This window comes from Streptomyces sp. NPDC028419, assembly GCF_055565515.1.
Genome location: NZ_JBVHUE010000001.1, coordinates 282584 through 339169, shown reverse-complemented (window position 1 = coordinate 339169; position 56586 = coordinate 282584). Strand labels below are relative to the sequence as shown.

The 56586-nt window shown below is 72.5% G+C and carries 48 protein-coding genes (2 of these 48 only partly in view); 22 read left to right on the top strand and 26 right to left on the bottom strand.

Translation table 11 applies throughout. The annotated features are described in order from the left end of the window. The 5 genes from ACZ4UB_RS01610 to ACZ4UB_RS01590 all read left to right on the top strand — a co-directional run. Positions 1–1867, top strand: the 3' portion of a protein-coding gene (locus ACZ4UB_RS01610) for a hypothetical protein (RefSeq protein ID WP_468067534.1). 197 nt of this gene lie to the left of the window's left edge; only the last 1867 of its 2064 coding nucleotides appear in the window; the start codon falls outside the window, past its left edge; it ends in the stop codon at positions 1865–1867. Beyond that, complete coding sequence (locus ACZ4UB_RS01605) at positions 1864–2406, top strand: hypothetical protein (RefSeq protein WP_468067532.1); 543 nt, start codon at positions 1864–1866, stop codon at positions 2404–2406. The genes ACZ4UB_RS01610 and ACZ4UB_RS01605 overlap by 4 nt, the downstream gene beginning before the upstream one ends. A 145-nt stretch (positions 2407–2551) precedes the next feature. Next, complete coding sequence (locus tag ACZ4UB_RS01600; protein WP_468067531.1) at positions 2552–4378, top strand: acyl-CoA dehydrogenase; 1827 nt, start codon at positions 2552–2554, stop codon at positions 4376–4378. 122 nt (positions 4379–4500) lie between these two features. Next, positions 4501–5229, top strand: a complete 729-nt coding sequence (locus tag ACZ4UB_RS01595; RefSeq protein ID WP_468067529.1) for a hypothetical protein — start codon at positions 4501–4503, stop codon at positions 5227–5229. A gap of 112 nt (positions 5230–5341) precedes the next feature. Then, the gene (locus tag ACZ4UB_RS01590) at positions 5342–6634 is read left to right on the top strand and encodes a M18 family aminopeptidase (protein WP_468067528.1); all 1293 of its coding nucleotides are present in this window, start codon (positions 5342–5344) and stop codon (positions 6632–6634) included. A 266-nt stretch (positions 6635–6900) separates the two neighbouring features. On the opposite strand, the gene ACZ4UB_RS01585 is transcribed toward ACZ4UB_RS01590, so the two are convergent. Both ACZ4UB_RS01585 and ACZ4UB_RS01580 read right to left on the bottom strand, forming a co-directional pair. Then, positions 6901–8727 carry an NHL domain-containing thioredoxin family protein gene (locus tag ACZ4UB_RS01585; RefSeq protein ID WP_468067527.1) on the bottom strand — a complete coding sequence of 609 codons (1827 nt, stop codon included), beginning with the start codon at positions 8725–8727 and terminating at the stop codon, positions 6901–6903. Positions 8728–8742: 15 nt separating this feature from the next. Then, a complete protein-coding gene (locus tag ACZ4UB_RS01580) occupies positions 8743–9573 on the bottom strand; it encodes an ATP-grasp domain-containing protein (RefSeq protein ID WP_468067526.1) in 831 nt (276 codons plus the stop codon). A gap of 32 nt (positions 9574–9605) precedes the next feature. Here ACZ4UB_RS01580 and ACZ4UB_RS01575 point away from each other — a divergent pair, with 32 nt between their 5' ends. Continuing rightward, positions 9606–10178, top strand: coding sequence for an LURP-one-related/scramblase family protein (locus ACZ4UB_RS01575; protein WP_354378754.1), 573 nt, complete (start codon positions 9606–9608; stop codon positions 10176–10178). Positions 10179–10231: 53 nt separating this feature from the next. On the opposite strand, the gene ACZ4UB_RS01570 is transcribed toward ACZ4UB_RS01575, so the two are convergent. After that, complete coding sequence (locus ACZ4UB_RS01570; RefSeq protein ID WP_468067525.1) at positions 10232–11044, bottom strand: carbon-nitrogen family hydrolase; 813 nt, start codon at positions 11042–11044, stop codon at positions 10232–10234. Between the two features lie 159 nt (positions 11045–11203). Here ACZ4UB_RS01570 and ACZ4UB_RS01565 point away from each other — a divergent pair, with 159 nt between their 5' ends. Then, on the top strand, positions 11204–12031 hold the full coding sequence (locus ACZ4UB_RS01565; protein ID WP_354378756.1) for a maleylpyruvate isomerase family mycothiol-dependent enzyme: 828 nt from the start codon (positions 11204–11206) through the stop codon (positions 12029–12031). Positions 12032–12081: 50 nt separating this feature from the next. Here the strand turns inward: ACZ4UB_RS01565 and ACZ4UB_RS01560 are convergent, their stop codons facing one another. The 14 genes from ACZ4UB_RS01560 to pdhA (ACZ4UB_RS01495) form a co-directional block, all read right to left on the bottom strand. Continuing rightward, positions 12082–13467, bottom strand: a complete 1386-nt coding sequence (locus tag ACZ4UB_RS01560) for an MFS transporter (RefSeq protein ID WP_468067524.1) — start codon at positions 13465–13467, stop codon at positions 12082–12084. Continuing rightward, a complete protein-coding gene (locus ACZ4UB_RS01555; RefSeq protein ID WP_468067523.1) occupies positions 13464–14114 on the bottom strand; it encodes a GntR family transcriptional regulator in 651 nt (216 codons plus the stop codon). Before ACZ4UB_RS01555 ends, ACZ4UB_RS01560 begins: the two co-directional genes overlap by 4 nt. A gap of 64 nt (positions 14115–14178) precedes the next feature. Further along, the gene (locus tag ACZ4UB_RS01550; protein ID WP_468067522.1) at positions 14179–14538 is read right to left on the bottom strand and encodes a hypothetical protein; all 360 of its coding nucleotides are present in this window, start codon (positions 14536–14538) and stop codon (positions 14179–14181) included. Between the two features lie 28 nt (positions 14539–14566). Next, positions 14567–16519, bottom strand: coding sequence for a C1 family peptidase (locus ACZ4UB_RS01545; RefSeq protein ID WP_468067520.1), 1953 nt, complete (start codon positions 16517–16519; stop codon positions 14567–14569). A gap of 192 nt (positions 16520–16711) precedes the next feature. Beyond that, positions 16712–17479, bottom strand: coding sequence for a hypothetical protein (locus ACZ4UB_RS01540; RefSeq protein ID WP_468067519.1), 768 nt, complete (start codon positions 17477–17479; stop codon positions 16712–16714). A 218-nt stretch (positions 17480–17697) separates the two neighbouring features. After that, the gene (locus ACZ4UB_RS01535; RefSeq protein ID WP_468067518.1) at positions 17698–18462 is read right to left on the bottom strand and encodes a hypothetical protein; all 765 of its coding nucleotides are present in this window, start codon (positions 18460–18462) and stop codon (positions 17698–17700) included. A gap of 97 nt (positions 18463–18559) precedes the next feature. Continuing rightward, positions 18560–19510, bottom strand: a complete 951-nt coding sequence (locus ACZ4UB_RS01530; RefSeq protein ID WP_468067517.1) for a GNAT family N-acetyltransferase — start codon at positions 19508–19510, stop codon at positions 18560–18562. A gap of 54 nt (positions 19511–19564) precedes the next feature. Further along, a complete protein-coding gene (locus ACZ4UB_RS01525) occupies positions 19565–19972 on the bottom strand; it encodes a hypothetical protein (protein ID WP_468067516.1) in 408 nt (135 codons plus the stop codon). Next, on the bottom strand, positions 19972–24810 hold the full coding sequence (locus ACZ4UB_RS01520; RefSeq protein WP_468067515.1) for a putative T7SS-secreted protein: 4839 nt from the start codon (positions 24808–24810) through the stop codon (positions 19972–19974). The genes ACZ4UB_RS01525 and ACZ4UB_RS01520 overlap by 1 nt, the downstream gene beginning before the upstream one ends. Then, positions 24811–25377 carry a hypothetical protein gene (locus ACZ4UB_RS01515; RefSeq protein WP_468067513.1) on the bottom strand — a complete coding sequence of 189 codons (567 nt, stop codon included), beginning with the start codon at positions 25375–25377 and terminating at the stop codon, positions 24811–24813. Beyond that, positions 25374–25748 (bottom strand): SseB family protein, encoded by a 375-nt coding sequence (locus tag ACZ4UB_RS01510; protein ID WP_354378766.1) that lies wholly within the window; start codon positions 25746–25748, stop codon positions 25374–25376. Before ACZ4UB_RS01510 ends, ACZ4UB_RS01515 begins: the two co-directional genes overlap by 4 nt. 118 nt (positions 25749–25866) lie before the next feature. Further along, positions 25867–27279 (bottom strand): dihydrolipoamide acetyltransferase family protein, encoded by a 1413-nt coding sequence (locus ACZ4UB_RS01505; RefSeq protein WP_468067727.1) that lies wholly within the window; start codon positions 27277–27279, stop codon positions 25867–25869. 31 nt (positions 27280–27310) lie between these two features. Beyond that, positions 27311–28291, bottom strand: coding sequence for an alpha-ketoacid dehydrogenase subunit beta (locus ACZ4UB_RS01500; protein WP_354378767.1), 981 nt, complete (start codon positions 28289–28291; stop codon positions 27311–27313). Between the two features lie 2 nt (positions 28292–28293). Next, a complete protein-coding gene (gene pdhA, locus ACZ4UB_RS01495) occupies positions 28294–29502 on the bottom strand; it encodes a pyruvate dehydrogenase (acetyl-transferring) E1 component subunit alpha (RefSeq protein WP_354378768.1) in 1209 nt (402 codons plus the stop codon). 323 nt (positions 29503–29825) lie between these two features. Between pdhA (ACZ4UB_RS01495) and ACZ4UB_RS01490 the strand changes: the two genes are divergently transcribed. Beyond that, positions 29826–30485: a response regulator transcription factor gene (locus ACZ4UB_RS01490; RefSeq protein WP_330331424.1), complete on the top strand. Its 660-nt coding sequence runs from the start codon at positions 29826–29828 to the stop codon at positions 30483–30485. Between the two features lie 169 nt (positions 30486–30654). Beyond that, positions 30655–31071, top strand: coding sequence for a pyridoxamine 5'-phosphate oxidase family protein (locus tag ACZ4UB_RS01485; RefSeq protein ID WP_468067511.1), 417 nt, complete (start codon positions 30655–30657; stop codon positions 31069–31071). Positions 31072–31159: 88 nt separating this feature from the next. On the opposite strand, the gene ACZ4UB_RS01480 is transcribed toward ACZ4UB_RS01485, so the two are convergent. Beyond that, positions 31160–32713 (bottom strand): protein kinase domain-containing protein, encoded by a 1554-nt coding sequence (locus ACZ4UB_RS01480; protein ID WP_468067510.1) that lies wholly within the window; start codon positions 32711–32713, stop codon positions 31160–31162. 226 nt (positions 32714–32939) lie between these two features. On the opposite strand from ACZ4UB_RS01480, the gene ACZ4UB_RS01475 reads away from it, so the two are divergent. The 10 genes from ACZ4UB_RS01475 to ACZ4UB_RS01430 all read left to right on the top strand — a co-directional run bounded on the left by ACZ4UB_RS01475 (position 32940) and on the right by ACZ4UB_RS01430 (position 45020). Continuing rightward, on the top strand, positions 32940–34592 hold the full coding sequence (locus tag ACZ4UB_RS01475) for a protein kinase domain-containing protein (protein ID WP_468067508.1): 1653 nt from the start codon (positions 32940–32942) through the stop codon (positions 34590–34592). Positions 34593–34714: 122 nt separating this feature from the next. Beyond that, on the top strand, positions 34715–35266 hold the full coding sequence (locus ACZ4UB_RS01470) for a hypothetical protein (protein WP_468067506.1): 552 nt from the start codon (positions 34715–34717) through the stop codon (positions 35264–35266). Positions 35267–35353: 87 nt separating this feature from the next. Next, positions 35354–36037, top strand: a complete 684-nt coding sequence (locus ACZ4UB_RS01465; RefSeq protein ID WP_468067505.1) for a PadR family transcriptional regulator — start codon at positions 35354–35356, stop codon at positions 36035–36037. Next, on the top strand, positions 36030–36842 hold the full coding sequence (locus ACZ4UB_RS01460) for an ABC transporter ATP-binding protein (protein WP_468067504.1): 813 nt from the start codon (positions 36030–36032) through the stop codon (positions 36840–36842). Before ACZ4UB_RS01465 ends, ACZ4UB_RS01460 begins: the two co-directional genes overlap by 8 nt. Next, positions 36839–39685: an ABC transporter permease gene (locus ACZ4UB_RS01455; protein WP_468067502.1), complete on the top strand. Its 2847-nt coding sequence runs from the start codon at positions 36839–36841 to the stop codon at positions 39683–39685. Before ACZ4UB_RS01460 ends, ACZ4UB_RS01455 begins: the two co-directional genes overlap by 4 nt. An 83-nt stretch (positions 39686–39768) precedes the next feature. Beyond that, the gene (locus ACZ4UB_RS01450) at positions 39769–40308 is read left to right on the top strand and encodes a bacterial proteasome activator family protein (RefSeq protein ID WP_385783085.1); all 540 of its coding nucleotides are present in this window, start codon (positions 39769–39771) and stop codon (positions 40306–40308) included. Between the two features lie 180 nt (positions 40309–40488). After that, positions 40489–41373, top strand: a complete 885-nt coding sequence (locus ACZ4UB_RS01445; protein WP_468067501.1) for an NTP transferase domain-containing protein — start codon at positions 40489–40491, stop codon at positions 41371–41373. Beyond that, entirely contained in the window at positions 41370–42938 is a 1569-nt protein-coding gene (locus ACZ4UB_RS01440; protein WP_468067500.1) for a molybdopterin molybdotransferase MoeA, read from the top strand. The genes ACZ4UB_RS01445 and ACZ4UB_RS01440 overlap by 4 nt, the downstream gene beginning before the upstream one ends. Continuing rightward, positions 42926–44026, top strand: a complete 1101-nt coding sequence (locus ACZ4UB_RS01435; protein ID WP_468067499.1) for a potassium channel family protein — start codon at positions 42926–42928, stop codon at positions 44024–44026. The genes ACZ4UB_RS01440 and ACZ4UB_RS01435 overlap by 13 nt, the downstream gene beginning before the upstream one ends. A 10-nt stretch (positions 44027–44036) precedes the next feature. Then, positions 44037–45020, top strand: coding sequence for an NAD(P)H-quinone oxidoreductase (locus tag ACZ4UB_RS01430; protein ID WP_354378780.1), 984 nt, complete (start codon positions 44037–44039; stop codon positions 45018–45020). A 46-nt stretch (positions 45021–45066) separates the two neighbouring features. On the opposite strand, the gene ACZ4UB_RS01425 is transcribed toward ACZ4UB_RS01430, so the two are convergent. Genes ACZ4UB_RS01425 through pdhA (ACZ4UB_RS01415) form a run of 3 tightly spaced genes read right to left on the bottom strand, consistent with a single transcriptional unit; the run spans position 45067 to position 48559 of the window. Next, positions 45067–46404, bottom strand: coding sequence for a dihydrolipoamide acetyltransferase family protein (locus ACZ4UB_RS01425; RefSeq protein WP_468067498.1), 1338 nt, complete (start codon positions 46402–46404; stop codon positions 45067–45069). Next, the gene (locus tag ACZ4UB_RS01420; protein WP_468067496.1) at positions 46404–47426 is read right to left on the bottom strand and encodes an alpha-ketoacid dehydrogenase subunit beta; all 1023 of its coding nucleotides are present in this window, start codon (positions 47424–47426) and stop codon (positions 46404–46406) included. Before ACZ4UB_RS01420 ends, ACZ4UB_RS01425 begins: the two co-directional genes overlap by 1 nt. Then, positions 47423–48559, bottom strand: coding sequence for a pyruvate dehydrogenase (acetyl-transferring) E1 component subunit alpha (pdhA, locus tag ACZ4UB_RS01415; RefSeq protein WP_468067494.1), 1137 nt, complete (start codon positions 48557–48559; stop codon positions 47423–47425). The genes ACZ4UB_RS01420 and pdhA (ACZ4UB_RS01415) overlap by 4 nt, the downstream gene beginning before the upstream one ends. A 178-nt stretch (positions 48560–48737) precedes the next feature. On the opposite strand from pdhA (ACZ4UB_RS01415), the gene ACZ4UB_RS01410 reads away from it, so the two are divergent. After that, a complete protein-coding gene (locus ACZ4UB_RS01410; RefSeq protein ID WP_468067493.1) occupies positions 48738–49268 on the top strand; it encodes an Lrp/AsnC family transcriptional regulator in 531 nt (176 codons plus the stop codon). A 67-nt stretch (positions 49269–49335) separates the two neighbouring features. On the opposite strand, the gene ACZ4UB_RS01405 is transcribed toward ACZ4UB_RS01410, so the two are convergent. Continuing rightward, positions 49336–49923 (bottom strand): TetR/AcrR family transcriptional regulator, encoded by a 588-nt coding sequence (locus ACZ4UB_RS01405; protein ID WP_354378785.1) that lies wholly within the window; start codon positions 49921–49923, stop codon positions 49336–49338. Further along, entirely contained in the window at positions 49920–51479 is a 1560-nt protein-coding gene (locus tag ACZ4UB_RS01400) for a 3-hydroxyacyl-CoA dehydrogenase (protein WP_468067492.1), read from the bottom strand. The genes ACZ4UB_RS01405 and ACZ4UB_RS01400 overlap by 4 nt, the downstream gene beginning before the upstream one ends. Positions 51480–51660: 181 nt before the next feature. On the opposite strand from ACZ4UB_RS01400, the gene paaN reads away from it, so the two are divergent. Then, entirely contained in the window at positions 51661–53343 is a 1683-nt protein-coding gene (gene paaN / locus ACZ4UB_RS01395; RefSeq protein ID WP_354378787.1) for a phenylacetic acid degradation protein PaaN, read from the top strand. 15 nt (positions 53344–53358) lie between these two features. Here the strand turns inward: paaN and ACZ4UB_RS01390 are convergent, their stop codons facing one another. Genes ACZ4UB_RS01390 through ACZ4UB_RS01380 form a run of 3 tightly spaced genes read right to left on the bottom strand, consistent with a single transcriptional unit; the run spans position 53359 to position 56073 of the window. Further along, entirely contained in the window at positions 53359–54138 is a 780-nt protein-coding gene (locus ACZ4UB_RS01390; RefSeq protein ID WP_468067490.1) for a TrmH family RNA methyltransferase, read from the bottom strand. 10 nt (positions 54139–54148) lie between these two features. Next, a complete protein-coding gene (locus ACZ4UB_RS01385) occupies positions 54149–55384 on the bottom strand; it encodes an HTTM domain-containing protein (protein ID WP_468067488.1) in 1236 nt (411 codons plus the stop codon). After that, the gene (locus ACZ4UB_RS01380) at positions 55363–56073 is read right to left on the bottom strand and encodes a DUF5819 family protein (protein WP_468067487.1); all 711 of its coding nucleotides are present in this window, start codon (positions 56071–56073) and stop codon (positions 55363–55365) included. Before ACZ4UB_RS01380 ends, ACZ4UB_RS01385 begins: the two co-directional genes overlap by 22 nt. Positions 56074–56208: 135 nt before the next feature. Here ACZ4UB_RS01380 and paaA point away from each other — a divergent pair, with 135 nt between their 5' ends. Next, positions 56209–56586, top strand: partial view of a 1,2-phenylacetyl-CoA epoxidase subunit PaaA gene (gene paaA, locus ACZ4UB_RS01375; RefSeq protein ID WP_399265574.1) — the 5' portion only. The gene runs 585 nt beyond the window's last position; 378 of the gene's 963 nt are visible here — the first part of the coding sequence; its start codon is at positions 56209–56211; the stop codon falls past the right edge of the window.

Here is a 56586-nt window from a genome sequence, read left to right as displayed (position 1 = left end):
GTTCGCGGACGCCGCGACCGAGGCGGACAGCATCCGCAACATCCTGAGCGACACCCACGGCGAACTGGTCGGCTTCAAGACCGAGTTGAACACCACCATCGAGCAGGCCCTGGCCCGGAACCTGACCGTGGTCTCCACCGGCAACGGCGGCTTCACGGTCACCATGAACATCCACCCGGACCGCGCCGCCAAGGGCCACCCCGTGCCCGAGCACACCGAGGCCGACGCCATCGCGCTGCGCGACACGGTCCAGGGGATCCTCCAACGGGCCACCGAGAGCGACACCACGGCGGCGCAGGCGCTGTCGATGCTGGTGAGCCAGAACCCGTACGGCTTCTCCGACGCCAGCTACTACAACCGGGACGTGGCCGCGGCGGCCATCAAGGACGCGGAGCGGATCGCGAACCTCCTCAAGAAGAAGGGCGACGACCTGACGCCCGAGGAGTTCGACCAGCTCAACAGGGACCTCGCGGCCCACAAGGACGACCGGCTCTTCCAGGAGGAGTTCGCGACCACGCTCGGCCCGCGCGGTCTGCTGGACTTCTGGGCGGACCTCTCGGACCCCTCCGACGGCGGCGCCCTCCAGCGCGCCCGCTTCGACCAGCTCGGCGACTTCCAGAAGAACCTCAGCTTCACGCTGGCCGGGGCCACCCAGTCCGACAGCCCCGCCATGCGCGCCTGGGAGGACGAGATGGTCAGGCAGGGCGACCAGATGGTCCAGACGCGCGGCACGCGGGTCTACGGCTTCCAGCTGATGAGCAACCTGATGCGGAACGGCGACTGGGACAACCGCTTCCTGAACGACTACGGGAACGCGCTGGTGGCCACCGAGAAGAAGATGAAGATGCCGGACCACTACTGGAACGGCGGGCTCCCGCCGATGCCCAAGATGAACTTCATCGGCGAGGACTTCGGCCGCGACCCGATGACCGGCTTCATGACGGGCCTCGCCAACAGCCCGAACGCGGCGACCGAGTTCTTCAACACGACGCAGCCGACGGACAACGCGCAGTACGTCCTCAAGGACCGGCCCGTCTTCGACGACACCCCGACCAACAGCCACGACGGCAACGCCTCCCGCGAGGCGACCGGCAACGCCCTGGTCGCGGCGGCGACCGGCCAGAACCCGCTGGACCCGAACGCCCACCAGGTCGACCTCTCCCCCGAGCACCGCAAGGTGCTGGACCGCTCGCTGACGTACCTCTCGCAGGCGGGGAACGACTTCCCGCCCGAGATGCGCGACGACATGGCCAAGGTGCTGTCCCGGCACAGCGACGTGGTCAACCACACCGCCAGCACGCTCGCGGACGACGCGGGCGACCCCCGCCTCCTCGACCGCAAGGAGCTGCTGGAGGTCAGCAAGCAGGTCTCCCGCGACCAGAACGCCTACGGCATGCTCAACGAGGCGATGAACCGCGAGATGGTCAACGACATCCACACGGGCGTCCCCACGGACCAGAAGGAGACGCTGCTGCGCGCCGGGGCCACGGTCGGCTTCCTGGAGGAGGCCCGGTACCAGGCGATCCAGACGGACAAGGAGGACCCGAGCTGGGACGCGAAGTGGATCTACCACGGCTTCGGCTCGGCGGTGAACTTCATCCCGGTCGTCGGCGACGTCGCGCAGCGCGGCGTCGACGCGCTCGCCTACCAGTGGCAGCTCGACGAGCAGGCCCGGATCAGCGCCGAGATCTCGCGGCAGAACGGCGAGACCTTCACGGTCCGCGAGCGCCAGCTCCAGGCGCTGGCCGACGAGTGGGCCGCGAGCAACCCGCACCCCGGCCAGAACCGCTACACCCTGACGCACGAGATCAACGGCGCCGCCTTCGACGGCAACCAGCGGGCCTCGGGACTGGCGGGCAACGGATGAGCCGCCGCCGCCGCCTGACGACGCTGGCCGCGGCCGGCCTGCTGCTCGCCCTGGCGGGCTGCGGCCAGGGCCGCGAGTACGCCGTCCCGGACTCCGCGTGCGGGGTCGGTGTGGGCGCCGCGGTCCTGGAGCCCCTGCTGCCGGCCGGGGACGCCCTGCGGGTCGAGCCGAAGGACCTCGGGCAGGGCAGTGCGCGCTGCACGCTCTCGGTGGACAAGAAGCCCGCGCTCTCGCTGAAGACGGACGTGAGCACCGAGGTGGCGGACCTGCCCAAGGTCATCCAGGAGAAGGTCACCCGCGCCGGGCACCCCGAGAAGACCGCCTCCGGGTCCGGCGGCGAGACCTGGGTCGCGGACTCCCTGGCCCTGGCAACGGCCCGCTGCACCTACCGGGGCGCCCCGCACGTCTTCATCGCCGAGGCGTCCGCGCCGGGCGAGACCGACGACACCGCGAAGCGCCGCGAGGCGCTGGCCGCCGTCATCGAGGCGTACCTTCCGGCCGCGCAGAAGGCGGTGGGCTGCTCGCCCGGGCCCTCTTGAGCTGCTCTCCAGCGTTTCTGGCTTGATGCTGGTCACAGTCGTCGAGCAAGGGTTGTTCTTATTACCCGCGGGTAGCATCATGACATTACCGATTGGTAAGTACGAGGAACCTTCTCTCCCCGATCCTTAAAACGGAGCCGTAGCCATGGGGCACTACAAGTCGAATCTGCGCGACATCGAGTTCAACCTGTTCGAGGTGCTCGGCCGCGACAAGCTGTACGGCACCGGCCCGTTCGGGGAGATGGACACCGAGACCGCCAAGAGCGTCCTGTCCGAGCTGGCCCGCCTCGCCGAGAACGAGCTGGCCGAGTCCTTCACGGACGCCGACCGCAACCCGCCGGTCTTCGACCCGGCCACCAACACCGCGCCCGTCCCGGCGTCCTTCAAGAAGAGCTACGAAGCCTTCATGGACTCCGAGTACTGGCGCCTGGGCCTGCCCGAGGAGATCGGCGGCACCACCTCGCCCCGCTCCCTGATCTGGGGCTACGCGGAGCTGCTGCTCGGCTCGAACCCGGCCATCTGGATGTACTCCTCCGGCCCGGCGTTCGCCGGCATCCTCTTCGAAGAGGGCAACGAGGCGCAGAAGAAGGTCGCCCAGATCGCGGTCGACAAGCGCTGGGGCTCCACCATGGTCCTCACCGAGCCCGACGCGGGTTCGGACGTCGGCGCGGGCCGCACCAAGGCGATCGAGCAGGCGGACGGCTCCTGGCACATCGAGGGCGTCAAGCGCTTCATCACCTCCGGTGAGCACGACATGGAGGAGAACATCCTCCACTACGTCCTCGCGCGCCCCGAGGGCCACGGCCCCGGCACCAAGGGCCTGTCGCTCTTCCTGGTCCCGAAGTTCCACTTCGACTGGGAGACCGGCGAGCTGGGCGAGCGCAACGGCGTCTACGCCACGAACGTCGAGCACAAGATGGGCCTCAAGGCCTCCAACACCTGCGAGATGACCTTCGGCGACCAGCACCCCGCCAAGGGCTGGCTGATCGGCGACAAGCACGACGGCATCCGCCAGATGTTCATGATCATCGAGTTCGCCCGGATGATGGTCGGCACGAAGGCCATCGCCACCCTCTCCACCGGTTACCTGAACGCCCTGGAGTACGCCAAGGAGCGCGTGCAGGGTCCGGACCTGGCGAACTTCATGGACAAGACCGCGCCCAAGGTCACCATCACGCACCACCCCGACGTGCGCCGCTCGCTCATGACGCAGAAGGCGTACGCCGAGGGCATGCGCGCCCTGGTGCTCTACACCGCCTCCGTCCAGGACGAGATCCAGGTCAAGCAGGCCGCGGGCGAGGACGCCTCCTCCCTCATCGGCCTGAACGACCTGCTCCTGCCGGTCGTGAAGGGCTACGGCTCGGAGAAGTCCTACGAGCAGCTCGCCCAGTCCCTGCAGACCTTCGGCGGCTCCGGCTACCTGCAGGAATACCCGATCGAGCAGTACATCCGCGACGCCAAGATCGACACCCTCTACGAGGGCACCACGGCGATCCAGGGCCAGGACTTCTTCTTCCGCAAGATCGTCCGCGACCAGGGCGCCTCGCTGAACGTCCTCACCGAGACGATCAAGAAGTTCCTCGCCGAGGCCGTCGGCGGCGAAGAGCTCGCCGGCGCCCGCGACGCGCTGGCGAAGGCCGCCGTGGACCTGGAGGCCATCGTCGGCCAGATGGTCACCGACCTCACCGCCACCGGCGAGGACGTCAAGAACATCTACAAGGTGGGCCAGAACACCACCCGCCTGCTGATGGCCTCGGGCGACGTGATCGTCGGCTACCTGCTGCTCAAGGGCGCGGCCGTGGCCGCCGAGAAGCTCCCGACGGCCGCCGCCAAGGACGTCGCCTTCTACACGGGCAAGATCGCCGCGGCGAAGTTCTTCGCCGGTCAGGTCCTGCCGGGCGTCGCGGTCCAGCGCCAGCTGGCCGAGGCCGTCGACAACACCCTGATGGACCTCGACGAGGCCGCCTTCTAGACACCGCTCCGCAGGAACCCACGACGTACGCGGTGTACGCGCGCCGGCCGGACGCCCAGCTCAGCTGGGGTCCGGCCGACCGCGTGCACGGGTTGTCGGCGGTTCGTGGGACGCTCGTAGGTATGAGCGCACAGGAGCAGCACAGCAGGGGGTACTCCGTCCCGACCGGGCGGCCGTACGCCCTCAAGGAGCTGCACGCCAAACTCGGCTCGCTCGGCGACGGCGTCCAGGACCTCTACGAGGGCGCGCACCCCGCCGAGTACGACGGCATCGCGGACGCGCTCTACACCGCCTTCCAGACCGCCTCGGCCCTGGCTCCCTCCAAGAGCTACACCGGCTGCCCCCAGCACCCCAACGGCGCCCTGGACCCGGAGGCGCCCGACGGCTGGGGCCGCTGCCTCCTGTGCAACGACCGGCGCCGGATGGGCCTGCGCGGCCGCGGCGGGGCCCCCGCCCCGGCTCCGGCGGGCGAGCAGCGCCGCCTGGGCTATCCCGTGCCGGAGGGCCCGTACACGCTGGAGAAGCTCCGCATGTACCTCCGTACGCTCGACGAATGCCGCTTCCACCTGACGATCGGCTCACCCGACGACGAGTTCGTCCGGGTCGCCGACAACCTGCACCGGGCCTTCATCGTGGCCCGCGAGCTGTCCCGCCCGCGCAACGCGTCGGGATGTGCCGAACATCCCGGCGCGCCGATGGATCCCGACGCTCCGCCCGGCGAGGCATGTATCTTCTGCGCCGGACGCAAGAGGCGCGCACAGCGCTCCGCGCAGACTCCCGAGATGCTCCCGCGCATCCGCCGGGGCGAGCGCAGGCAGCTGCAGCGCCGCTTCGAGCGTCCGCCGGGCTGAGCCGACCGGGATCGCAGTTCACACCACCACCGCGCCCTCGTCCTCCGGCTGTCCGTCGGCTATCCGCCCCAGCCCGGCCATGACGAACACGACCGTCGTTAAGGTGAACCACATGAGCTCTCCCGCCCGCTTCGACCGCGGCCACACCGACGATCTGATGACCTACCTGGCGGCGAGCCCCTCGCCGTACCACGCCGTCGCCAACGCGGGCGAGCGGCTGGAAAAGGCCGGCTTCAGGCAGCTGTCGGAAACGGACGCCTGGGATTCGAGCGCGGGGGGCAAGTTCGTACTGCGCGGCGGCGCGCTCATCGCCTGGTACGTCCCCGAGAGCGCGACCCCGCACACCCCGTACCGGATCATCGGCGCGCACACCGACTCCCCCAACCTCCGGGTCAAGCCGCTTCCTGACACCGGGTCACAGGGGTGGCGGCAGATCGCCGTCGAGGTCTACGGCGGCACCCTGCTCAACACCTGGCTGGACCGTGACCTGGGCCTCGCGGGTCGGCTGACCCTGCGCGACGGCACCGAGCGGCTGGTCAACGTCGACCGCGCGCTGCTGCGCGTGCCGCAGCTGGCCGTGCACCTGGACCGGTCCGTCAACTCCGACGGCCTCAAGCTGGACAAGCAGCGGCACATGCAGCCGATCTGGGGTCTGGGCGAAGCGCACGAGGGCGACCTGATCGCCTTCCTGGAGGAGGAAGAGGGCCTGTCCCAGGGCGCGGTGGCGGGCTGGGACCTGATGGTCCACTCGATCGAGCCCCCGGCCTACCTCGGCCGTGACCGAGAACTGCTCGCCGGGCCGCGGATGGACAACCTGCTGTCGGTGCACGCGGGCGTCGCCGCGCTGGCCGCCGTGTCCACCGCCGAACACCTGGACCACATCCCGGTGTTGGCCGCCTTCGACCACGAGGAGAACGGCTCGCAGTCGGACACGGGCGCGGACGGGCCGCTCCTGGGCAATGTGCTGGAACGTTCAGTCTTCGCGCGCGGCGGTAGCTACGAGGACCGTGCGCGCTCCTTCGCGGGCACCATCTGCCTCTCCTCCGACACCGGGCACGCGGTGCACCCCAACTACGGCGAGCGGCACGACCCGACGCACCACCCGCGCGCCAACGGCGGCCCGATCCTCAAGGTCAACGTCAACCAGCGGTACGCGACGGACGGCAGCGGGCGCGCGGTGTTCGCGGCGGCGTGCGAGCGTGCGGGCGTGCCGTGGCAGAGCTTCGTCTCCAACAACTCGATGCCCTGCGGCACCACGATCGGCCCGATCACGGCCGCGCGCCACGGCATCCAGACCGTCGACATCGGCGTCGCGATCCTCTCCATGCACAGCGCCCGCGAACTGTGCGGCGCGGACGACCCGTACCTCCTGGCAAACGCCCTGGTCTCCTTCCTGGAGGGCTGACCCGACCCCCGGCGGGGCCGACCCAGCCCCGCCGGACCCAATCAGCCTCGCCGGGCCAGTTTCAGCCCCGCCGGACCAAGTCAGCCTCGCCGGCGTTTGAGGCGCCCCCGGAGGGCCAACCCGGCTGGGGGCGCCCACCGGGCCGCACCACCTCCGGAGGTGGTTCCGGTCGATGGGCGCCTGCGGCTGGCTCTGCCCTCCGGGGGCGCCTCAAACGCCGGCGGGGCTGACTTGGCCAGGGTCGGCCGGGCGGGAGCGGGCCGGGCTCAGCCGTCCAGGCCGGCCAGGACCAGCGGCAGGCGGTCGACGCCACCCGGGGCGACCCGGATCGGAACGCCCCAGTCCTGCTGGTGCATGTGGCAGGCGGGGTACTCGTTCTCCGGATCGTCGTCACAGGAGGCCGCCATCGCCGAGACGTGCAGCACCCCCTCGGTGACCCCCTCCGCGAGCACCAGCTCCCGGAAGAGGTCCGTCCCCTGGCCCGCCCCACCGGCCAGCAGCTCCGGCGGGGTCGAGGAGACCTGGAGCCGCGTGGAGGGCCCGTACCGGTCGTCCAGCTTCTGCCCGGTCGGCGCCCGGAAGACCACGTCCAACCGGAGCGTGCCCGGCGCGACCTCGGTGGCCGCACGCTGCGTGCGGTGGGCGACCGACTCGACGCGGACGGCCTCCTCCGGCAGCCGCAGCCGGGTCAGCCGGTGCCGCGCCGACTCCACGACCAGGATGTCCTCGCCGACCAGCACCGCGTCGCTGGGCTCGCGCAGGTCGGTCGCCAGCGTGCTGACCTCCCCGGTCACGGGGTCGTAGCGGCGCAGGGCGTGGTTGTACGTGTCGCAGACCGCGACCGAGCCGTCCGGCAGCACGGTCACCCCGAGCGGGTGCTGGAGCAGCGCCTGGTCCGCCGCGCCATCCCGGTGGCCGAAGTCGAACAGGCCGCTCCCGACGGCGGTCCGGATCGCGTACGCGTCCCCCTCGCCCTCGACCGGCTCGACCCAGCGCAGCGCGCTGGTCTCCGAGTCGGCGATCCACAGTCGGTCCCCGGCCGCCGCGAGCCCGGAGGGCTGCGCGAACCAGGCCTCCGCGGCCGGCCCGTCGACCAGCCCCTCGTTGGTGGTACCGGCCGCCACCGCGACGGTGTCGCTCTCCGGGTCCCAGGTCCAAAGCTGGTGCACGCCGGCCATGGCGATCCACACCCGGCCCCGCCACCAGGCCACGTCCCACGGCGAGGACAGGTCCACCTCGCGCGCGGGCCCGGCCGTCGGCGAGCCCTGCCACCACTGGCGGCCCGTACCGGCGACGGTCTCCACGACACCGGTGGCCGGGTCGAGGACGCGCAGCGCGTGGTTGACGGTGTCCGCGACCACGACCCGGCCGTCGGGCAGCAGCGCCAGGCCCTGCGGCTCGCTGAAGGAGTCGGGACCGAAGCCGCGCTCCCCGTTGCCGATCCGCCGCACCACGCTCTCGCCGTCGGCGGCCAGCTCCACGAGCTGGTGCCGGGTCGAGTCGGACACCAGGACGTTCCCGGAGGGCAGCACGAGCGCCTTGCCGGGGAAGCGCAGGTCGGTCGCGACCGGCGCCGGCGCCACGTACGGCCCGTCCCCGCGCCGCAGGGTGCTCTTCGCCGCGTGCTCCGCCTCCAGCTCCTCGACGAGCCGCGCGATGGCGTGCGCGTGCCCCTCGCCGGCGTGCTGGGCCACGATGTAGCCCTCGGGGTCGATCACCACGAGCGTGGGCCAGGCGCGTACGGCGTACTGCTTCCATGTGGCCAGCTCGGGGTCGTCGAGGACCGGGTGGTGGACCTCGTAGCGCTCGACGGCATCGACGACGGCCTGGTGCTCGGCCTCGTGCACGAACTTCGGCGAGTGCACGCCGATGATCACGACGGTGTCCCGGTGCTTCTCCTCCAGCTCCCGCAGCTCGTCGAGGACGTGCAGGCAGTTGATGCAGCAGAAGGTCCAGAAATCGAGGATGACGATCCGTCCTCGCAGGTCGGCGAGGGTGTAGGAGGTGTCACCGGTGTTGAGCCAGCCGCCCTTGCCGATCAGCTCGGGGGCACGGACTCGGGCGCGACGGGGTGCGGACGCGGCAGGATTCATGCGTCAAGGGTGCCATCAGCCCAGGAAGGACCGCAGGGAGGCCACCAGGGCGTTCACGAAGGCGTCACGGACGGGCTCCGGGAGCAGCTCCAGGGACAGGTAGGGGTTGAGGTCCTCCAGCTCGACCAGCAGGAGTTCGCCGGACGGGGCGAGGCAGGCGTCGACCCGCTGGATCCCGTGGGTCAGGGTGTTCCAGCCGATGAAGGTGCGGGCGAAGTCGAGGTCCGCGGGGCTCGGGTCGTAGGGCTCCAGGTCCCAGCGGCGGGCCGGGTCGGGCGCGTACAGGGCGTACTGGAAGGCGTCGTCGACGAAGTAGAAGGACACCTCGTGGACGAAGTCGATCCGGGGCTGGATCAGGAACGGGCCGGGGGCGCCCCCCGGGCTCGCCAGGTGCGCGAGGTGCGCGGCCGGGTCGGCGGTGAAGGCCAGGCCGATCGAGTCGGCGCCCTGGCGGGGCTTCACGGCGTACTCGGCCACCGGCGGCAGGAGGTGCAGGTCGGCGGGGTCGTCGACGGTGGGTATCACCGGATGGCCCGACCTGGTGAGGTCCAGCAGGTACTGCTTGCCGGCCATGTCGGCGCGGCCGGTGAGCGGGTTGTAGACCCGGGCCCCGGTGGCCAGGGCGTGGGCGCGGAAGGCGTCGTAGGCCTCCTGGTGGTGCAGGACGGGCCCGCTGTTGCGGACGATCACCGCGTCGAAGCCGGGCATCAGGGCCCGCGCGTCGAGCGGGTGGCACAGGGCCAGCGGGAACTCCTCGCGCAGCCGCGAGGTGAGGAGGACGTCCTCGTCGCCGTAGCGGCGGCCGCGCGCCGGGTAGGCCAGGTCGGTCACGTAGAGGAGAGGCATGGCGGCAACCTATCGCGGGCAGCGATGACGGCATGAAATACCTCGTTCGGGACAAAGTGCTGGCCATCGGCGACGACTACTGGGTCGAGGACGAGGCGGGCCGCCACGCCTACCTGGTCGACGGCAAGGCGCTGCGCGTCCGCGACACCCTGGAGCTGAAGGACCCGGACGGCCGGATCCTGATCACGCTGCGCGAGAAGATGTTCAGCTTCCGCGACGCGATGACCCTGGAGCGGGACGGCGAGCAGCTCGCCGTCATTCGCAAGAAGCGGCTCTCGCTGCTGCGCAACCACTATCGCGTGACCCTGTCCGAGGGGACCGTCCTCGACGTCAGCGGGCGGATCCTGGACCGCGAGTTCAAGGTCGAGTACGAGGGCGAGCTGCTGTCGCTGATCTCCCGCCAGTGGTACCGGGTCCGCGAGACGTACGCCGTGGACGTGATCCGGGAGGAGGCGGACGCGGCACTGCTGCTGGCGGTGGCGGTGTGCGTGATCAGGATGGCGGAGAAGGAGCGCGAGGAGCGGGCCGAGGACCGGGCGGACCGGGAAGAGCGGGAGGAGCGGGAGGAAGCACGGGACGACGAACGCCGCCGGGGCGGCGGCTGAGCACCGGCCGCGGGCCCCGCGGGGGCGCGACGGCCGGTGCGGGCGTCACCGCGTCAGGAGGTGGCCCAGGTGCCGCGGGCCGGGGGGCGGATGCCGAGCATCCGGTCCTTCAGGGCCGGGAACTGCTCCCGGGTCTGCGCCACCGTGGCCGGGTCCAGGTCCACGGTCAGCACCTCCTCGCCCGGGCCCGCCTCGGCGATCACCTCGCCCCACGGGTCCACCACCAGGCTGTGTCCCGCCTGCTCGACCCCGGCGTGCGTCCCGGCGGTGCAGCAGGCGAGGACGTACGCCTGGTCCTCGACGGCGCGCGCCCGGTTCAGCAGGGTCCAGTGCGCGCGGCGGCGCGCGGGCCAGCCCGCGGCCACCACCAGGGTCTGCGCGCCCGCGTCGACCAGCCCGCGGAAGAGCTCCGGGAAGCGCAGGTCGTAGCAGGTGGCGAGGCCGAGGACGGTCTGCGGCAGGGTGACCGTCGTCAGCGAGCCGCCCGCCGCCATCAGCACGGCCTCGCCCTGGTCGAAGCCGAAGCGGTGGATCTTGCGGTACGTGGCCGCCAGCTCGCCCTCGGGGGACAGCACGAGGGTGGTGTTGTAGAGGGAGCCGTCACCGGAGCGTTCCACGACCGAACCGGCGTGCAACCAGACCCCGGCGTCTCGCGCCGCCTTCGACATCACCTCGAAGGTGGGCCCGTCCAGCGGCTCCGCCTCCGTCTCGAACTGCTCGTAGGAGAAGGCGCCCACGCCCCACAGTTCCGGCAGCACCACCAGATCGGAGCCGCTCTGTTCGCGGACCAGGTCCGCCACCCGGGCACGTCGGGAAACCACCGACTCGCCCTCGTTCACCGCGATTTGGATCAGGGAGGCGCGCACACTACCACCGTTCTGGCATGGAAGCCGTCAACTCGGGGCCTACGATCGTCACACGAAAGCACTGCCGGGGTGCTCAACCGCAGCGTAACTTTGACAAGGCCGCCGCCCGCCAGTCCAACCGTCCACAACGCGCCACTGAACAGCACGCGAGGGGTCCCGTTGACCGTCCATCCCAGCCTTCAGCCCTATGTCGATGCGTGGACCCACTCCATCGAGGCGATATCCGAACTGGTCCTCCCCTTGGCGGAGGCCGAATGGAACCGGGCGACCCCCTGCCCCAACTGGTCGGTCCGTGACGTCGTGTCACACATCATCGGCATCGAGTGCGAGCAGCTCGGCGACCCCCGCCCCATCCACACCCTCCCCCGGGACCTCCTCCACGTGGTGGACGAGTTCACCCGGTACATGGAGGTCCAGGTGGACGTCCGGCGCCACCACACCGCCCCCGAGATGACCTCGGAGCTGGAGTACACCGTCATCCGGCGGATGCGGCAGCTGCGCAACGAGAAGCGGGACCCGGCCACCACGATGGTGCGCGGACCGCTGGGCGAGCAGGTGACCCTGGAGCTGGCGCTGCGGCTGCGGGCCTTCGACGTGTGGATCCACGAGCAGGACCTGCGGGCCGCGCTGGGCGTCCCGGGGAACTGGGACTCCCCCGGCGCCTTCGTGGCCCGGGACATGCTGCTGGCGGGGCTCCCGAAGGTCGTCGCGAAGCACGCGGGCGCCCCGGCGGGCTCGGCGGTGGTGCTGGACGTGCACGGGACCCTGGAGTTCATGCGGACGGTCCGGATCGACGCCGAGGGCCGCGGCACGATGGACAACGCGCCGTCCCTGGGCCCCGCGGTGACCCTGGCGATGGACTGGCAGACCTACGTCCGCCTCGCCGCGGGCCGCGGCCGCTGGCACACCCTGGCGGACCGCGTAAAGGTCGAAGGCGACCCCGACCTGGCAGAAGCGATCCTCTCCCACTTCGCAGTCACGCCATAAGGCCGACCAAATCCAGCCCCGCCGGCGATTGAGGCGCCGCCGGAGGCACCTCAAGCCGGCCCGGCGCTTGAGGGCACCGCCGGGCCGGCCCCCACCCGCGGCGGCCCGGCGGCCCCCTCCCGCTCCCTGCGCAAGGCCCGCCCCCGCAACCGCAGGATCTGCGAGACCCCCAACACCTCCAGCACGAAGACCGAGGAGAACGCGACCCGATAGTCGTCCCCGGTCGCGTCCAACAGCACCCCCACCGCCAGCAACGTCGTCATCGAGGCGATGAACCCGCCCATGTTCGTGATCCCGGACGCCGTCCCCTGCCGCGCCGGCGGATTCGCCGGCCGCGCGAAGTCGAAGCCGATCATCGACGCCGGCCCGCACGTCCCCAGCACCACGCACAGCGCGACCAGCAGCCACATCGGCGCCCGCTCCCCCGGGTACACCAGCACCGCACCCCACATCAGCGCCGTCACCCCCACCGTGCCGAGCGCCAGCGGAATCCGCGCGGCCTGCCGACGCCCCACCAACTGCCCGTAGAACAACCCGAAGCCCATGTTCGCGACGACGATCAGCGTCAGCAGCCCGCCCGCCCCGCCGCGCGACAGCCCCTGCGCCTCGACCAGGAACGGCATCCCCCACAGCAGCAGGAACACCATCGCCGGGAACTGCGTCGTGAAGTGCACCCACAGCCCGAGCCGGGTCCCGGGCTCGCGCCAGGATTCGGCGATCTGGCGCCGTACGTAGCCCCCTTCGCCCCGCGCCACCGGCGCCGGCGCGTGCCCCTCGGGGTGGTCGCGCAGGAACAGCAGCAGCGGCACCAGCACCACGAGCCCCGCCACCGCGCTGCCCGCGAAGGCCGGCACCCAGCCCACCCCGTGCAGTACGGGCGCCAGCACCAGCGTGGAGACGAGGTTGCCCGCCATGCCCACCAGCCCGGCCAGCTGCGCCATCAGCGGCGCCTGCCGGGCGGGGAACCAGCGGGTGCCCAGCCGCAGCACCGAGATGAAGGTCATGGCGTCGCCGCAGCCCAGCAGGGCGCGCGCGGCCAGCGCCGTCCCGTAGGACGGGGAGAGCGCGAAGCCGATCTGGCCGGCCGTGAAGAGCACCGCGCCGAGCGTGAGCACCTTCTTCGTGCCGAGCCGGTCCACCATCAGGCCGACGGGTATCTGCATCCCCGCGTAGACGAGCAGTTGGAGCAGCGAGAAGGTGGACAGGGCCGAGGCGCTCACGTGGAAGCGGTCGGCGGCGTCCAGGCCCGCGACGCCCAGGCTGGTGCGGAAGATGACGGCGACGAAGTAGACGGCGACGCCGATGGACCAGACGAAGACGGCCCGCCGGCCGCCCAGCGGGTCCTTCGGCGGGTGGGGCGCGGGCGCCACGGCGGCGGGAGCCGGCGCCGGGACGGGGACGGCGGCGGAGGGGGAGGCGGAGGGGGAGGCGCTCATCGCGCGTCACCCCGGACCAGGGCCGCGACCCGTCCGACGTGCCCGCGCACCGCCACGGCCGCGCCCTCGCCGTCCCCGGCGCGCAGCGCGTCCAGGATCTCCGTGTGCTCGGCGAGGGTCTTCGCGATCCGCTCGGGGTGCGCGTGCAGCAGCCGGGCGCCCATCCGCAGCTGCCGGTCGCGCAGCTGGTCGTAGAGCCGGGACAGGATCTGGTTGCCGGCGCTGCGGACGATCTCGGCGTGGAAGCAGCGGTCGGCGACGATCAGCGCGCTCAAGTCGCCGCTCGCGGCGTGCCGGCGCTGCTCGTCGATCAGCTCCGCGAGCCGCTCCAGCAGGGCGGGCGCCGCCGGTACGGCCCGCCGGACGGTGAACTCCTCGACGAGCAGCCGGGTCTCGACGACGTCGGCGATCTCCTGCGCGGAGACGGCCAGGACCAGCGCGCCCTTCTTCGGGTAGAGCTTGATCAGCCCTTCCGTCTCCAGGCGCAGCAGCGCCTCGCGCACGGGCGTGCGCGAGACCCCCACCGCGTCGGCGAGCTCGCCCTCGGTGAGCAGGGTCCCGCCTTCGTAGTGGCGGTCGAGCACGCCGTTCTTGACGTGCTGGTAGACGCGTTCGGCGGCCGTGGGCGCGAGGGTGGCGGATGGCATGCGCACAGCATAGATACAACACAGGTGCAAGTCGGCACCCGTCCGGGATGTGGACGCCGGCGGCTCAACCCGCCGCGGAAGGGGCGGCGGGCCCGACCTCGACCTCCAGCACGAACTCGTCGTACGGCGCCTCGTCGGGGTAGGGCGGCCGGATCTGGGCGAAGCGGATCCGGGCCCGCCCGCCGGGACACCGGCCGCGCACGACGTACGTCCGCTCCACCGGCGCGCCGGGCGCCACCGGCGCCGCTTCCCGCTCCGGCGGGCCGCCGGGCTCCGCACGGCCGCCGGGCGGCCCCTCGGCCACCTCCACCGCGTCCGCGTCCCCGCTCACCTGCCAGGTCCACACGTACCCGCGCGCCCCGCGCCCGGTGAGGCGCAGGACGTACGCCTCACCGACGCGGAGCGCCACCGTCCGTACCTCCACCGGGCCCCTCCGCTCACGTCACCGCACCTCAGGCGGGCCCGATCACCGGCCCCTCGTGCCATCCCGCGCCGTCGCGCCAGTAGTGCTGGAGCTGGCGGTCGGTGCGCAGGACGATGACCTCCAGATTGAACCCGAAGCTGCCCTGCAGCATCCCGGTGACCGCGAGCGCGTCGTGTCCGAAGACCGCACTGCGGTTCCAGGCCGCGCCCGCCGTGTTCCCCCGCCACCAGTGCTCGACCCGGCCGCCCGCCGCCACGCACAGCTCGTAGTTGCCGGCCGTGTCCTCGTCGACGGCTCCGTACTGGCCCTCGATCAGGCAGGGCGCGGAGGTGATCCCGGTGCCGAAGAGCTCGCCCGCGCGCCAGGCGAAGCCGTTCGGGTCGTCGCGCCACCACAGCTGCATGCGGCCGTCGGTACGGGTGGCCACCAGGTCGAGATGGCGGCCGCGGGTCTGGACCAGGGCGGGCCCGTAGTGGGCGATGCCCGAGGCGAAGCGGCCGCCGTCGTTCCAGGTCCAGGGCGAGCCGTTGATCCGCCACCAGTGGTTGAGGCGTCCGTCGGCGGTGCGCAGGACCACCTCGAAGTTGCCCGGCTTGCCGTAGTCGCTCTGGATGAACGCCGGCGTGCTGCCCGGCGCCGCGTCGGAGGGGCCGAAGATGCCCGCGTCGCGCCAGGTGCCGCCGGACTGGTCGTAGAACCAGTGGTGCAGCCGCCCGCCCGTGGTGACGTGCACCGATTCCAGGTTCCGGTTGTAGGTGGTGCTCGTGAAGGCGGGCAGCCCGGAGGCATCGCTGCCGAAGGCGGCGGCGCGGGCCCACGGGAAGGGTGCGTCGCCCTCCCGCCACCAGTGCTGGAGCCGCCCGCCGCCGGTCGTCGCGAGCATCTCGAAGTTGCGGTGCGCGCGTCCGTTGCCGCTCTCGAAGACGTTCCCGGTGTGCAGGCGGCGCTTGGTCCACGGGTCGACGTTGGTGCCGCGCAGCCCGCACTTGGCCCAGTAGTCGATCTTCACCTCGCCGTAGGCGATCCGCCCGTAGCCCCCCACGTGGTAGCCCGTGCCCCAGGAGTTCTTGAAGAGCCAGCACCCGGCCGCGTCGTCGTAGCCGACGATCAGCACGCAGTGGCCGCCCGCGTAGTGTTCGCTGGTGCGCCGGTAGACGCCGGAGCCGAGCCCGAAGAAGTCGTCGTAGACGTCGAAGCAGGCCGTCAGCGGGCCGACCGTGTCCAGCCAGACCTTCTGCTGCTCCACGTCGCCGAGCCGGACGTAGTCGGCGATCCGCACGGTCCGGCCGGACCGGTCCCAGCTGGGCGTGTAGTCCGCCCGCCAGGCATCGCGGCGGTCGGCGGGCACGGAGGCCGGCGGGGTCGTGTACGGATAGCAGTCCGGGTCGCAGATGCCCCCGTTGACCTTGATCCAGTCCAGCGCGGTCTCCGGGTTGCTGCCCTGACCGCAGCTGAACTTCAGGCCGTCGTGCACGTCCCCCTCGGAGCGCTCGGCCCACACCGCGTGCTCGATCCGCGCCATCGACTCGACCAGCCCGGTCGCGCCGAACGCCCAGCAGGAGCCGCACGGGTTCTGGTCCTTGACCTTGGTGATCCAGGGCCAGCCCCAGCGGTTGCGCCAGTCGACGGCGGCCGGCCGGGCCCCGACGACCGGCGGCTCCGTCCCCGGCAGCAGGCCGTGCGCCGCGCGGCGCCGGGTGAGGTCGCGGTTCGCGCTCTCGCGGCCGATGAGCGCCCGCAGGTCCACGGAGCCCGCCTCGGCGGCGGGCGTGAGGTTGGCCCCCGGCTCCAGACCCAGCGAGGGCCGCGGAACGGCCTGGTGGTCGGCGAGGTGCTCGCTCACCGTCCACGAGGCCCCGGCTCCGGCGAGTTGGGCGCGCAGCTCCCCGGCGAGCTGGACGCGGACGGTGCGGGGCGGGTCGGCCCCGTCGCTGCGGTCGTGCGGGTCGTTCTGGTCGTGCTGGTCGGACTGCTCCGGCATACCGGTCCCCCCAGATGCGTACGGATGCGAGGTCCCGGAGCGTCCATCCGGCGCGCACCGCCGTCAAGGGGGTCCGTGCGGTGGCACCGGGGCACGGGGGGAGCACCGGTGCGCGGAGCCCCCGCGGGGGCGGACCGCCCGTGCCCCGCCCCCACCACCGGGCATCGGGGCGGGGACGCGGGCGCGGTGCGGCTACTCGACGGGCAGCGCCGGGGCCGGTACGGGCAGCGCCGGCGCCGGGACGGGCAGGGCGGGGGCCGGTACCGGCAGCGGGGGAAGTCCGCCGCCGGTCAGGAGCGCCGCGACCAGGGCGGTCAGGGACGTCACCACGTCGGTGGACTTGGCCGTGGCGTCGGTCGAGCAGCCACAGGGGCCCGAGGCCTTGAGCAGCCCGTCGACGGACTTCTTGAGGTTCTCCACGGCGATGCCGACCAGGTCCACCGGGCCCGCCTTCGCCCCCGCGGCGACGGCCGCGACCGGAAGCTTCGGCGCGTCCACGGGGAGCTTCGGGGCATCGACGGGGAGCTTGGGCGCGTCCACCGGGAGCTTGGGCGCGTCGACGGGGAGCTTCGGCGCGTCCACCGGCGGCTTGGGGAGGTCCACCGGCGGCTTCGGGAGGTCGACCGGCGGCTTGGGGAGGTCCGCCGGGGGCTTCGGCAGCTTGGCGAGGGCGTCCTCGATCGCCTTCTTCAGCTTGTCCGCGTCCGCCTCGGGGATCTTCCCGTCGGGGGCCTTGAGCACGGCGGCGATCAGGTCGCTGACGGCCTTGAGGATCTCGCCGGTCACGCCGAGGGACGCGACCTGCTGTTGCAGCGCGTCCGTCCCCGGGATGGCCCGGGACGAGCCGGGGGCGATGGGCTTGTGCGCGTCCTGGGAGGCAGCCCCGGCGAGGCCGGGGGACGCGGCCAGCAGGGACACGCAGAGGACTGCGGGGACGGTGTAGCGGGTGAAACGGCGCAACGTTCTCTCCTGTCAGGCGCGATGACGGCATGGGACGTACCGCCGCGATCCACTCACGGACACCCCGTCAGATCCCGCAACTCGACGCCCTGCGGCCCACCCTGGGACACGCCGAGCAACTGGCGCACCCACCTCTGTGACCAGCGGCGATGACGTCACCCCCGGGGCGTGCTGCACCCTCGTGAACCGGTGCGGGCGCGCCGCCCGCGGGGATCCGGCTACGGAAGCCGCGGCCGGACCCGCGTCCACGCGTCCACGGCCGCGCCCAGCGGGTCGTCCGGCGCGAGGTGCGGCCGGACCAGCTCCAGCCACGGCAGCAGGTTCTTGATCCGGCGCAGGTGCAGGATGCGGGCCCTGGGCAGGTCGCGCCAGGAGCGGGCCTCGCCGGCCGCCGCCCCGGGGGTCAGGTCGATCAGCGCCAGCAGGTCCCGGCAGAGCTCCGCCGGGTCCCCACCGGGCCCGGGGCCGAACTGCTGGATGAGGTAGCCCCGTACGGCCGCCTCCTCGGCGGCGGCCACCAGCGCCGCCTCCCCCTCCCGGGCGGCCTTGCGCCGGGTCGCGGCCACCGCCACGCGGCCCCAGCGCAGCCGCACCCCGTCCGGCAGCCGGCCGTCCCGCGCCCGGCCCACGGCCAGCGCGCGCAGCTCCAGCGGCCTGGGCTCGTCCTCCAGCGGCGGATCGGTGGCCAGCCAGGCCTCCAGCTCGCCCAGGGCGTGCCCGTCGGGCGGCACCGAGGTCAGCACCTGGCCCCGGGTGAGCAGGGCGACCACGGCGCCGGTCAGGTGCACCTTCGCCACGTGGCCCGCGGCGAAGGAGTCCACGGGGCGCCCGTACCGCTCGATCCCGCGCAGCCCCAGCCTCGATTCCCCGGCCGCGTAGACCTGTCCGGCCCGCGCGACCCCGCCCACGCAGCGCACGACGCACACGCCACCGGACACGTCCGCCTCCTCCACGGAGTACACCTGCAACTCGGCGATCGACACCCCGGTCCCCCTTCCCCGGCGGCACGCTACCGCGCCGACGCCCGCCCGGCCCCGGCCTTGCGGACACCGCCCGCGCCGCCCCCGCCGGCCCCGGAGATCAGGGCCCGGACGGCTCCTCCAGCACCAGACGGATCTCCGTCACCCGGTAGCCGGCGCGGTCGAAGGCGGCCGCCATCGGCCGGTTCACGGAGTCCGTGGTGGCGGTGATCCGGTCGGCGCCCTCGGCCGCGTGGAAGCGGGTGATCTCGCCGAGGACCTCGTCGATCAGCCCCTGGCCACGCAGCTCCGGTACGACGCCGAGGTAGCCGACGTTGCGGTGGTAGGGGGTCCGTGAGGGGATCGCCATCCCCGCCGGGGTGCCGTCGGGCAGGTGCGCCAGGCGCCACCAGGACCGCTCGCCCGGGCAGTCGAGGTAGTAGGCCAGGTCGTCCCGGGCCAGGGCCTCGGCGTCCATCGCCCGCAGCTCGGTCTGGGTGTGCAGGTCCAGGCTGCCGCGGGACAGCCGGGCGAAGAAGTCGAGGAACTCCTCGTCCGTGCCCTCCCGGAAGACCAGCCGGCCCGTGGACTCCGCGGTCCCCGCCTCGGGCGTCCACTCGTAGCGCAGCCGCTCGACGGTGCTGGTCAGCCCCGCCCGGTGGCCGGCCTCCTCGCGCCAGGCGACCGCGCGGGCCAGCGCCGGGGTGGCCCGCCAGTCGTGCGGCAGCGACAGGTTGTACAGCGGCCGGGCGCCGAAGGCCTCGTGACCGGCCGCCAGGAGCCGCACGGCCAGCTCGGCCGGGTCGGACACCTCGGGCCGCACCTGGAGGCAGTCGAGCGCCAGCGGGTGCTCGCTGTCGGCGCGGCCCCACCACAGGGCGCGGGCCAGGATCCGGCCCTCCTCGTCCTCGGCGAACCAGGTCCACTCCGGCCGGAACCGGTGCGCGGCGAGCTCGTCCCGGACCCGCTCGGCGTCCAGGGCGGGGACGGGATCGGTCGGGCCGTCGGCCGGGTAGGCGACGGCCCGTTCGAGGTCGGCGGGGTCTGCGGCGGGGCGGAATCGAAGGCTCATCCGCCGATGATCACATTCCGTGCCCGGTGGGAAAAGAGAGTTCCCCCGCCGCCGTCAGCGCCAGGTACGGGCGTCGCGGACCGCACCGGCCTCCAGGTCCAGGCGGCCCTGGAAGTCGCCCGAGCGGGTGGCGATGACCAGCAGGGGCAGTCCGGCGGAGTCCCGGTAGGCGCTGTAGAACCCGAGCACCGCGTTCGGGTCGGACAACAGGTCCGCCGGGGGGCTCAGTCGGAGCAGTTCCGTGCCGTCGGCCCGGTAGACGACCGCGTTGTCCTTCGGCGTGAAGGGCCGGGTGTCCAGGGCTTCCACCACCAGCACCAGGGTCTCGCCGTCGTGCGTCCACGTCATGACCGACTGCGGCGGCGCGGCGTGCTGCTTCTCGACCGCGGCGCCGCCGTCGTGCCAACGGACCGTCTTCTCGCCGGCGGTCCAGTCGACGGTCATCTCGGGTTCCTGCGTCATTACTTGGGGATCTCCACGGGAGGGCCGACCGGGATCAGTCGGGCGCGGTCTTCGTAGTTCAGGATTTCCAGCTGGCTGACCCCGCCCGGCAGGTGGCCCAGTGTCGGGTCCGTCTGGGGGCCGATGATGCTCTCCTGGATCCGGATGGGGTCACCGGTGTCGGGGAACCGGTACCGCTGGAGCATCGAGACGTCGTCCTTCCAGTCGGTGCGGATGGCCAGTTGATCGCGAACGAACTGCTGGTTGGGGACGCCTTCGAACGTACCGAACCCGCCGGGGCTGGTGGCCGGCTGCCCCTTGGACAGCACCATGTTGAACTCCTCGCCCGGCCGTGCCAGTCGGGAGGTGATCGGCGTCCCGTACATGTTCGGGGGTTCGCGCTCGGCCTTGGGCAGGGCCAACTGCTCCTTGCCCGCCGCCGGGCAGCCGCTCAGGCCCAGCGGGTCGGCCCACACCAGGGGGTTGGTGACGTAGGCGACCGGGTTCGGCGACGGCGTCAGACCGAGCGGGTCGGAGGTCAGGTAGCGGGCCGTCTCCGGGTCGTAGGTCCGGAAGTGGTTGTGGTGGAGGCCCGTCTCCGGGTCGTAGTACTGGCCGGGGAAGCGCAACGGCGTGTAGGCGCTCGCATCGCGGTTCCAGCTCGTAGCGCCCCACACGGTGGAGCGGGTGCGCCAGGCGAGGGCCCCCTGCTCGTCGATCATCTCCGTCGGGGTGCCGACCAGGTCGGTGACGATGGCGAAGAACCGGCTGTCGATCTCCGGCTGCGGCATGTCGCGCGGGTCCCCCGGCGCGGCTACGGGCCGGATGGACTCGACTTGGGTGAGGGGATGCAGACCGGCGTGCGTCCAGCTGAGCGTGACCTCGTGCGGGCTGTCCCGCACGAGGGTGGTCTGCTCGGCCAGCGTGGTCCCGTCCCACGTGAAGAGGGTTTCCTCCGCGACCTCGGGTTCCGCGACGGGTGTTTCACGTGAAACACCGCCAACTGCCTTGGTGAGGATGCCTGTTTCACGTGAAACACCGACACCACCCGGGGCGGGTCCACGTGAAACACCGGCCGGGTCGAGCCGCTGCTTGGCGATGCGGCGGCCGAGCCCGTCGTACCGGTAGCGCCAGCGGGTCCCGTCCGGGGTGGTGACCTCGGTCAGCCGGTCGTCCGCGTCCCAGACGTAGTGCCAGGTGTCGGGCTTGCGGGAGAGCCGGGTGCGCTGCCGCAGGACCACACGGCCCTGGGCGTCGTGCTCGTAACGGATGCGGCCCGCCCGGGTGATCCGGGTACCGGTGTACTCGCGCTCACCCACGGCATCGGCGCCCGGGTGGGCCTGCGGCCAGTCGGCGGACGTCTGGTTGCCCGCCTCGTCGTAGGCGTAGCGCTCCGACCAGGAGGCGGCGTCCACAGCGGTGATCCGGGACGCGCTGTCCAGGGTGAAGCGGCGCGGACCGGTCGTCTCGTCGTCGATCTCCAGCAGGTTGCCGTCGGCCCGGTAGGCATAGCCGCGGCGTTGCAGGGTCCGCTGGTCCGAGCCGGTGATGTGCCGGGTGGTGAGCCTGCCCGCGGCATCGAAGGTGTGGTGCAGGGTCGCGCTCCGCCCGATGCGCCGGGTCAGTTCACGGCCCGCGGCGTCCCGCTCGAAGACCACCTCCCGTCCCGAGGCGTTCAGCCCCGTGCAGTGACCGGCCGCGTCGTAGGTCCAGTGGGTCCGCGCCCCGCTGGGCAGGGTCCGGGCCACGGGTCGGCTCAGCTCGTCGTAGGCGTAACGGACCGCCCGCCCGTCCACGCGTTCCTCGGCCAGGCGCCCGTGCCGGTCGCGGATGCGCACCAGTTGGGTGCCGTCGGACGAGGTCACCGCGGCGGGCAGGTCGAAGACGTCGTACTCGAAGGTGGCCGCACCCGTCGGGGAGGTCTTGCGGACGATCCGGCCGAGCACGTCCCGCTCGTAGGCGATCTCCTCGCCCGCCGCGTTCGTGCGGGAGGCCAGCCGTCCCGTCGGGTCATAGGCGTAGCTCAGGGTCCGGCCGTCGAAGTCCGTCTCCGAGGTCAGCCGGCCCGCCGCGTCGTAGGTGTACTCCCAGTTCAGGCCCTGGGGGTTGCGCACACCGGTCAGCCGCAGTCCCGCGTCGTAGGTGTAGGTGTGCCGCACCCCGTCGGGTCCGGTGCGGGCGGCGAGGAGATCGAAGTGGGTGTACTCGAACCGGGTCACCCCGCCCGAGGGATCGGTGAAGGCCGTGCAGTTGCCCTCGCCGTCGTAGACCCAACGGCGTTCCGCGCCGTCCGGGTCCACCCGGCGGGCGGGCTTGCCCTCGGTGGTCCACTCCATGAGCGTGACCCCGCCGAGCGGGTCGGTGACCCGGACCGGGCGGCCGAAGGCGTCCCGCTCGAAGCGGGTGACGGCGCCCAGCGGATCGGTGCTGGTGATCGGGAGGCCCGCCGCGTCACAGGTGGTGCGGGTGACCGCGCCCAGCGGGTTGGTGACCGCGGTGAGGTGGCCGCGCTCGTCGTAGGCGAAGGTCGTCACCGCGCCCGCCGAGGTGGTCAGCGAGGTGCGGTTGCCGCGCTCGTCGTAGCTCTGCCGGATCACCGTGCCGTCGGCGTTCGCCACCCGGACGGGCAGCCCGAGCCGGTCGTACTCGGTGGCCGCGCTGCGGCCGTCGGGGCGGACGGAGCGGATGATCCGGCCCGCCCCGTCGTACTCCTGGTGGGAGGTGGCGCCGAGGGCGTCCGTGCGGCTGGTCGGCCGCCCCTGCCGGTCGTAGGCGTACTGGGTGACGGCGCCGAGCGGGTCGATCTCGGCGACCACCCGTCGGTGCGCGTCGATCAGGTAGCGGCGGGTGTCCCCCGCCGCGGTGGTGACGCTGGTGATCCGGTGACCGGTGGTCGGGTCGACGGCGTCGTAGTCGATCGTGAGGGCGAGGTGTCCGCCGCTGCCGCCCTCGGCGACGCAGCGGTCCTGGTCGTCGTAGACGTAGTCGTAGCGGCTGTGGTTGGTGTCGGTCCAGGACGTGATCCGGCCGCGCTCGTCGTAGTCGAAACGCAGCGGCAGGCCCGAGGAGTTGGTCACGCCGGTGAGCTGACCGTCGGTGTAGTCGTAGGCGAGGATCCGCGGGCCACCGGTCAGGTGCAGGGCGGTGACCCGCCCGTCGGCCGTCTCCAGGTCCAGGTGGTAGCCACCGCTGTGGGCGATGCCCACCGGGCTGCCCTCGGCGTCGTACTCGAAGGTGATGGTGTTGCCGTTGCGGTCCGAGAGCTCCGCGATCGGGGCCCGACCGTCCGCACCGGCCTCCGCACCGGCCTCCGCGGCGGGCGCGGTGAAGCGGCGGACGTGGCCGGTCACCGGGTCGGTCAGCGTGTAGTCGCCGTCGGGGGTGCGCTCCAGGGGCCGGGGCGGGCCCGTCACGGGCAGCACCGGAACACCGGGGGCCGGGTGCGGGTACCCGATCAGGAGGCCGTCCTCGGCGACCAGGACGACGCCCTCGGCGTCGATCTCCAGGTGCTGGTCGACCGTGCTGCTCCACGAGGGCCCGAACCAGCGCCCCGCCGTGTAGCCGGACTCGGCCCGGCGCCCGAACACCAGGGGCAGGGCGCCCGGCAGCACCACATCGGTCTGCGGCAGGTACATCCTGCCGGTGGCGAGGTCCACCGGGTCCGTGCCGCCCGTGGTCCGCTCGCCGTCCGGCGTCTTGTGCAGGTCCGGACCGTCCCCGGTGAGGGCCTTGCGGCCGGGTCCGGTCGGGATGTCGTCGGCGAGCTTGGCGACCGTACCGGCCTTCTTCGCCAGCCCCAGGCCCTTGGTGCCGATCAGCTCCGGAAGGAGCTTGCCGATGCCCTCGGAGGGGTCCTTCATGAACTGGTCGAGCATCTGCTTGCCCGCGCCCATGGGGTCGTTGACGGCGGTGACCAGCCCGGCGACCGTCGAGTTCAGGCTGGTCACGTACTCGGCGGGATGCGTCAGGTTGTACGGGTCCGTCGGATTGACCGAGCGGACGAAGTTGAGCAGACCGGCCGTGCCCTTGATGACCCCGCCGGTGAGGTGCGTCTTGGCGATGTCGAGGTACTGCATCCCGTCGCCGAACTGTTCGCCGTACGAGGGCTTCTCCGGGGCCGCGTCCCGCGCCGCGCGGATCGCGATGCGGGCCGTCTCCGCCACCTCGTTGCGCTGCTTGCGGGCCCCGTCGAGCTTGTCCTGGGCCGCGTGGGCGAGTGCGGTGCCCGGGTCGGTGAAGCCGCCCGGCTTGGGCGGCAGGGTGTCCTTCTTCGCGTCGATGGCGTCGTTGTAGGCGTCGACCTGTTTGTTGTAGGCGTTGCGGGCGTCCGTCGAGGCCTTCTTGGCCGCTTCGTAGTCGGCCAACGCCTCCTTGGCCTGCCCCTGTGCCCACTCCACCGTCTCGGCGAAGCCCCCCACGGCGACGGCGGCCTTGCCGAAGGCCTCGGCCGCCTTGAACCAGCGGGGCGGTTCCTTCGCGACCGATTCGCGGAAGGCGTCCGCCGTCTTGCCCTTCAGGCCGTCCGCGTCCATCCCCTTGAGCCCGCTGCCGACCTTGTCGAAGGCCGCTTTGAAGTCCTGGAGGTGCGCGGCCTGGGCCCGGATCTTGGAGACGCTGCCGTAGACCAGCTTGTGCGGGTCGTCGGTCTGACCGAGTTCCAGCTCGGCGACGTCCGCGCCCAGCTGGTTGGCGGCGGAGCGGCTCTTGTCCCGGATCCAGTCGCCCGCGTCCTCCAGCCCCACCTTGTCGGCCAGTCCGGCGACCTTGTCGCCGGTCCATTCGATGGCGTCACCGACGTCTTCGACGCGGTCCTCGACCCAGTCCTCGACGGGGTCCGGAATGAAGTCGCCGAGCCCCATCTACTTGCCGTCCCCGCTGCCGGTGGCCTGGTCGACCATGTCTTTCAACGAACCGATCTTTCCGCTGGTCATCAGCTTGTCGCCGGTCTGCGACCAGGTGTCCTTGATGTCCTGGCCGCTCTTCGCGAACGACTCGGGGCTGTAGTCGGGCTTGTAGACGTCCGCCCGGAAGATGTCGCCCCAGCCCTTCTCCTCGATCTCGTCCTCGCTCGCGTGCGGGTTCCCGTACGCCGAGTTGGCCGCGACCTTGAAGGCGCCCTGGATGTAGTGGTCTTCCTCCCACAGCGTCCCCGCGGAGATGCCCAGCGCCTGCGCGAGGGTGCTCGCGTCCTGGACGAGGGAGCGCACGCCCCACTCCCAGCGTTCGCAGAAGTCCTCGAAGTCCGTGGCCAGGCCGGCGTGACCGGCTTCCATCCCGGTCATCGACAGCGAGCTGAACCCGGCCCCCATCGAGGCCCCGCCCGCGTCGGCACCGGACTCCCGCAGCTCGCCCACCGCCGCCCGCAGACCGTCCTGGACACTCTTCACGGCCTCCGGCGCGACCGCCAGGTCCTGGTCGCCGCTCATGCCGTCACCGCCACGGCGTCCGGGACGATGCCCACGACCGGCGGGAAGAGCATCGCGCCCGCCCCGTCCGCGACGTTGACGGCGATGCCGGTCGGGCCCTCGGCCCCGGGAACGACCGTGTCGGCCAGCCGGGCGCCGAGCACCGCGAGGTACTCCCACTCCTGGTCCCCGGCGCCGCGCGCGAGCGCGAAGCGCGCCAGGGCGGCCTCGTCCGTGAAGGCGTAGATCCAGCGGACCCCGCCCTGCTCGCCCGACATCAGGGCGCCGTCGGCGAGCGGAGCGAGCAGGAGCGCGCGCCGGAATTCGCCGAGCAAACGCTGCGGATGTCCGGATCCGCCCCTCAGGTCGGAAATCTCCTCGGTCAGTCCCATGTCCTGTGCCCCGTTCCCGGAGGTGCTGGGTCGGCCCCCGATTCGCACACGTTACTCAGCACCGAGGGCCGGCCACCCCTGGGGGTGACCGGCCCTCGCTGATGCGGCGAACGGTCGCTCAGGACCAGGTGACCAGCCGCTTCGGGTGCTCCAGGACCGCCGCGATGTCCGCGAGGAAGCGGGAGCCCAGCTCGCCGTCGATCAGCCGGTGGTCGAAGGACAGGGCCAGGGTGGTGACCTGACGCGCCTTCACCTTGCCCTTGTGGACCCACGGCTGGAGCTTGATCGCACCGACCGCGAGGATCGCGGACTCGCCGGGGTTCAGGATGGGCGTACCGGTGTCGACGCCGAAGACGCCGACGTTGGTGATGGTGAGGGTGCCGCCCTGCATGTCCGCGGGGGAGGTCTTGCCCTCACGGGCGGTCGCCACCAGGTCGGACAGGCCCTGCGACAGCTCCGCCAGGGTCTTGGCGTGCGCGTCCTTGATGTTCGGCACGATCAGACCGCGCGGGGTGGCCGCCGCGATGCCCAGGTTCACGTAGTGCTTGAGCACGATCTCCTGGGCCGCCTCGTCCCAGGACGCGTTGACGTCCGGGTTGCGGCGGACGGCGATGAGCACGGCCTTGGCGACGAGCAGCAGCGGGTTGATCCGCAGCCCCGCCATGTCCGGGTCGTCCTTCAGCTCCTGGACGAGCTTCATCGTGCGCGTCACGTCGAGCGTGACGAACTCGGTGACGTGCGGGGCGGTGAAGGCGGAGCTGACCATGGCCTGGGCCGTGACCTTGCGGACGCCCTTGACCGGGATGCGGGTCTCCCGCGCGTCCGGTGCCGACACGGCCGCGGCGGCCGGTGCGGCCTGGGCCGCGGGGGCGACGACGGTCGTGGCCGGCGCGGCCGGCTGCGGAGCCAGCGCGGCGGAGGCCGCCGCGTGCACGTCCTCGCGGGTCACGACGCCACCGTCACCGGTGGGCACGATCGCCGCCAGGTCGATGCCGAGGTCCTTGGCGAGCTTGCGGACGGGCGGCTTGGCCAGCGGACGCCCGGCGCCCTGCTGCCCGTGGCCGCCGTAGCCGTTGCTGCCGGATCCGTTCGAGACCGCGACCACCGGAGCCGCCGGAGCGGGTACGGCGGGGGCGGGCGCGGCCGCTGCCACGGCCTCCGGCGCGGCCTTGCGCGGGCGGCGCTTGGTGGAGGCGGTGGAGACGCCGTAGCCGACGAGGACGGGCTGGCGCGCGGCCGGCGCGGCCTCCTCCGCCCCCGCGGGAGCCGCCTCGGCCGCGGCGGCGACCGGGGCCGGTTCCGCGTCGTCGGCTCCGGTCCGCACCGAGATGATCACCTGGCCGACGTCGACCGTGGTGCCCTCGGCGAAGCGCAGCTCGTGGACCACGCCGTCGAAGGGGATCGGCAGCTCGACGGCCGCCTTCGCGGTCTCGACCTCGCAGACCACCTGGCCGTCCGTGACCGTGTCCCCGGGCTGCACGAACCACTTGAGGATCTCGGCCTCGGTGAGGCCTTCGCCCACGTCGGGCATCTTGAATTCGCTGATCGTCACGAAAATCTCCTCAGTACGCCAGCGAGCGGTCGACGGCGTCGAGCACCCGGTCCAGGCCGGGCAGGTACTCGTCCTCCAGGCGGGCCGGCGGGTACGGCGCGTGGAAGCCGCCGACGCGCAGGACGGGCGCCTCCAGGTGGTAGAAGCACCGCTCCGTGATCCGCGCGGCGATCTCCGAGCCGACGCCCAGGAACACCGGGGCCTCGTGCACGATGACCAGCCGGCGGGTCTTCTCCGCCGAGGCCTGGATGCCGTCGAAGTCCACCGGGGACATGGACCGCAGGTCGAGGACCTCGACCGACTTGCCCTCCTCGGCGGCGGCCGCGGCGGCCTCCAGACACACCTTGACCATGGGCCCGTAGGCGGCCAGGGTCACGTCCGACCCCTCCCGCGCGACCCGCGCCTTGTGCAGTTCGCCGGGGATCGCCTCGACGTCGACCTCGCCCTTGTCCCAGTAACGGCGCTTCGGCTCGAAGAAGATCACCGGGTCGTCGCTCTGGATGGCCTGCTGGAGCATCCAGTAGGCGTCCGCCGCGTTCGACGGCGAGACCACCTTGAGGCCCGGCACGTGCGCGAACAGCGTCTCGGGGGACTCGGAGTGGTGCTCGACCGCGCCGATGCCGCCCGCGTACGGGATGCGGATCACGACGGGCATCTTGATCTTGCCCAGCGAGCGCGCGTGCATCTTCGCCAGCTGGGTGACGATCTGGTCGTAGGCGGGGAAGACGAAACCGTCGAACTGGATCTCCACCACGGGCCGGTAGCCGCGCAGCGCGAGACCGATCGCGGTGCCGACGATGCCCGACTCGGCGAGCGGGGTGTCGATGACCCGCTCCTCGCCGAAGTCCTTCTGCAGGCCCTCGGTGATCCGGAAGACACCGCCCAGCTTGCCGACGTCCTCGCCCATGATGAGGACCTTGGGGTCGCTCTCCAGGGCCTTGCGCAACGAGTCGTTGAGCGCCTTGGCGATGGTCAGTTTCTGTACCGGCATGGTCACTCCCCACCCTCGAAGGACGCGAGGTAGGCGGCGAACTGTGCGCGCTCCTCGTCGACGAGCGCGTGCCCGTCGGCATAGACGTTCTCGAAGATCGCCATGGTGTCCGGGTCGGGCATGGCCCGCACGACCTCGCGGACGTGCTTGCCGAGGGCCTCGCTCTCGGCCTCCAGCTCCTCGAAGAACGCCTCGTCGGCGTCCCCGCTCGCGAGCAGGTACGTCTTCAGGCGCAGGATCGGGTCCTTGACCTCCCAGGCCGCGCGCTCCTCGTCCCGCCGGTACTTCGTCGGGTCGTCCGAGGTGGTGTGGGCGCCCATGCGGTACGTGAACGCCTCGACCAGCGTCGGGCCCTCGCCGCGGCGCGCGCGGTCCAGGGCCCAGCGGGTCACGGCCAGGCAGGCCAGGACGTCGTTGCCGTCGACCCGTACGCCCGGGAAGCCGAAGCCCTGGGCGCGCTGGTAGAGCGGTACGCGCATCTGGCGCTCGGTGGGCTCGGAGATCGCCCACTGGTTGTTCTGGCAGAAGAACACCACGGGGGCGTTGTAGACGGCCGAGAAGGTGAACGACTCGGCCACGTCGCCCTGGCTGGAGGCGCCGTCGCCGAAGTACGCGATGACCGCGGAGTCCGCGCCGTCCTTGGCCACACCCATGGCGTAACCGGTCGCGTGCAGCGTCTGCGAGCCGATCACGATCGTGTACAGGTGGAAGTTGTTGAGGGTCGGGTCCCATCCACCGTGGTTCACACCGCGGAACATGCCCAACAGGTTGGTCGGGTCGACCCCGCGGCACCAGGCGACGCCGTGCTCGCGGTAAGTGGGAAAGACGTAGTCCTCGTCGTTCAGCGCGCGGGCGCTGCCGATCTGAGCGGCTTCCTGGCCCAGCAGCGAGGCCCACAGGCCCAGCTCGCCCTGGCGCTGGAGCGCGGTGGCCTCGCCGTCGAAACGGCGGGTCAGGACCATGTCACGGTAGAGACCGCGCAGGTCGTCCCCCGTGATGTCCTCGACGAAGGCCAGGAATTCCGCGTTCTCAGGATGGTCCGCGGCCGAAACCCGGGTCCCCTCGGGCGTCAGCAGCTGTACGAGCTGGGGCTCGGCACTCTCGGTGGCGGCGGCAGCGGCGGCCTTCTTGCCGGCGCTCGCGGCGCCGGCCGCTCGCTTGGTGCCGCTGCTGCGTCGCGGCTTGCGCGCGGCAGTGCTCTCCACGGTCACGTGTGCTCCTCCGTCGGTCCGGCACCCGGGTTCTCCGGGGACCAGTGCGGCTCGCCAAAATCCGTGCGCGCGCACGGGGTGGGTGCGACGCGTTAGGGATTCCGGCGTGACAGGTGCCCCGGCGAGTGCCCTGCACAATGCACGTTACCCAGTGCGTCGCATATCTGCGAAACCCCGTTTGACCTGCGATTTTGCTTGGATTTCCAAGTAAATCCGAGGATCCGGGAACAACCACTGGTCACAGCCTTGCAGGGGGCCGGAACAACGGCACGTTATCCCGGCCGCTTGCGGCAGGGAAGGGGTGAGTGTGTGAAACTGATTCTGTGCGCGAAGACGGAAAAATCAAGGTATTCCTCCTGGACGACCACGAAGTGGTACGCCGAGGTGTCTATGAGCTGTTGTCGGTCGAAGAGGACATCGAGATCGTCGGCGAGGCCGGTACGGCCGCCGACGCCCTGGTGCGCATCCCGGCCACCCGCCCCGACGTCGCCGTGCTCGACGTCCGCCTGCCGGACGGCAGCGGCGTCGAGGTCTGCCGCGAGGTGCGCTCCCAGAACGAGGACATCAAGTGCTTGATGTTGACCTCGTTCGCCGATGACGAAGCGCTCTTCGACGCGATCATGGCGGGCGCCTCCGGGTACGTCCTCAAGGCCATCCGCGGCAATGAGCTGCTGCACGCCGTCCGTGACGTGGCGGCCGGCAAGTCGCTGCTGGACCCCGTCGCCACGGCGCGGGTGCTGGAGCGGCTGCGCGACGGCAAGAACGGGAAGGGGGACGACCGCCTCTCGAACCTGACCGAGCAGGAGCGCAAGATCCTCGACCTGATCGGCGAGGGCCTGACGAACCGCGTGATCGGTGAGCGCCTGCACCTGGCCGAGAAGACGATCAAGAACTACGTCTCCAGCCTGCTGTCCAAGCTGGGCATGGAGCGCCGCTCCCAGGCCGCCGCCTACGTGGCCCGCCTCCAGGCCGAGAAGCGCTAGGGCGGCTCACCCGAGCTCCCCCCGCCGATCCCGGCACCGCAACGCCCCGTGGTCGCACGTTCGCCGTGTGATTCCACGGGGCGCGCTGTTTAATTCGGGACCAACGTCCCCGATCATCGGGGCGGGCTCCTCTTTCCCGGCACGGTGTCGGTACCGGACAGTGGACGGCATGTCCCCTGAGGAACTCCACGCCATCGAACTGCTGCGCCAGGTGCCGTACGGCCGGGTCGCCACCAGCATGCGCGCGCTGCCCTTCCTCGCCCTGGCCCGCCACATCGTGGTCGACGGCAAGGTGGTGCTGAGAATGCACGCGGGCTTCGGTTATCACCAGGCCTGCAACGGCAGCGTGGTCGCCTACGGCGCCGACAACTTCAATACCGGGGACCCCCGGTTGTGGTCGGTGCAGTTCACCGGAACGGCGCAGATCGTCGAGCCGACCACGGCGGATCTGGAACTCTTCGGTCCGGGTCCGCATTTCATCGACGGCGCGGTCTTCGACCCCGTCTACATGCGAATCGAGCCGCAGTTCGTGACGGTCCACGCGCTGGCCGGAAATCCCGCCCGGCAGTACCAGCACGCCCTCTGAGCAGCACGAACTCCGAACAGTACGAACGAGAAGGGCCCGGCGGAAGGAATTCCGCCGGGCCCGTACGCGTGCTCCTGCCCCTGCCCCACTAGCCGTTGCGGCCGTCCTCCGGAGAGGGGCTCGACGGCTTGGTCGACTGCGACTTCGTCGGGGCCGGGGACGACGGCGTCTGCGAGGGCTCGCTCGACGACTCCGAGGTGGACGGCGTCGGCGAGGGGGTGGAGCTCGGCTGGCGCGACCGGCTCGGGGTCGAGGAGTAGCTCTCGCGCGGGCGCTGGGACTCGGGCGAGTCCGACGGCGAGGTCTCGGGGCTGCTCGCCGAGCTCTGCTCGCTGCTGGGCGTGGTCTGCGAGCTGCTCTGCTCGGTCTTGGGGCTGCCCTTGCTGCCGGTCTTGTCCAGGGCGAAGACCACCCCGGCCGCGATCGCGATCACCGCGAGCGCCGCGAAGAGGACCATCTTCCAACGGCCGCCGCCGGAGCCGCCCCGGCCGTTCCCGTGGCCCTGGCCGCCGTCGTGGTAGCCACCGCCGCCGCCGGGGAAGGCGGAGCCGTCGTCCGGGTTCAGCGGCGGCACCATCGGCTGCTGGAACTGCGAGGTCGTGGCGTTCGAGGGGTACTGCTGGCGGCCGCCGTTGTTCCCCATCGGCATGGCCGTGGTCGCGGCGGGGCCGCGCCCGTGCGGCAGCGCCATGGTGACCGGTCCGGTGTTCCAGGTGCCCGTGTTCGCGCCCTGGTCCTGGAGCATCTGGAGGGCGTACCCGACCAGACCGCGCATCTCCTCGGCGCTCTGGAACCGGTCGTCCGGGTCCTTGGCCAGGGACCGCATGACCAGTCCGTCGAGCTCCTGCGGGATCGCGTGGCCCTCGGGCAGCTGCGAGGGCGGCACGGGCGCGTCCTGCACGTGCTGGTAGACCACCGACAGCGGCGTCTCGCCCGTGAACGGGGGCCGCAGCGCGAGCAGTTCGTACAGCAGGCAGCCGGTGGCGTACAGGTCGGAGCGGTGGTCGACGGCCTTGCCGAGCGCCTGCTCCGGGGAGAGGTACTGCGGGGTGCCCATGACCATGCCGGTCTGGGTCATCGTCGACTGCGCGCCGTGCAGGGCGCGCGCGATGCCGAAGTCCATCACCTTCACCGCGCCGGTGTTGGTGATGATGACGTTGGCGGGCTTGATGTCGCGGTGCACGATGCCGTGCTGGTGCGAGTAGGCCAGGGCCTCCAGCACGCCGGACACGATGATCAGCGCCTGGTCGGGGCCCGGAGCCTCGGCGCTGATCAGCAGGTCGCGGATGGTGCGGCCCTCGACCAGCTCCATCACGATGTACGGGACGACGTTGGGGCCGACCCGGTCCTCGCCCGAGTCGTAGACGGCCACGACGGCGTGGTGGTTCAGGCCCGCGACCGACTGTGCCTCGCGGGTGAAGCGGGCTTTGGAGACCGGGTCCTCGGCGAGGTCCGCGCGCAGCAGCTTGACGGCGACGGTCCGCCCCAGGCGCACGTCCTCGGCGGCGAACACCTCCGCCATGCCGCCGCGGCCCAGACGGTGGGTCAGCCGGTACCGGCCGTCACCCACGATCCCGCCGGCGCCCCAGTGCTCAGGACCATCAGCCATCCCGGCGCCGTTTCCCTCGGGTTCGGGTGCCATCAGTCCTCGCCGTCGTCTCTCTGGGCCGCACAAGCGGTGGGTCTTGTTCGGAGTGCTCCGATGAACGCTACAGCCTCGGCGCGACTCGCCGACCGGCTCGACGGCCTGTCCCCGTGTGGTCACGGATCGGGCAGCTGGCTTGACGTGGGCTTGCCCTCCGGCAGACTGGGCGCGATATGCGCTCTGTCAGACGCGCGCGCACACTGCTTGAGGGGAAGCGACAGTCATGAGCCAGGACGGCACTGAGGGCCGGTACGCGGGCGGGTCCTTGGCCGGCGGCCGGTACCAGCTGCGGGACTTGCTCGGCGAGGGCGGCATGGCGTCCGTGTACCTCGCGTACGACTCCGCGCTCGACCGGCAGGTCGCGATCAAGACGCTCCACAGCGAGCTCGGTCGGGAGCAGTCCTTCCGCGAGCGCTTCCGCCGCGAGGCCCAGGCTGTAGCGAAACTGTCGCACACCAACATCGTCTCGGTGTTCGATACCGGTGAGGGTGATCTCGACGGCATGCTCATGCCGTACATCGTCATGGAGTACGTCGAGGGCCAGCCCCTCGGCGACGCGCTCCAGTCGGACATCAGGCAGTACGGGGCGATGCCGGCCGACAAGGCGCTGAAGGTCACCGGCGACGTGCTGGCGGCCCTGGAGACCAGCCACGAGATGGGCCTGGTCCACCGGGACATCAAGCCGGGCAACGTGATGATGACCAAGCGCGGCGTGGTCAAGGTCATGGACTTCGGCATCGCGCGCGCCATGCAGTCGGGCGTCACCTCCATGACGCAGACCGGCATGGTCGTGGGCACCCCGCAGTACCTCTCCCCGGAGCAGGCGCTCGGCCGGGCCGTCGACGCGCGCTCCGACCTCTACTCGGTCGGCATCATGCTCTTCCAGCTGCTGACGGGCCGGCTGCCCTTCGAGGCGGACTCGCCGCTGGCCATCGCGTACGCGCACGTGCAGGAGGAGCCGGTCGCGCCGTCCTCCATCAACCGCTCCGTGACGCCCGCGATGGACGCGCTGGTCGCCCGCGCGCTGAAGAAGAACCCGAACGAGCGCTTCCCCACGGCCGAGGCCATGCGCGGCGAGGTCCTGCGCGTGCTGTCGGCGGGGCAGACCGGGGCTCCCGTGATCGTCGCGAGCGCGCCCGTGAGCAGCGGCGCCGGGGTGTCCTCGGCGGTCTTCCCGCCGGTGGACTCCGGGTTCCAGTCCCCGCCGCCGCAGGCGCTCCAGCAGCCGTACCAGTCGTCGCCGTACGGGCCCGCCACCCCGGCGCCGCAGCACCAGCAGACGCCGCCGCCCGCGTACGCGTACCCGCACCAGCAGCAGCACACGCCGGCGCCCCAGGCGCAGTACGCCCCGCACGCGCCGCAGACCCCGCCGCCCTTCACCATCTCGCCCGCGAGCACCAGCTCGTCCACGAGCGGCGGGGGCGCCGCGGGCGGCCGGAACACCCCGGTGATCGTCGGATCGATCGTGGTGGCCCTGCTCGCCATCGGCGGTCTGATCACGGCGATCTCCTTGAGCGGCGGCGACAAGGGCGGTGACGAGCCGAAGGCGGCCTCCTCCGCGAGTTCGTCGCCCTCGGCGAAGAGCGGCCACAAGGGTCCGGACACCACCCGCACCATCGACGTGGCGAAGTGCAAGGAAGCCACGAAGTCGTACAAGGACGCGACCAAGGTCGACGCCCCGGACTTCCGGTACAAGAACCTCCGGTCGGTGAAGGAGTGCATCCAGGCCGCGGGCTGGAAGGTCACCATCCAGCCGCGCGACGAGGCGGTCTACGGCCAGGACACGGTGCTGGAGCAGCTGCCCACGGCCTCGTCCGACGTGCCGAAGGAGGGCGCCGAGTTCACCCTCGTCGTCTCCACCGGAGACCCGCAGTAGGCCCACCGCAGGACACGAAAGCATCCCGGGCACCCCTGATGGGGCGCCCGGGATGCCGCTTTTGCCCCACCGTGTAAATCTGAGCGTGACACCTCGGTCGCTCGGGACGGGAGGGGCTCCCCGTGACGCAGTACTTCCGCCGGCCCGCCGGGACCGCGTCGGGCCCGGCCTCATCGCCCCTGGCCCTCACGGCCTTCGCCGTACTGGCCCTCGGCTGCCTCGCGCCCGCCGCTCCGGCCCTGGCCGCACCGCCCGCGCCCACCGTGCACGCCGTCCCGCTGCCCGTGCGCGCCGTTCCCCTGCCCGGGTACGCCGTCCCCGTGCCCGTCCGCTACGTCCTGCCCGGGTACGACGGTCCCGAGGACGACGAACTGGCGGGCAGCGTCGCGGGCGCCGGGCGCGAGCACCCCGGCCGACCGGCCACCGAGCCCGCGAACCCGGAGACCGTCCTGGCCTCCCGGCCGCTCCTGCCGGTGCGGCCGCGCCCCGCCGAGCAGGTCGCCCCGCCGCGCGCCGAGCCGAGCCCGTCGCCCGAGCCGCCGGCCCAGGCGATGGGCGCCGGACCGGGCGGACGGGCCGCCGACCTGGCCGCGCACATACTGCCGCTGGGTACGGGATTCGCCCTGATGGGACTCGGTCTGGGCTACATGGGCGTGCGGCTGCGCCGGTTCTGACGCGGGGGCCGAAAGGACCGGGTCCCCCTCACGACGTAGGCCTTTTGGCGGTTGTCCCGGTCGACATACTCGGTATACATACTGAGTATGTCTATCCGCCATGGCCTCCTCGCCCTCCTGGAACGGGGACCTCGGTACGGCTCACAGCTGCGCACCGAGTTCGAATCCCGCACCGGTTCCACCTGGCCCCTCAACGTCGGGCAGGTCTACACGACCCTGGCCCGGCTGGAACGTGACGGCCTGGTCGCCCCCGGCGGCGAGGACGCCGCGGGCCACACCCTGTACGCCATCACCGACGCCGGCCACCAGGAACTGTGTTCCTGGTACGAGCGCCCCGTCGACCGCACCAACCCGCCCCGCGACGAGCTGTCGATCAAGCTCGCCATGGCCGTGGGCGCCCCCGGCGTGGACATCCGCGCCGTCATCCAGTCCCAACGCCACGCCACGATCCGGGCGATGCAGGACTACACCCGGCTCAAGGCCCAGGCGCTCGCCGCCGTCGAGAGCGGGAAGTCCCAGGAACGCGACGACGTGGCCTGGCTGCTGGTCATCGAACAGCTGATCTTCCAGACCGAGGCCGAGGCCCGGTGGCTCGACCACTCCGAATCCCGGCTGGTGCGGCTCTCCGTCCTGGCCGAACGGGGAGCCCCGACGCCCGCACCATCGACGGCCGACCGGGGGCCCGATCCGGGACCCGCCCCGGCACGAGCCGCCTCCAGCACCGCTTCCGCCACCGCCCAGCCGTCCCGAGGGGGACTCCCGCATGCCTGACCAGCACCAGTACCCGTACGCGCAGCAGAACCAGCAGCCGAACCAGCACCCGCACCACGGCCGCCCGGCCCGGGACGCCCCACAGCCCGTCCTCCAGCTGGACCAGCTCGTCCGTACCCATGGCAGCGGCGCCACCGAGGTGCACGCCCTGCGGGGCATCAACCTCAGCGTCTACCCCGGTGAGCTCGTCGCCGTCATGGGCCCCTCCGGCTCCGGCAAGTCCACCCTGCTGACCCTCGCGGGCGGGCTCGACACCCCCAGCAGCGGCCGGGTCATCGTCGAGGGCACCGACATCACCACCTCGAACCGCAAGCAGCTGGCCGCCCTGCGCCGGCGCAGCATCGGCTACGTCTTCCAGGACTACAACCTCATACCGGCGCTCACCGCCGCCGAGAACGTGGCCCTGCCCCGCGAACTGGACGGCACCTCCGCCCGCAAGGCCCGGATATCCGCCCTGGCCGCACTGGAGGAGATGGGGCTGTCCCAGCTCGCCGACCGCTTCCCCGACGAGATGTCCGGCGGCCAGCAGCAGCGCGTGGCCATCGCCCGCGCCCTGGTGGGCGACCGCCGCCTGGTCCTGGCCGACGAGCCGACCGGCGCCCTGGACTCGGAGACCGGCGAGTCCGTGCTCGGGCTGCTGCGCTCGCGCTGCGACGCGGGCGCCGCCGGCATCCTGGTCACCCACGAACCGCGCTTCGCGGCCTGGGCGGACCGCGTGGTCTTCCTGCGCGACGGCAGCGTCGTCGACGAGACCCTGCGCCAGGGGGCCGACTCCCTGCTGACGGGGCTGGGGACCGCCCAGTGAAGGCTTGGTACCACTCCTGGATCGCGGCCCTGCGGATCGCCCGCCGCGACGCCTGGCGCGCCAAGGGCCGCAGCGTCCTGGTCCTCGCCATGCTGGCGCTGCCCATCATCGGGGTGAGCGCCGCCGACCTCACCCTGCGCAGCGCCGAACTGACCACCGCCCAGACCCTGGACCGCAAGATCGGCAGCGCCGACGCCGAGCTGAGTGCCGGCCTCGGCACGCCCCTCTACCAAAGCCCCGACGGGGAGAACTACGCGCCCGTCGGCGGCTACAAGAACTACGAGCCGCCCAAGAAGGACGACCGGTCGGAGGCCCTCAAGGCAGCGGTCCCGGCCGGTGTGGAGAGCGTCAAGAACAGCCTGGGCAACGCGAAGGTGCGCACCACGCACGGGCTGCTGAGCACCCAGATGCGCGAAGTCGACGCCGCGAGCCCGCTGGTCAAGGGCATGTTCACGCTCACCGGCGGGCGGCTGCCCCAGCAGAACGGCGAGATCGCCGCCACCGACGCCTTCCTGACCGAGTCCGGGTACTCCGTCGGCTCGATGGTCACCCCCCGCGGCACGAAGACCTCGTACAAGGTCGTCGGCTCGTACGAACTGCCCAACAGCCTCGGGGCCCCGGAGCTGCTCGCCCCGCCCGGGAGCCTGCTCGCCCCGCTCGACCGCTCCCTGACCGAGGCCGGGCTCAACCCGCTCCGGATCGTCGACACCTACCTCGTGAAGGTCGGCGGCGAAGGTTTCACGTGGAACATGGTCAAGGAGATCAACGCCAAGGGCGCGGTCGTCCTCTCCCGCGCCGTGATGCTGAACCCGCCGGCCGACTCCGCGGTGCCGCTGTACCAGCAGGAGGTGCGGAACACCTTCACCGGCCGGACCGGCCGGGCCACCGCCATGGCCATCGCGGCGACCGTGGTCGGTCTCGCCATGCTGGAGATCTGCCTGCTGGCCGGTCCCGCCTTCGCGGTCGGCGCACGCCGCTCGCGACGCCAGCTCGGCCTGGTCGGCGCCAACGGCGGCGACCGGCGGCACATCCGGTCGATCGTGCTCTCGGGCGGCCTGGTGCTCGGCGTCATCGCCGCCGTCATCGGCACGGGCCTCGGAGTGATACTCACCCTCGCCCTGCGGCCGTTCCTGGAGCAGAAGCTCGGCGCCCGCTTCGCCGGCTTCAACGTGGTCCCGACGGAACTCGTCGGGATCGCCCTGCTGGCCGTGCTGACCGGCCTGATGGCCGCGATCGTCCCGGCCATCACCGCGTCCCGACAGAGCGTCCTCGCCTCTCTCACCGGCCGGCGCGGGGTCCGCAGGTCCAACCGGATCCTGCCGGTCCTGGGCCTGCTCGCCCTCGCCGGGGGCGCCGCCATCGCGCTCTACGGCACGGTCTCCGGCATGGGCTTCATCGTCGTCGCGGGCGGCAGCGCCATCGCCGAACTGGGCATCGTCGCCATGACCCCGATGCTGGTCGGCCTGTTCGGCCGGGTCGGGCGCTGGCTGCCGCTCTCCCCGCGGCTCGCCCTGCGCGACGCGGTCCGCAACCGCGGGCGCACGGCCCCCGCCGTGGCCGCCGTCCTGGCCGCCGTGGCCGGCACGGTCGCCGTGGCGACGTACCAGCACAGCAAGGACGTCCAGGCCGCGCACGAGTACACGGCCAAGCTGCCCAGCGGCTCCGGCACCATCGTGATGAACGAGGCGGGCGGCTACCGCGACGTGCCCGCCGTCCGCGACGCACTGTCCCAGCGGTACCCGGTGGCCGTCCGGGCCGATGTGGACCGGCTCGTCGTGGGCAAGCCCAGCTGCGAGCGCTACGGCGAGAACACCAAGGGCTGCGGTCAGGCCGAGATCATCGTGCCCAAGGAGCAGCGCTGCCCCCTGAACGAGGCGGAGCACGGCCCCGCCTCCTTCGGCCTCGAAGAGCAGAAGAAGCTGCTCAAGGACTGGCGCTGCGCGCGGAGCGACTACTACACCTCGCACCAGACGCTCGTCGCCGACCAGAAGGTGCTGACCACGCTGGCGGTCACCGACCCCGGCACGGTGGCGGCCCTCACCTCGGGCAAGGCCGTCTCCTTCGACAAGCGCAACGTCAAGAACGACAAGGTCACCATCCGGCTGATCACCGACATGGAGAAGGCCGACGTCGCCCGCTCGGCCCACAAGGAACTGCCGGGCGAGGACAAGGTGTTCCCCGTCCACCAGGCACCGGACTCCGTCAACGCGTACGGGATCCAGCTGATCCTGCCGCCGGCCGCCGTGCAGGCGGCCGGGATCGCCACCGCCCCCTTCGGCTCCTACTTCACCCTCGACGGTTCCCTCACCTCCACCCAGAAGCAGAATCTCGACGGGGACCTCGACCGGATGGGCGCGGACGCCGCCGTATCCGTCGAAGCGGGCTACCAAGCACCCTCCGACATCACCCTGATGGCCCTGACCCTGTTCGCCGGTCTGGTCACCATCGGTGCGGCGGGCATCGCCACCGGCCTCGCCCAGGCGGACTCCGAGGCCGACCTCAAGACGCTCGCCGCGGTCGGCGCACCCCCGCGGGTACGGCGCACGCTCAGCGGCTTCCAGTGCGGGGTGGTCGCCCTGATGGGCGTGGTCCTGGGCTGCGCGGCGGGCATCCTGCCCGCGGCCGGGCTCCGGCTCGTCGAGCGGCGCGACCTGACGCGCCTGTACGAGGCCGTCGTGGCGAACGGCCACGAGCCCGCCGGCGGCGCCCCGCCGTGGGTGCCCATCGTGCTGCCGTGGCAGACCTTCGCCGAGTTGCTGGTCCTGGTCCCGCTCGGGGCCGCCCTGCTCGCCGCACTGGTCACCCGCTCCAGCGGCGCGCTGGCCCGCCGGGCCACGGGCTGATCCCGATGCCCCCGGACAGGTTGGATCACGCCTGTCCGGGGGCACACCGTGTGAGTACGAAGGTGTGCGAGAGAATGGTCGGCATGGAGATGCCGAGTGGTGAACGGTCGCAGGACAGCCCCCCGCACGTCCTGATCCTGGGACAGGACGGGATGGCGGTCGGCGGCGCCGATGACGAGTCTCGCGAGGTGCCGGTGACGGAGATGGTCGAACAACCCGCCAAGGTCATGCGGATCGGCAGCATGATCAAGCAGCTCCTGGAAGAGGTCCGCGCCGCTCCTCTCGACGAGGCCAGCCGCGTCCGCCTCAAGGACATCCACGCGGCTTCGGTCAAGGAGTTGGAAGACGGCCTGGCCCCCGAGCTGGTCGAGGAACTGGAGCGGCTCTCCTTGCCGTTCACCGAGGAGGCCATCCCCTCCGAAGCGGAACTGCGGATCGCCCAGGCCCAGTTGGTCGGCTGGCTGGAAGGGCTCTTCCACGGCATCCAGACCGCCCTGTTCGCCCAGCAGATGGCGGCCCGCGCGCAGCTGGAACAGATGCGCCGCGCGCTGCCGCCCGGCTCCGGACACGAGGACGACGAGGACGGCGGCCACGGGGCCGTCCGCTCCGGCCCCTACCTGTAGCACCGGCTCCCGCACCGCCGGGACCCCGCGCCACCCGCGCCCCGACGCCCTTCAACGGGCGCCGGGGCGCCGGCTTTTGCCCCTGACCTCAGCGCCGCCCCCGCCCCGCCGGGAGGTTCTGGATAAATGATGGTTAAGCGGGGTCAACCAGATGAAACACAACCCCCGCATACTCGGGACATGACGTACAACGCGATCGTGTTGGCCGGCGGCGCCGCGCGACGGCTCGGTGGCGCCGACAAACCCGCCTTGAGCGTCGGTGGGCGGGCCCTGCTCGACCGGGTGCTCGACGCCTGCGCCGACGCCGCGGACACCGTGGTCGTCGGCGCCCGCCGCCCCACCTCCCGGCCGGTGCGCTGGACCCGCGAGGAACCGCCCGGGGGCGGACCGTTGGCCGCGCTGGCCGCCGGGCTGCGGCACACCGACACCGAGCTGGTGCTCGTGCTCTCCGCCGACCTGCCCTTCCTCGACCGCGAGACCGTACGGGCGCTGCGCGCCGCCGTGACCGGCACCGGAGCGGCGGGCGCCCCGGTGGACGGGGCCCTGCTCCGCGACGCCGAGGGGCGCGACCAGCCGCTCGTCGCCGCCTACCGGGCCGAATCGCTGCGCCATGGGACCGCCCTGCTGGCCGCCGAACACGGCGGCCTCACCGGGCTGCCGTTGCGCGCGCTGACCGCCGAACTGGAACTGGTCCGAGTGGGCGCGGCCGCGCCCCTCGCTTCCTTCGACTGCGACACCTGGGACGATCTCGCGGCCGCGCGCGCCCGGATCAGGGAGCATGGGTCCGTGCTGGACGAATGGATCACCGCCGTCAAGAACGAGCTGGGCATCGACGTCGCCGTCGACACCAAGACCCTGCTCGACCTCGCCCGCGACGCCGCCCACGGCGTCGCCCGGCCCGCCGCACCGCTGACCACCTTCCTGGTCGGCTACGCGGCGGCGCGGGCCGAAGCCACCGGGGCCGACCCCGCCGCGGCGGTCGCCGAAGCCTCCCGCCAGGCCGCGGCCCTGGCCCTGCGCTGGGCGGCGGAAGCCGACTCCGCCGACGGGACCGGCTCGGGATGACACCCGCCGACGCCACCGACGCCGAGCGCGCCCTGGACGAAGCCCTGGCCGCGCTGACCCGCCCCACCGCCCCACACCACCCGACCCCGGCCGCCCGGGCCACCGGATCGGGCGCGGGACCGGGCGCCGACCCGGCCCACCCCGACGCGGCGGGTGCCGCCGCCCGTACGGCCCCGGCGCCCGCCCCCGCCACCGCCGCGGAGGACAGCGACGGCCCGGGCGCGGCGGCCGGTGACCCCGACACCGCCCCCGCGGAGCCGGCGCGCGGCAGCCTGGAGCAGCACCTCGACGAAGCGCTCGCCCTGGTCGGCCGGCCTCCGGCGGGCAAGGGCGGCGGACACCGGGCCACGGCCTGGTCCCGGGCCGTGGACACCGCGGCCCGGGCCGGTGCGCTCACCCCCGCCCGCACCCACCACGCCCCGCTCGCCGAGGCCCTCGGCGAGATCCTCGTGACCCCGCTGGACGCCCTGACCGACCTGCCCTCCTTCGACACCTCGGCCATGGACGGCTGGGCGGTCGCCGGACCCGGCCCCTGGACGGTGCGCCAGGGCGGCGGGATCCTGGCCGGCTCCGACCGGCCGCTCCCCCTCGCCTGCGGCGAAGCCGTACGGATCGCCACCGGCGCCCGGATCCCGGCCGACACCACCGCCGTGATCCGCAGCGAGCACGCCGACGCCGGGGGCGAGCCGGTCCGGCTGCACGCCGACCGGCCCGTGGTCACCGGCCAGGACATCCGGCCGCGCGCCCAGGAGTGCCGCTCCGGTGACCTGCTGCTGCCCGCCGGCGCCCTGGTCACCCCCGCCGTCCTGGGCCTGGCCGCCGCCGCGGGATACGACCGGCTGCACACCCGGCCGCGCCCCCGCGTGGAGATCCTGGTGCTCGGGGACGAGCTGCTCACCGAGGGCCGCCCGCACGACGGACTGATCCGGGACGCCCTGAGCCCCATGCTCGGCCCCTGGCTCACCCAGCTCGGTGCCGACGTCATCGGCACCCGCCGCCTCGGCGACGATCCCGAGGGGGCCGAGGCCCTCTACCGGGCGGTCACCGGCTCCCCCGCCGACCTGGTCATCACCACCGGCGGCACCGCCTCCGGCCCGGTCGACCACGTCCACCCCGTGCTGGCCAGGGCCGGCGCCGAACTGCTGGTGGACGGGGTCTCCGTACGCCCCGGCCACCCGATGCTGCTCGCCCGGCTCGCCGACCGCGCGCCCGACCAGAGCGCCGCCCGGCACCTGGTGGGCCTGCCCGGCAACCCGCTGGCCGCCGTCTCCGGCCTGCTCACCCTCGCCGAACCGCTGCTGCGCGCCCTCGCCGGCCGCCCGCCCCGGCACCGCTACACCGTGCCCGCGCGCGACGAGGTGCCGGGCCACCCGTACGACACCCGGCTCGTTCCGGTCCTGCTCACCTCCGACCACGCGGTGCCGCTGCACTACAACGGTCCGGCGATGCTGCGCGGCATCGCGGCCGCGGACGCGCTGGTCGTCGTACCGCCGGGTGGGGTGGGGGCCGGACAGGACGTCGAGGTCCTCGACCTGCCCTGGGCCACGGGGGGATGTTTCACGTGAAACTGCACGGCCAGGACGCGATGGCCCGCCAGGCGGACGAGAAGCTCGTCTCCCGGCGGATCAAGCTTCCCAAGCGCGAGGTCACCAAGCCGCTGCGGCAGGTCACGCGACGGCTGCTGATGGCCCTGTTCGTGCTCGCCCTCACGGTCCTCATCGTCTACATCGACCGCGACGGCTACCACGACAACGCCAACGGCAAGGTCGACTTCCTCGACTGCGTCTACTACGCGACCGTGACCCTCTCGACCACCGGCTACGGCGACATCGTCCCGTACAGCGACGGCGCGCGGCTGGTCAACGTCCTGCTGATCACGCCCCTGCGCGTGGTGTTCCTGATCATCCTGGTCGGCACGACCCTGGAAGTCCTCACCGAACGGACCCGGGAGGAGTGGCGACTGAACCGCTGGAGGAAGAACTTGCGCGAGCACACGGTCGTCGTGGGCTTCGGCACCAAGGGCCGCTCGGCCCTGCAGACGCTGCTGGCCACCGGCCTCTCCAAGGAGCAGGTGGTGATCGTCGACCCCAGCGCGAAGGTCATCGACATCGCCAACGCGGAGGGCTTCACGGGCGTGGTCGGGGACGCGACCCGCTCGGACGTCCTGCTGCGCGCCGAACTCCAAAAGGCCCGCCAGGTGGTCATCGCCACCCAGCGCGACGACACGGCGGTCCTGGTCACCCTGACGGCCCGCCAACTCAACCGCGGCGCGAAGATCGTGGCGGCGGTGCGCGAGGAGGAGAACGCGCCGCTGCTGCGCCAATCGGGCGCGGACGCCGTCATCACGAGCGCGAGCGCGGCCGGACGGCTGCTGGGCCTGTCCGTGCTCAGCCCCAGCGCGGGCACCGTGATGGAGGACCTGATCCAGCAGGGCAGCGGCCTCGACCTGATCGAACGGCCCGTCAGGAAGGCCGAAGTCGGCATCCGGGTCCGGGAGACCGAGGACCTGGTGGTGACCGTGGTGCGCGGGCACCGGCTGCTCCCCTACGACGACCCGCACGCCAGCCCGCTCCAGGCGACGGACCGGGTGATCGCGATCGTCCGTGCGACACCGCCCACTTCGCCCCACGTGACGCTGGGACCCGCCGAGTAGGCTCCGGCCCATGCATGCGATCACCATCCCGCAGCCCGGTGGCCCCGAAGCCCTGGTCTGGGCCGAAGTACCCGACCCGGTGGCGGCCGAGGGCGAGGTCCTCGTCGAGGTCACGGCCGGCGCCGTGAACCGGGCCGACGTGCTCCAGCGGCAGGGCTTCTACGATCCGCCGCCGGGCGCCTCCCGCTACCCCGGCCTCGAATGCTCCGGCCGGATCATCGCGCTGGGGCAGGGGGTGTCGGGCTGGTCGGTGGGGGACGAGGTGTGCGCGCTCCTCGCGGGCGGCGGCTACGCCGAGCGCGTGGCCGTCCCGGCGGGCCAGCTGCTGCCCGTCCCGGCGGGCGTGGACCTGGTGACGGCCGCCGCGCTGCCCGAGGTCGTGTGCACGGTGTGGTCCAACGTGTTCATGGGCCCGGGCAAGCACCTGCGGGCGGGCGAGACCCTGCTCGTGCACGGGGGTTCCAGCGGCATCGGCACGATGGCGATCCAGCTGGCGAAGGCGATCGGCGCCAGGGTCGCGGTGACGGCGGGCGGCCCGCAGAAGCTGGCCCGCTGCGCGGAGCTGGGCGCGGACGTCCTGATCGACTACCGCGAGCAGGACTTCGTGGCCGAGGTCCGCGGGGCGACCGACGGCGCCGGGGCCGACGTGATCCTCGACATCATCGGGGCGAAGTACCTGGGGCGGAACGTGGACGCGCTCGCACGCGACGGCCGCCTCGCCGTCATCGGCCTCCAGGGCGGGGCGAAGGCCGAGTTGAACCTGGGCGCGCTGCTCTCGAAGCGGGCGAGCATCAGCGCGACCTCGCTGCGGGCCCGCCCGCGCGAGGAGAAGGCGGCCATCGTCGCCGCCGTCCGTGAGCACGTCTGGCCCCTGATCGGGGACGGCCGGGTGCGTCCGGTGGTGCACGCCACCTATCCGATGAGCGGGGCCGCCGAGGCCCACCGGGTCATGGAGTCCAGCGCCCACGTGGGCAAACTCCTGCTGACCCGCTGAGCCCCGGACGGCGCCCGAACGGCTCCCGGCCCGCGGCCGGGGGCCGTCAGAGCCCGCGCAGCAGCACCGCCGGGGACTCCACGCAGTCGGCGACGTAGCGCAGGAAACCGCCCGCCGTACCGCCGTCGCACACCCGGTGGTCGAAGGTGAGGGAGAGCTGCACGACCTTGCGCACGGCCAACTCGCCGCCGTGCACCCACGGCTTGTCGATGATCCGGCCCACCCCGAGCATGGCCGCTTCCGGGTGGTTGATGATCGGCGTGGAGCCGTCCACCCCGAACACGCCGTAGTTGTTCAGCGTGAAGGTGCCTCCGGTGAGGTCCGAGGGGGCCAGCTTGCCCGCCCGGGCCAGTTCGGTCAGCCGACCGAACTCGGCCGACAGCGCCTCCGCGCTCATCGCCTGCGCGTCCTTGACCACCGGGACCATCAGCCCCCGGTCGGTCTGGGCCGCGAAGCCCAGGTGCACCGAGGACAGCCTGACGATCTCGTTCGCCTCCAGGTCCACCCGGGAGTTCAGCTCCGGGTGGCGGGCGAGCGCCGCCGTGCAGATCCGGGCCAGCAGGGCCAGTACCGAGATCTTCGGTCCGCCCGCGGCATTCATCGCGGCCCGGGCCGCCATCAGCTCGGTGGCGTCCGCGTCCACCCAGCAAGTGGCGTCGGGGATCTCCCGGCGGCTGCGCGAGAGCTTCTCCGCGACCGCACCGCGCAGGCCCTTGAGCGGGATCCGCTCGCCCGCGGGGGAGAGCGACGCCCCGGTGGTCACCGGCGCCGCCGCCGGCTGCGGAGCGCGCAGCGCCGCCTCGACGTCCGCGCGCAGGATCAAGCCCTCGGGGCCCGAACCGTTCAGGGCGCGCAGGTCGAGCCCGTTGTCCCGGGCCAGCTTGCGCACCAGCGGCGAGATCACCGCCACCGGCCCGACGGCCGCGGGGGCCGCGGGCACGGGAGCGACGGCCACCGGTACGACGGGGGCGACCGGCGCGGGAGCTGCCGCCGCCGGGCGGATCCGACGCCGCCGGGCCGGGCGGGAGTGGTCCGTCCCGTAGCCCACCAGCACGTTCCCCGAACCCGAACCCGAACCCGACTCCGAGTCCGAGGACTCCGACGTGACGGCGACCGGCTGGTCCTGCGGCACCGTGCTGGAGCCGACCGCCACCGTGATCAGCGGGGCGCCCACGGGCAGCTCGGTGCCCTCCTCCCCGAACCGGGCGGTCACCACGCCCCCGTACGGACAGGGCACCTCGACCATCGCCTTGGCCGTCTCGACCTCCACGACCGGCTGGTCCACGGCGACCACGTCGCCCACGGCCACCAGCCAGCGCACGATCTCCGCCTCGGTCAGTCCCTCACCGAGGTCGGGTAGCTTGAACTCCAGCACCTGGGGCATCAGTTCTCCCACTGAAGGCGGGCCACGGTGTCCAGGATCCGGTCCACGCCGGGCAGGTGGTGCTTCTCCAACATCGGCGGCGGATACGGGATGTCGAAGCCCGTCACCCGCAGCACCGGCGCCTCCAGGTGGTGGAAGCAGCGCTCCATGATCCGGGCGGCGATCTCCGCGCCGGGTCCGCCGAAGCCGTTCGCCTCGTGGACCACGACCGCGCGCCCGGTCCGGCGCACCGCCGCGACCACCGTCTCCTCGTCGAAGGGCACCAGCGAGCGCAGGTCCAGGACCTCCAGGTCCCAGCCCTCCTCGCGGGCCGCCTCGGCCGCCTCCAGGCAGACCGGCAGGGAGGGCCCGTAGGTGATCAGGGTGGCGCTCGTGCCCGCCCGGCGGACCATCGCCTTCCCGATGCCCGGGACCGCCGTGGGCGCCTCCGGCGACCAGTCGGCCTTCGACCAGTACAGCCGCTTGGGCTCCAGGAAGACCACCGGGTCGTCGCTCGCGATCGCCGCCCGCATCAGCCCGTAGGCGTCCTCCACGGTCGCCGGGGTCACCACGTGCAGCCCCGGGGTGGCCAGGTAGTAGGCCTCGGAGGAATCGCTGTGGTGCTCGACGCCGCCGATGCCGCCGCCGTAGGGCACCCGGATCGTGATCGGCATCGGCATCGCGCCGCGCGTGCGGTTGCGCATCTTCGCCACGTGCGAGATCAGCTGCTCGAACGCCGGGTACGCGAAGGCGTCGAACTGCATCTCGACCACCGGCCGCAGCCCGTACATCGCCATGCCCACCGCGGCGCCCAGGATCCCGGCCTCCGCGAGCGGGGTGTCCGTACAGCGGTCCTCGCCGAACTCCTTCACGAGGCCGTCCGTGATCCGGAAGACCCCGCCCAGCGCGCCGACGTCCTCGCCCATGACGTGCACGGTCGGATCCTCGGCCATCGCGTCGCGCAGCGCCCGTCCCAGGGCCTGCGCCATGGTCGCGGGCTTGGCCGCCGGCTTCGTCGCCGGCTTCGCCGCCACCGTGGTCATCCTTCGGCCCCCGCTTCCAGTTCGGCGCGCAGCATGGCGGCCTGCTCCTGCAGCCGATCGGTCTGCTCCGCGTAGACGTGCGCGAAGAGGTCCATCGGATCGAGGACCGGATCGGCGTTCATTCCTTCGCGCAGCGCCGCCGCCATCGCCTCGGCCGCGTCCTTGGCCTGCTGGATGCCCTCGGCGTCCAGCAGACCGCGGGCGGTCAGCTCGCGCTCCAGCAGCTCCACCGGGTCGTGCGCCTTCCAGGCCTCCACCTCGGCGTCGGCCCGGTAGCGGGTCGCGTCGTCGGCGTTGGTGTGCGCTTCGATCCGGTAGGTGATGGCCTCGATCAGGGTCGGACCGCCGCCCGCGCGGGCCCTGCCGACCGCCTCGGACAGCACCTCGTGCACCGCCGCGATGTCGTTGCCGTCGACCAGCCGGCCCGGCATCCCGTACCCCACGGCCTTGTGGGCCAGCGTCGGGGCCGCGGTCTGCTTGGCGAGCGGGACGGAGATCGCGAAGCCGTTGTTCTGGACCAGGAAGACCACCGGGGCCCGCCAGACGGCCGCGAAGTTCAGCGCCTCGTGGAAGTCGCCCTCGCTGGTGCCGCCGTCACCGACCATCGCCAGCGCCACCACGTCGTCGCCGCGCAGCCGCGCCGCGTGCGCCAGGCCCACCGCGTGCGGCAGCTGGGTCGCGAGCGGGGTGCTCAGCGGGGCTATCCGGTGCTCGCGCGGGTCGTAGCCGGTGTGCCAGTCGCCGCGCAGCAGCGTCAGCGCCTGTACGGGATCCAGCCCGCGGGCCACGGCCGCCAGGGTGTCGCGGTAGCTGGGGAAGAGCCAGTCCCGGTCCTCCAGGACCAGTGCCGCCGCGATCTCGCAGGCCTCCTGGCCCACGGTGGACGGGTACACCGCGAGCCGGCCCTGCCGGGTCAGCGCGGTCGCCTGGGCGTTGTAGCGGCGGCCGCGCACCAGCTCGGCGTAGCACCGGCGCATCAGCTCCGGGTCGAGCTTCTCCGCCGCCGGGGTGCCCAGCACCCGGTACGGCTCGGAGTCCGGGAGCAGCGGGGCGGCATCCGTACGGGGGCTCCAGGCGGGCGGCGGGGTGGGACGGTGGGACGCACCGGCACCGGGCAGCTCTTGGACCGTCATGGCGGCGTACACCTCCTCGTGGGAAGCGGGCGGGGAGAGCCCCGGGTGTGAGGCGCCTCACCTACCGATTGTTCGGTTCGGCGCGCAATTTGGCTACAGGCACCTCCAGGCTGTGGACAAACGGGCGCCGGGGGCCTGGGATGGGGGCAGGACGTCCAGGAGAGGGAGGCATCGGGCAATGCCGGATGAACAAATGGCCGGAGCGGCGCAGCCCGCCCCGCCGCGCCCGCTGGACCCCATCGACCGTTCGATCCTGCGACTGCTCCAAGCGGACGGCCGCGCCTCGATACGGTCGGTGGCGGAGCAGGTCCACGTCTCGCGGGCGAACGCCTACGCGCGGATCAACCGGCTGATCGACGACGGGGTCATCCGGGGCTTCACGGCCCGCGTGGACCACGAGCGCGCGGGTCAGGGCGCTTCCGCCTACATCACGCTCAAGATCGTGCAGAACTCCTGGCGGACGGTTCGCGAGCAGCTGCGCGAGCTGCCGGGGGCCGTGCACATCGCCCTGGTCAGCGGGGACTTCGACGTGCTCCTGCTGGTCCACACGCCGGACAACCGCACGCTGCGGGAGCTGGTGCTGACCCGGCTCCAGGCCATCCCGGAGGTGCTCTCGACCCGCACCCTGCTGGTGTTCGAGGAGACGGATCTGCTGGCACCGGGCACGGTCCCGGTGCACGAGGGCCCGGCGCTCGCCCCGGAGGACTGAGCCCGGCCCCGGACGCGCGGGCCCTCGAACGGCCGTACGCGCGTCCTCAGACGGCCTACCCGCGTCCTCAGACGGCCGTGCGCAGGCCGCCGAAGGCCATCCGGACGACCGCGTCCGCCAGCTGTTCGCGGTCCCCGCCGGAGTGCGGGCGGTACCACTCGACCAGCGAGTTCACCATGCCGAAGAGCAGCCGCGTGGCCAGGCGCGTATCGACGTCCGCGCGCAGGTCCCCGTCGGCCGCGGCGGCCTTCAACAGCTCGGCCACCTGGTGGTCGAACTCGCGCCGCCGCTCCAGCGCCCAGCGCTCGGTACGGGTGTTGCCGCGCACCCGCAGCAGCAGGGTGACGTAGGGCAGTTCCGCGACCAGCACCTCCACCGTGCGCCGCGTGACGTACTCGACCCGCTCCACGGCCCGGCCGCGCACCGCGCCCGGCTCCTCCAGGACGGCGAACAGCCCGTCCAGGGCCCGGCTGACGGCCCGGCGCAGCAGTTCCTCCTTGCCCGCGACGTGGTGGTAGATCGAGGACTTGGAGATCCCGGCGGCCTTGGAGAGGTGCTCCATCGAGGTGCCGTCGTAGCCGCGCTCGTTGAAGACCTGCACGGCGACCGACAGCAGGGTCTCCGGGGTGTACGTGTCGCGCCTCGCGGTGGTCACGCCCCGTCCTCCGCACCGGCGCCGTCGGCGTCCGCACCGGCGGCGTCCTCGGCGTCCGCGGCGTAGCCCAGCCGGTAGAGGGCGAGCGAGGGCGCGTACCGGCCGCCGGGGCAGCGCTCGTCGAGGTGGTGCAGGAGGTCGTAGGCCCAGTCCTGGCCGAGCTCGGCGTGCCATTGCGAGGGCCCGAGCGGGTAGTTGACCCCGAGCCGCATCGCGGTGTCGATGTCCTCGGCGGTGGCCACGCCGCGCGCGACCGCGTCGGCCGTGAGGTCGATCAGCATCGCGACCGTGCGGGCGACGATCATGCCGGGCACGTCCCCGATGACGGAGACGTCCTTGCCCAGCCCCTGGAAGAGGCCGATCGCCTCGTCGAGGGTCTCCTCGGAGGTGTCCTCGCTGGCGGAGAGCGCGATCCGGGTGGCCCCGCGGTAGTCGAGGGCGAGGTCGAAGTAGACGACGTCGGCGAATTCGACCGAGGTCTTGCCGTCGGCGAGGACCAGCTGGCCCTCGCCGGGCAGCTGGATGTACGGGCCTCCGGTCTCGGTGACGCTGACCGTGATCCCGGCCTCCTCCATCAGGTCCACCAGCACCGCGGCGGGACCCAGGTCACCGACGACGCTCACCGACGCCGGGCTCGGCCGCGGCCCCGCGGTGTGCGGCCGCGCGGGCGCGTCCTGCGCGGCGGCGGCCTCGCCGTAGGGGAACCAGCCGTGCCCCGACTTGCGGCCGAGCCGGCCCGACTGGACGAGCCGGCGCTGGGCGAGGGAGGGCGTGAACTTCGGGCTGTGGAAGAAGGACTCCCACACGGAGCGGGTGACCGCCTCGTTGACGTCCTGCCCGATCAGGTCGGTCAGTTCGAAGGGGCCCATCTTGAAGCCGCCGCTCTCGCGCAGCACGGCGTCGATCGTGGCGGGGTCGGCGCCGCGCTCCTCGTACACCGCGAAGGCCTCGGCGTAGAAGGGGCGGGCGATCCGGTTGACGATGAAGCCGGGGGTGTCCGCGCAGCGCACCGGGCTCTTGCCCCAGCCCAGGACGGTGTCGTACGCGCGCCCGGCGGCCGCCGGGTCGGTCGCGAAGCCGCTGACCACCTCCACCAGCGGGAGCAGCGGGGCCGGGTTGAAGAAGTGCAGGCCGAGGAAGCGGCCGGGGTGGGCGAGGCCCGCCGCGAGTTCGGTGACGGAGAGGGAGGAGGTGTTGGTCGCCAGCAGGGCGTCCGCGGCGACCACCTTTTCGAGTGAGGCGAAGAGCGCGCGCTTGACGCCCGCGTCCTCCACGACCGCCTCGATCACCAGCGCGGCGCCGGCGAGGTCCGCCAGCTCGTGGGCCGATTCGATCCGGCCGATCGCGGCGTCGGCCTCGGCTCGATCCAGCCGCCCCTTGGCGGTCAGCCGCTCGATCCGGTCCCGCACCGCGGCGCGGCCCGCACCGGCCGCCGCCGCGTCGATGTCGTAGATCAGCACCGGGTGACCTGCGAGAAGGGCGACCTGTGCGATGCCCTGGCCCATGGTGCCGGCGCCGACGACCGCCACAGTGCGGGAGCGCTCGATTGCTGTCATGACCCGATCCTCCCGCACCGACTTATCCACAGGTCCGTCGGGCCCTCTTGTCCCGACCGATCGTTCGGTTACTCTAACTCCAGTCTGCTCTTCCCCGCCCTTCCTTGCCCGATCCGCTCGCCGATCCGCACCATCGATCCGCAGTTCGATCCCGCCCGGCTCAACGAGGAGTTGGTCCCAGATGGCCGCCGCGCTCACCGTCCCCCAGCTGTCCGAGAAGCACCGGACCACGCTCGACCAGGCGCTGGAGGCCATCCGCAGCCGTGCCTACTGGTCCCCGCACCCCGAGCACCCCAAGGCCTACGGCGAGAACGCCGCGGCCGAGGGCCTCGCCGCCTTCGAGGCCGTCCGCGGCACCCGCTTCGACCTGGACCAGCCCGGTACCGACGGCTGGGCGGGCGCCGAGGTGTCGCCCTTCGGACCGGAGCTCGGCGTCGAGTACCCGCACGTCGACCCCGACGTTCTGCTGCCGGCCATGAAGGCGGGCATGGGTGCCTGGCGCGACGCGGGACCCGAGGCGCGCGCCCTCGTCTGCATCGAGATCCTGGCCCGGATCGGCGCCCGTACGCACGAGTTCGCGCACGCGGTCATGCACACCAGCGGCCAGGCCTTCATGATGGCCTTCCAGGCGGGCGGCCCGCACGCGCAGGACCGCGGCCTGGAGGCCGTGGCCTACGCGTACGAGGAGCAGACCCGGGTCCCGGGGCGGGCGGACTGGTCCAAGCCGCAGGGCAAGAAGGACCCCCTGGAGCTGGGCAAGACCTTCACCGCCGTGCCGCGCGGCGTCGCGCTGGTCATCGGCTGCAACACCTTCCCCACCTGGAACGGCTACCCGGGCCTGTTCGCCTCCCTGGCCACCGGCAACCCGGTGCTGGTCAAGCCGCACCCGCGGGCCGTGCTGCCGCTCGCGCTCACGGTGCGGGTGGCGCGCGAGGTCCTCGCCGAGGCCGGCTTCGACCCCAACCTCGTGGCGCTGGCCGTCGAGAACCCCGGCGAGGGCATCGCCAAGACCCTCGCGGTCCGCCCCGAGATCAAGCTGATCGACTACACCGGCTCCACCGCCTTCGGCGACTGGCTGGAGGCCAACGCCCGCCAGGCGCAGGTGTACACGGAGAAGGCCGGGGTCAACACGGTCGTCCTGGACTCCACCGACGACTACAAGGGGATGCTGGGCAACCTGGCCTTCTCGCTCTCCCTCTACAGCGGCCAGATGTGCACCACCCCGCAGAACCTGCTGATCCCGCGCGACGGCATCGCGACGGACGCGGGCCACAAGTCCTACGACGAGGTCGTGGCCGACCTGGCCCGCCAGGTCGAGGGGCTGCTGGGCGACGACGCCCGGGCCAACGCGCTGCTGGGCGCGCTGGTCAACCCGGACGTGAAGGCGCGGCTGGAGGCGGCGGCCGGGCTCGGCGAGGTCGCGCTGGCCTCGCGCGAGGTCGCCAATCCGGAGTTCCCGGACGCGGTCGTGCGGACGCCGGTGATGGTCAAGCTGGACGCGGCCAAGGACGACCCGGAGGCCGCGTACCTGTCGGAGTGCTTCGGGCCGGTCTCCTTCGCGGTGGCCGTGGACTCGACCGCCGCCGCGCTGGAGCTGCTGCGGCGCACGGTGCGGGAGAAGGGCGCCATGACGGTCGGCGCCTACACCTCCTCGGCCGACACCGAGCGCGCGATCGAGGAGGTCTGCCTGGAGGAGTCCGCGCAGCTCTCCTTGAACCTGACGGGCGGGGTCTTCGTCAACCAGACCGCCGCCTTCTCCGATTTCCACGGCTCGGGTGGCAATCCGGCCGCTAACGCCGCTCTGTGCGACGGGGCGTTCGTGGCCAACCGCTTCCGAGTGGTGGAGGTGCGCCGCCAGGCCTGAGCGGCTGCCCACTGGTCAGGTCTTCGGGCCGCCCCAGTGAAAGAGGGTCATGGCCACGCTGGTGGCGAGGTTGTAGCTGGAGACCTGCGGACGCATCGGCAGGGACACCAGGTGATCGGCCCGGGCGCGCAGTTCGGGCGAGATGCCGTGGCGTTCCGAGCCGAAGGCGAGCAGGGCGTCGTCCGGGAGGGTGAGGGCGCGGATGTCCTCGCCCTCCGGATCGAGCGCGTAGAGCGGCCCCGGGGGCAGCTCCTCCAGCTCCAGCCGGGCCACCGACGTGGCGTAGTGCAGCCCGGCGCCCGCGCGGACCACGTGCGGGTGCCAGGGATCGAGATCGCCCCGGGTCACCACGCCGGTGGCGCCGAAACCCGCCGCGAGGCGGACGACGGCGCCGACGTTGCCCAGGTTGCGGGGGTTGTCCAGGACGACCACCGGTGCGCTGCGGGGGGTGCGGTCGAGCGCGCCCCGTAGGGTCTCCCGGTCCGGGCGCACGGCGAGGGCCGCGACCCCGGTCGGGTGCACGCGGGTCACCAGCTCGCGCAGCGGCGCCTCGCGCACCAGGCCGTCCAGGGCGGCCCTGACGTCCGGGGCCAGTTCGTCGGCCAGCTCCAGCAGCGCCCCGCGGTCCTCGGCGACGGCGAGGGTGACCTCCGCGCCGAAGCGCACCGCGTGCTTGAGCGCGTGGAACCCGTCGAGGAGCACCAGCTCCTCCCGCCCCGCGGCCTCGCGCCACCGCCGGACCGTCGCGGCCGCCTCGTCCGCCTCGGCCGCACGGGCCGTCTCTGCGCTGCTCATGCGCACGACCTTACGGCGCGGGCGCGGGCGCGTACTCCTGCTCCTGCCGCGGCGGCGAGGGCTCGGGGTCCGCGGCGCGGTCCGCGGATCCGCCCGCCCGTTCGCGCAGGGCCCGGGCCCGCGCCCCCAGCCACACCAGGAACACCGTCGGCAGGAAGACGGCGTCGGCGGCGATCATCGCCAGCGAGAAGAACGGCAGCCCCAGCAGCACCGCGATCCCGGCGTGCTCCAGCATCATCAGGCAGAGCAGTACGTTCTTGATCCGCCGGTTGAACAGCGTGAACGGGAAGGCGACCTGCACCATGACCGTCCCGTAGGTCAGCAGCATCACCAGGGTGCCGCTGGCCGCGAGCAGCCCCGAGAGCGCGGGCCAGGGCGTGAAGTAGTCCAGCCCCAGCGGGTAGTACAGCGCCGTGCCGTCCTGCCAGCGCGAGCCCTGGATCTTGTACCAGCCGGCCGTGGCGTAGATCAGGCAGACCTCGACCATGATCACCAGCAGGCCCGCGTTGTGCACCAGGTTGGCGATCACGTCCAGGGTCGCGCGCCCCTCGCCGTCCGGCTCGTAGCGCTCGACCATCCACCACAGGCCCTGGACCACCCACAGCGTCGCGAAGACGGCCAGCCAGCCGGTGCTGACCGCGTCGGTGAAGGCGGCGTAGGGCAGCACGAGACCCAGCAGGACCCAGAGCACCGGCCCGGCGGCCCCGGTGGACGCCGATCCGGTCCGGGACGCGCGCCGCGCGTCCAGCGACCAGACGCGCGCGCACCGGGTGAGCACCAGGTAGAGGGCCATCAGGTGGATGACGTTGTCCCCGCCGTCGCCCATGAACACGCTGCGGTTCTGCAGGGACAGCACCCCGACCATGAACAGCACGGACATCGCCCGGGTGCGCCAGCCGAGCAGCAGCAGCGCCGCCGACCCGAGCGCGAGCGCGTAGACGATCTCGAACCAGAGCGTCGAGTCCGACCACATCAGCACGGTGAAGGCGCGGTTCGAATCGATCAGCCGCTCGGCCAGCTGCCAGCTCCAGGGCCCGTCGGGACCGTACAGCTCGCGCCGGTTCGGGAACTCCCGCAGCAGGAAGAACAGCCAGGTCGCGGAGAACCCGATCCGGACGACGGCGCTCTGGTACGGGCCCAGCGCCTGCCCGGTGGCCCGCGCCAGCCCCCGGCCCACCGCCGCCCGTACGGCGCGGGCGCGGGCGCGGACGGCCGCGCCGGGGCTCACACGCTCGGCACGGTCCACCACGGCAGCTCCCGGTAGTAGGTCTGGGTGTCGGTCTTCTCCGCGCTCCACGGCGGCGCCGCCACCGAGGTCGTCGCCGAGCGCAGCTGGATCCGCAGGATCCGGTCCCCCGCGCCGGCGCCCGCACCGGAACCGGACCGGGCCAGTCGGGCGACGGCGATCCGCTGGAGGTAGGTCTCGGAGAGCGCGCCCCGGTCGCCGTTCGGCTTGTTGTCCTCGTCGTGCGAGCCCGTGAAGAAGTCCCAGGCCCGGCGGAGCTCGTTCTGCTGGGTGTGGCTGGGGAACGGGTTGTGCCGTATGGCGTCGGCGTCGGCGGCGGACAGGTCGCGCCACGCGGTGGTGGTCAGCTCCCCCGCTCCGGTGCGCACCTGGGCGCGCGCCTCGACGGCGATGTTCTGCTGGAGCGGGTTCGGCGCGAAGAGCTTCCAGTTCTGCTCGAACTCGGGGTAGATCCAGTCGTCCACCGTGCGCGCGTGCTGCTTGCCGACCGTGTTGGACGGCGCGACGTGCAGGAAGACCAGTGCCAGGTGCCAGCAGGCCGTGACCGCGACGGCGCCGAGCGCCAGGGCCGCGACGACCCGGTACGGGGCGGACAGACCGGCGATTCCGGGGGCGCGGGGCGGCCGCGCCGGGGGCCCCGCCACGGCTTCGCGCTCGTTCGAAACCATCCCGCCCCGATCTTCGGCCATCCACAGAGGTTGACACCCTACGGGCCGTCGTCTCACCATTGAAGAGAATGAACCGAACGATCGGTCGGTCGGGCGGTAGGGCGACATCGGCAGGGGGCCGTGATGGTGGCAGTGACCCCGGAGACGGGGCAGGGCATGGCCCTCGCGGCAGGCCTGACGGAGCAGCTGGTGGCGGCGTTCGAGGCGGCCGTCGCGGCCGAGGAGCGGGTCGAACCGCGCGACTGGATGCCCGAGGAGTACCGCGCCTCGCTGGTCCGCCAGATGGCCCAGCACGCCCACTCCGAAATCATCGGCATGCAGCCCGAGGCCAACTGGATCACCCGCGCGCCCTCGCTGCGTCGCAAGGCGATCCTGATGGCCAAGGTGCAGGACGAGGCCGGCCACGGGCTCTACCTGTACAGCGCCGCGGAAACGCTGGGCACCAGCCGCGACGAGCTGCTCGACAAGCTGCACGCCGGCAAGCAGAAGTACTCCTCGATCTTCAACTACCCCACCCTGACCTGGGCCGACGTC

What these genes read in the sequence shown, in the direction of transcription:
- ACZ4UB_RS01575 (WP_354378754.1), top strand. Translation starts at nt 9,606, where the DNA reads ATGAAATACCTCGTTCGGGACAAAGTGCTGGCCATCGGCGACGACTAC.
- ACZ4UB_RS01485 (WP_468067511.1), top strand. Translation starts at nt 30,655, where the DNA reads ATGTCCCCTGAGGAACTCCACGCCATCGAACTGCTGCGCCAGGTGCCG.
- ACZ4UB_RS01605 (WP_468067532.1), top strand. Translation starts at nt 1,864, where the DNA reads ATGAGCCGCCGCCGCCGCCTGACGACGCTGGCCGCGGCCGGCCTGCTG.
- ACZ4UB_RS01465 (WP_468067505.1), top strand. Translation starts at nt 35,354, where the DNA reads ATGTCTATCCGCCATGGCCTCCTCGCCCTCCTGGAACGGGGACCTCGG.
- ACZ4UB_RS01560 (WP_468067524.1), bottom strand. Translation starts at nt 13,467, where the DNA reads ATGAGCGCCTCCCCCTCCGCCTCCCCCTCCGCCGCCGTCCCCGTCCCG.
- ACZ4UB_RS01500 (WP_354378767.1), bottom strand. Translation starts at nt 28,291, where the DNA reads ATGCCGGTACAGAAACTGACCATCGCCAAGGCGCTCAACGACTCGTTG.
- ACZ4UB_RS01585 (WP_468067527.1), bottom strand. Translation starts at nt 8,727, where the DNA reads ATGAATCCTGCCGCGTCCGCACCCCGTCGCGCCCGAGTCCGTGCCCCC.
- ACZ4UB_RS01555 (WP_468067523.1), bottom strand. Translation starts at nt 14,114, where the DNA reads ATGCCATCCGCCACCCTCGCGCCCACGGCCGCCGAACGCGTCTACCAG.
- ACZ4UB_RS01460 (WP_468067504.1), top strand. Translation starts at nt 36,030, where the DNA reads ATGCCTGACCAGCACCAGTACCCGTACGCGCAGCAGAACCAGCAGCCG.
- ACZ4UB_RS01400 (WP_468067492.1), bottom strand. Translation starts at nt 51,479, where the DNA reads ATGACAGCAATCGAGCGCTCCCGCACTGTGGCGGTCGTCGGCGCCGGC.
- ACZ4UB_RS01590 (WP_468067528.1), top strand. Translation starts at nt 5,342, where the DNA reads ATGAGCTCTCCCGCCCGCTTCGACCGCGGCCACACCGACGATCTGATG.
- ACZ4UB_RS01380 (WP_468067487.1), bottom strand. Translation starts at nt 56,073, where the DNA reads ATGGCCGAAGATCGGGGCGGGATGGTTTCGAACGAGCGCGAAGCCGTG.
- ACZ4UB_RS01450 (WP_385783085.1), top strand. Translation starts at nt 39,769, where the DNA reads ATGGAGATGCCGAGTGGTGAACGGTCGCAGGACAGCCCCCCGCACGTC.
- ACZ4UB_RS01425 (WP_468067498.1), bottom strand. Translation starts at nt 46,404, where the DNA reads ATGCCCCAGGTGCTGGAGTTCAAGCTACCCGACCTCGGTGAGGGACTG.
- ACZ4UB_RS01545 (WP_468067520.1), bottom strand. Translation starts at nt 16,519, where the DNA reads ATGCCGGAGCAGTCCGACCAGCACGACCAGAACGACCCGCACGACCGC.
- ACZ4UB_RS01510 (WP_354378766.1), bottom strand. Translation starts at nt 25,748, where the DNA reads ATGGGACTGACCGAGGAGATTTCCGACCTGAGGGGCGGATCCGGACAT.
- ACZ4UB_RS01600 (WP_468067531.1), top strand. Translation starts at nt 2,552, where the DNA reads ATGGGGCACTACAAGTCGAATCTGCGCGACATCGAGTTCAACCTGTTC.
- ACZ4UB_RS01505 (WP_468067727.1), bottom strand. Translation starts at nt 27,279, where the DNA reads ATGCCCGACGTGGGCGAAGGCCTCACCGAGGCCGAGATCCTCAAGTGG.
- ACZ4UB_RS01440 (WP_468067500.1), top strand. Translation starts at nt 41,370, where the DNA reads ATGACACCCGCCGACGCCACCGACGCCGAGCGCGCCCTGGACGAAGCC.
- ACZ4UB_RS01580 (WP_468067526.1), bottom strand. Translation starts at nt 9,573, where the DNA reads ATGCCTCTCCTCTACGTGACCGACCTGGCCTACCCGGCGCGCGGCCGC.
- ACZ4UB_RS01410 (WP_468067493.1), top strand. Translation starts at nt 48,738, where the DNA reads ATGCCGGATGAACAAATGGCCGGAGCGGCGCAGCCCGCCCCGCCGCGC.
- ACZ4UB_RS01515 (WP_468067513.1), bottom strand. Translation starts at nt 25,377, where the DNA reads ATGAGCGGCGACCAGGACCTGGCGGTCGCGCCGGAGGCCGTGAAGAGT.
- ACZ4UB_RS01480 (WP_468067510.1), bottom strand. Translation starts at nt 32,713, where the DNA reads ATGGCACCCGAACCCGAGGGAAACGGCGCCGGGATGGCTGATGGTCCT.
- paaN (WP_354378787.1), top strand. Translation starts at nt 51,661, where the DNA reads ATGGCCGCCGCGCTCACCGTCCCCCAGCTGTCCGAGAAGCACCGGACC.
- ACZ4UB_RS01420 (WP_468067496.1), bottom strand. Translation starts at nt 47,426, where the DNA reads ATGACCACGGTGGCGGCGAAGCCGGCGACGAAGCCGGCGGCCAAGCCC.
- ACZ4UB_RS01435 (WP_468067499.1), top strand. Translation starts at nt 42,926, where the DNA reads ATGTTTCACGTGAAACTGCACGGCCAGGACGCGATGGCCCGCCAGGCG.
- ACZ4UB_RS01390 (WP_468067490.1), bottom strand. Translation starts at nt 54,138, where the DNA reads ATGAGCAGCGCAGAGACGGCCCGTGCGGCCGAGGCGGACGAGGCGGCC.
- ACZ4UB_RS01595 (WP_468067529.1), top strand. Translation starts at nt 4,501, where the DNA reads ATGAGCGCACAGGAGCAGCACAGCAGGGGGTACTCCGTCCCGACCGGG.
- ACZ4UB_RS01475 (WP_468067508.1), top strand. Translation starts at nt 32,940, where the DNA reads ATGAGCCAGGACGGCACTGAGGGCCGGTACGCGGGCGGGTCCTTGGCC.
- ACZ4UB_RS01430 (WP_354378780.1), top strand. Translation starts at nt 44,037, where the DNA reads ATGCATGCGATCACCATCCCGCAGCCCGGTGGCCCCGAAGCCCTGGTC.
- ACZ4UB_RS01445 (WP_468067501.1), top strand. Translation starts at nt 40,489, where the DNA reads ATGACGTACAACGCGATCGTGTTGGCCGGCGGCGCCGCGCGACGGCTC.
- ACZ4UB_RS01520 (WP_468067515.1), bottom strand. Translation starts at nt 24,810, where the DNA reads ATGGGGCTCGGCGACTTCATTCCGGACCCCGTCGAGGACTGGGTCGAG.
- pdhA (WP_468067494.1), bottom strand. Translation starts at nt 48,559, where the DNA reads ATGACGGTCCAAGAGCTGCCCGGTGCCGGTGCGTCCCACCGTCCCACC.
- ACZ4UB_RS01525 (WP_468067516.1), bottom strand. Translation starts at nt 19,972, where the DNA reads ATGACGCAGGAACCCGAGATGACCGTCGACTGGACCGCCGGCGAGAAG.
- ACZ4UB_RS01530 (WP_468067517.1), bottom strand. Translation starts at nt 19,510, where the DNA reads ATGAGCCTTCGATTCCGCCCCGCCGCAGACCCCGCCGACCTCGAACGG.